The sequence below is a fragment of the Aquirufa sp. Wall-65K1 genome, assembly GCF_054558475.1.
In genome coordinates this window covers 692,058-749,728 of record NZ_JBPXKD010000001.1, presented here as the reverse complement: position 1 = coordinate 749,728, position 57,671 = coordinate 692,058, and the positions used below count along the sequence as shown (strand labels likewise).

The following is a 57,671-nucleotide window of genomic DNA, read 5'->3' as shown; positions in this document are numbered from 1 at the left end:
TCAGAGGTTAATCCCAACGAAAGATTAGAACGGAGCATGAGCGAAGCGGTAGGCGCATTTTTGACACTGTGCGAAGGGCATAGCCAAGAGTCAAAAATTAAAGCCGTATGCGAAGTGAGCATCGGTTCCGCGAAAGCGGAATTCGTCTTAGGATTAACCGATTTGTTTCAAGTTTTTTTGTTTCTTTTTTTCTCCAAAAAAAGAAATACCTTGTGATTAGCGATAATTTAGTTTTTGTTTGAGGCCTTCAAAATAGAATGGAATTACAAATTCCAATAATCTTATCATTCGACATGACCCTGCGGAACATGTCGAATAGCACATTTCGATTTTACAGTTGGCTGAGGTTCTCGAAGCCAATATCAAAAGTTATTCTTTGAAGTGTCAAGTCGAATAGCCATTTGAAAATCTATTTTCAAATGGGAACCACTAATCACTTAACCCTGATCACTAAATTTTGAAATTGAAAGCTTAATCCCAACAAAAGATAGAAACGGAGCTTTTTTTAAATTTATCATTCAAGAGCAAAATACTTGCTTATATTTGAATGCTTCCCCTTAAATATTTGTTTTACAGGATAAAGTCGACAATTCTACATTCTACATTCTACATTCCTCATTCTACATTGAAATGAAACATACCTACCCCATAACTGGCATGAGTTGCCAAGGCTGCCGAAGTCACGTTGAAAAAGCCTTAAACTCCGTAGAAGGGGCCAAAGCTACCGTTGATTTGGAAAAAGCCGAAGCCATCATTGAGTTGGAACATCATATTTCCACCGACGTTTTTGAAAAGGCTTTGCAAGCTAGCGGGGGAAATTACCACATTGGTCAAAATCCCCAAACTTTGTTGGCCAAACCAAAACCCGTAGCCATTCAAGGGGCTTTATATTATTGTCCCATGCATTGTGAGGGAGATAAAACCTATGCTAAACCTGGATCTTGCCCTATTTGTGGCATGGATTTGGTCGCTCAAGCAACTGGTATCGAAGATGAAAATAGTACCTATCAGAACTTATTATTTAAATTAAAAATTGCCATTGCATTTACCTTACCCATTTTTGTTATTTCCATGACGGATATGATTCCTGGAAACCCTTTATTTCAATGGGCCTCCATGAATACCTGGAATTGGGTGGAGCTTGCCTTATCTATCCCTGTCGTATTTTATGCTACTTGGATGTTTTTTGAACGGGCTTGGCAATCATTGATTAGTCGGCATTTCAATATGTTTACCTTAATAGGCATTGGCGCTGGCGCTGCTTGGTTGTTTTCGCTCATTGCTCTCTTTTTTCCATCCATTTTCCCCCATCAATTTCATTCGCATCATGGTACTGTTTATGTGTATTTTGAAGCAGCTACTGTGATTTTAACCTTGGTTTTATTAGGTCAGGTACTTGAAGCTAGAGCTCATGGTAAGACTAATGCAGCTATCCGGGAATTATTGAAACTAGTACCCAATGAGGCGACATTGATTAAGGATGGCAAAGAAGTTATCGTTTCGATTGACCAAATCCAAGTTCAAGATTTAATCCGCGTGAAGCCTGGGGAAAAAATTCCTGTAGATGGACATATTCAGGATGGTCATGCCTCCATTGACGAATCCATGATTAGCGGGGAGCCTATTCCTGTGGATAAACAAGCTGGAGATATCGTGAGGGCAGGTTCCATTAATGGAAATACGAGTTTTGTACTTCAAACAGATAAAATTGGGGCAGATACTTTATTATCTCAAATTATTGAATTGGTACACCGAGCAAGTAGTTCTAAAGCGCCCATTCAAAAAATGGCCGATACCATTTCTTCCTATTTTGTACCCGCTGTTGTGCTTTCCTCGCTTTTAACCTTCATGGCTTGGGCCTTGTTGGCCGATGAAAATGCATATACTTTTGCCTTTGTGAATGCTATTGCGGTGCTCATCATCGCTTGTCCATGTGCCCTTGGCTTAGCCACACCGATGTCGGTGATGGTAGGAGTAGGGAAGGGTGCCCAACATGGTATATTGATTAAAAATGCCGAAGCTTTGGAAAAATTAGCTGAAGTCAATGTGGTGATAATCGATAAAACTGGAACCGTGACTGAGGGCAAGCCTTCCCTGGAAAAAATGTTGGTCAGTTCAGAGGAAATAATCGAGAGGGATGTCTGGCAAAAAATAGTATCACTGAATTCGCTGAGTGAGCATCCTTTGGCTAAAGCTAGTGTCAATTTTGCTAAGAATTTGGGAATTACGGCCATCAAAGTCGATCATTTTGAAGCCTTATTGGGTAAAGGGGTATTGGGGCAAATTGCAGGGAAAACCTACGTCATAGGAAATCATAAATTGCTAGAGGAGCGCCGTATCAATATTCCAGTGGATTTGTTCAAGCAGGTGATTGCGGAGCAAAAACTTGGTAAAACGATTTCTTACTTTGCGGATGAAAAAGAAGCTCAAGCGGCTTTGGTTATTAGCGATAAAATCAAAGAATCCAGCCAGCAAGCTATTCAAGAACTACAATCCGAAGGTTTACAAGTGATTATGCTGACAGGGGATAATCAAGAAACGGCTGATTTGGTGGGTAAAAAACTGGGATTAGACGCTTGGAAAGCACAGATGTTGCCTCAGTCGAAACTGGATGAAATTGTTCGTTTGCAAGCCGAAGGTAAAAAAGTAGCTATGGCAGGAGATGGCATTAATGATGCACCTGCCCTATCTCAGGCGGATATTGGAATAGCTATGGGAACAGGAACTGACGTGGCCATAGAAAGTGCGGAGATAACCCTCATTAAAGGAGATTTACGGGATATTGCTAAGGCTAGAAAATTAAGCCAAATGGTCATCCGTAACATTAAGGAGAATTTGTTTTTTGCCTTGGGATACAACGTATTAGGCATTCCCATTGCGGCAGGAGTTCTGTACCCATTTTTCGGCACACTTTTATCCCCGATGCTCGCCGCCCTCGCCATGAGCTTTAGCTCCGTGTCGGTGATTTCGAATTCCTTAAGGTTGAGGGGGAAAGCGTTATGATGTAGAATGTAGAATTAGGAATGTAGAATATAAAATGTAGAATGTAAAATGTAGAATGTAAAATGTAGAATGTAGAAAGGTGCTCTGAAATCAATTTACAGTTTTAATTCAACTCTATCGAAATGTGTTGAATGTCGAGAATAGTATCCTAAAAAATTCTTCATTCTACATTCCTAATTCTACATTACCATTTACTCCGGCACATACTCATCACTATGCCCCATCAAGTGATTACCACCTAACCAATTCGGGAAAATTTGGTAGTGTTTATCTTTGATTAGACTCATAACAGTATCCCGCAATTCATTCAAATTGCTTTTTTGTTCTGCCGAAATAAATACCGTTTTAGGTTGGTTGGTCTGCCAGTGAGTTTGCTTCAAGAACTGAGTTACTCGGTCCATTTTACTTAATTCCGGTTCGCCATCTTCATTCAAGGCCGCTCCTTCAAAGAATACATCTTCCACCGGGAATAAATCAATCTTATTGAAAACTAAGATTGTTGGCTTGTCACCTGCGCCCATTTCATTCAAAATCCCTTGAACAATCTCAATTTGCTCCTCAAAGTTTGGATGCGAAATATCCACCACATGCAATAAAATATCCGCTTCTCTTACCTCATCCAAGGTCGATTTAAAAGATTCAATCAATAGGGTAGGGAGCTTACGAATAAATCCTACCGTATCCGTTAATAAGAACGGAATACCTTCCCAACTCACTTTACGCACGGTAGAGTCTACCGTAGCAAATAATTTATTCTCCGCAAAGACATCCGCTTTGGCCAACTTTTGCATCAAGGTCGATTTACCTACGTTGGTATAACCCACCAAAGACACACGCACCATACGGTCACGGTTCTTACGCTGAGTAAAGGTTTGTCGGTCTATCGCCTCCAACTTTTCTTTCAAAAAGGCTATGCGGTCATTGGCGATACGTCGGTCAGTCTCCAATTCCTTCTCACCCGGTCCACGCATACCCACACCACCACGCTGCTTGGATAAGTGAGACCACATACGGGTCAAACGTGGAAGCATGTATTGGTACTGGGCCAATTCCACTTGTGTTTTCGCTTGTACCGTTTTGGCCCTTTGTGCGAAAATATTCAAAATCAACAAACTGCGGTCCAAGACTTTCATCTCCTTGCCGCATAGCGAAATCTCATATTCAATATTTCTAACCTGAGATGGGCTTAAATCATCATCAAAGATGATCATATCCACATCTTTGTCTATCACATAACGAATCACATCCTCTAATTTACCTTTACCCACATAGGTACGGTTATCTGGCTTAGCTAAATTTTGTGTAAAGCTATGCAAGGTCAACACCCCTGAGGTAGAGGCTAAAAATGCTAACTCGGCTAAGTATTCTGCCGTTTGTTGTGCATTCTGTTTTTGCGAAGTCACGGCCACTAAAACGGCGGTTTCTTGCTCTTTATCGGTACTATATCCCTTTTCTTCTCCCATATATAAGCTAAAAAAAGCCTTCCTGTTAAGAAAGGCTTTTTCAAATTAAGCAATTCTATTTTATAAGCTCTTAATTAATTTCTCATTAAGCGCTACGTAATCGTCATTTTTTTGAGCTTTCGCCAATTCAATGGATTTCAAAGCCGTTGCTTTGGCACCCGTTTTGTCACCCATTTTCGCTTGAATCTTCGCTTTTAAATGGAAAATCCAGAACGCAGTAGGGTTAGCCGTTGTCGCTTTACTAGCCCACTCCAAAGCCTTGTTCAAATCACGACCCGTCTCAAAATAATAAGAAGCCGATTCAAAATAAGGTTTGTTGTCCGCATTCATCACTTGATCAATGGAAGCCGCAATCTTGGCATCAATCTCCGTTTCTATTGGAATAGAAACTGTTGTTTTTTCCCATGATATCTGAATAAACATCTTATTGGCAGCAACTAGTTCAAATTGGTATGCCAAAGATTCCACCGGGTACTGTAAAGTAGCTGTTGGAACCGTAGTGCTTAACACATTTTCCTCTGGATGATAATTAAAAACTCCATTAGTTCCTCTGTTGAAGATAATCTCCCATGATTTTTCAGACGGATTGATCATCAATTGGTAAGAACCTGCTTTCAAGGTTTTTCCCTGAATTTTGACATCTTCTCCAAAAGTTACTTTGGTAGGAGCATTGGCACCCGCTCTCCACAATTTTCCAAAAGGCACGATATCACCAAATATCTTACGTCCACGAAGAGCAGGACGGGAATAAGTGATCTCTACCGAAGATAAAGAAAACTCTTGTTTGATGGTTTGAGATGGACTAGGAGTAGGAACTTTGAATGATTGTGCCTGAGCACTCATTCCTAAAGTAGCCAAAACCAACACTAAAAGTATCTTTTTCATAGGATTAAGCAGATAAAGCCTCAGCACCACCCACAATCTCAAGGATCTCGTTGGTGATAGCGGCTTGACGTGAACGGTTATATTCTAATTTCAATGCTTTCAATAATTCACCCGCATTATCCGTAGCTTTATCCATAGCCGTCATACGAGCACCATGCTCTGAGGCATTGGACTCTAATAGGGCTCTGAAAATAGATAGCTTAATGGATTTAGGAATCAATTCATTGATGATTTCCGCTTCAGATGGCTCAAAAATATAATCCACAGCGGAAGGTTTCACATCACCAGTATTGCTTTCTTGCAAAGGCAATAATTGTTCAGTACGAATGATTTGTGTTGCTACGTTTTTGAATTCGTTGAACACAATTTCAACTACATCATATTGTTTTTCTGCAAAACCAGCTAATACTTCTTCTCCAATCAAACGAGCATTGCCAAAGTTTAATTTAGTATAAATATCTTGGTGAGCAGTATTGATTTTATACCCTCTACGACCCAAATATTCACCCCCTTTTTTACCTAATGGCAATATTTCAACACGGCCAGCCTGATGCAAAGCCGCATATTTTTGTTGAATCAAAGCAATGGTTGCTTTACCAATATTCGCGTTAAAAGCGCCACACAAACCACGGTCAGAGGTCACCACTAAAATCAATACGTTTTTAATTTCACGTACTTCAGTAAATGGATTTTCTTTTCCTGCATCCGTACGTCCTGAAACAGTCGCTATCATTTCTGATAACTTTTTAGAATAAGGACGCATTTGGACAATGGCATCTGTAGCACGACGCAACTTCGCTGCCGAAACCATTTTCATGGCTTTGGTGATTTGCTGCGTCGAATTAACTGAAACGATTCTATTTCTTACTTCTTTTAAGGAAGCCATACCATTCTAATTTTTTATACTGCGTATTTAGCTGCTACTTCATTTCCTACACGCTTAAGTGTAGCCGTCAAGGTATCATCAAATTTACCTGCTCCTAAAGCATCCAATGTAGCTTTTTCGGTAGCACGTAATACTTGAATAAAATCTTTTTCAAATTCACGTACTTTCTCCACTGGTACTTTATCTAAGTTACCAGTAGTAGCTAAGTAAATCATCGCTACCTGATCTTCTACACGTTGAGGAGAGAATTGTGGTTGCTTCAACATCTCTAAGTTACGACGACCACGGTCAATCGTTAATTTAGTAGAGGCATCCAAATCAGAACCAAACTTAGCAAAAGCTTCCAATTCACGGAATTGAGCTTGATCTAATTTTAAGGTACCCGCAACCTTCTTCATCGACTTAATCTGCGCATTACCTCCTACACGTGATACTGAGATACCTACGTTGATCGCTGGACGAATACCTGCGTTGAATAAGTTAGACTCTAAGAAGATCTGACCGTCCGTAATTGAGATTACGTTGGTAGGGATATAAGCAGATACGTCACCCGCTTGAGTTTCAATGATTGGAAGGGCTGTTAAGCTACCACCACCTTTTACCAAGTGCTTAATAGAATCTGGTAGGTCGTTCATCGACTGAGCAATAGCATCAGAAGCATTGACCTTAGCAGCACGCTCTAATAAACGAGAGTGAAGGTAGAATACGTCTCCTGGATAAGCTTCACGTCCTGGTGGGCGACGAAGTAACAAGGAAACTTCACGGTAAGCTACGGCTTGCTTAGAAAGGTCATCATAAACAACCAAAGCAGCACGACCTGTATCACGGAAGAATTCACCAATAGCAGCACCTGTAAACGGTGCGTAGAATTGCATTGGAGCTGGATCAGCCGCACTCGCCGAAACGATTACCGTGTAATCCATAGCACCTGCCTTACGCAAGGTTTGCTCAACTTGTTTGATGGTAGATGCTTTTTGACCAATGGCTACATAGATACAGAAAACAGGCTCTCCCTTATCGTAAAATTCTTTTTGATTGATAATGGTATCGATACAAACAGCTGTCTTTCCTGTTTGACGGTCACCAATAACTAACTCACGCTGACCACGTCCTACAGGAATCATGGCATCAATCGCTTTAATACCTGTTTGAAGAGGTTCTGTTACTGGCTGACGGAAAATTACACCTGGCGCTTTACGCTCCAAAGGCATTTCGTATAAATCTCCTGTGATTGGACCATTTCCATCGATAGGCTCACCTAAAGTGTTCACTACACGACCTAAAATGCCATCACCTACTTTAACTGAAGCAATTAATTTGGTTCTCTTTACGGTATCACCCTCTTTTACCAAAGTGGATTCGCCCAATAATACGGCTCCCACGTTGTCTTCTTCTAGGTTCAATGCCAAGGCTTTCAATCCGTTTTCAAATACGATCAACTCACCTGCTTGTACATTGGATAGCCCGTAAATACGAGCTACACCATCACCCACTTGGAGTACGGTACCTACTTCTTCTAATTCTGCTTGGGTCTTAGCCTGAGATAATTGCTCCCTAAGGATGGCTGAAACTTCGTCTGGTCTTACTGATGCCATGTTAAAATGGAGTTTTCTGGGATGTTAAATACTTATTTTGAACTAAATTTTCGGGTGCAAAATTAGTTATGAAATTTCAATATTCCCATAACTTCTGCAAAAAATGTATGAATTCATAAGACTTTTTTTAGATACTTACCGTTAGGTCAATATAGACTCCGTTAAATGGCGTTAAAATAATTGAGAAAGAGCCATTTTTCTGTATCTTAGAGGCTTTGTTTGACTATATTAATAAATTCTATGAAATTTCCTTTGGTTCGATTAACTACTATTCTTACTCTTACTGTTCTTACTTTTTCCACTTTTGCTCAGACAAAACCTGCTGCCAAAGCTAAAGTAGCTACTAAACCTGCTGCCTCAGCTCCTAAGGCCAAAGCCGCTCCACATGCAAGCGCTCATTTTGCAAGCACGCTTGATTCTGTTTCTTATGCTGTTGGTGTGTTGGTTGCTCAAAATTTTAAATCACAAAATGTGGTTTTAAATCCTGAGACCGTTGCCAAAGGTTTTGCCGCAGCTACACAAGGTAGTACTTTAAGTCTCAGCGAACAAGAATGCCAAAAAGTAGTTAATAACTTTATGATGCGTAACCAGGAGAAACAAATGGCAGAAGGAGCCAAACAATTTTTGCCTAATAAAGAAGCCGGAGAAAAGTTTTTAGCAGAAAATAAAAAGAAACCAGGCGTCAAGGTTACTCCTAGCGGTTTACAATATGAAATCATAAAAGCGGGAGATGGTCCTAAGCCAACATCCTCTGATAAAGTTAAAACACATTATCATGGAACTCTGATTGATGGTACCGTGTTTGATTCCTCAGTAGATCGTGGAGAGCCTATCTCTTTTCCAGTAACAGGTGTTATTCCTGGTTGGGTAGAGGCTTTGCAAATGATGCCGGTAGGTTCTAAATGGAAATTGTACATTCCTCAAGAATTGGCCTATGGTATCCGCGGTGGTGGAGCAGCCATCAAACCTTACTCTGCTTTAATTTTTGAAGTAGAACTTATTGCTATTGAAAAATAATAAAACACAGCACGGTATATGAAAAAGATACTGCCTATTCTAATCCCTCTATCACTTTTGGTGGTATTGTTTTTACACGGCAAAAATCAAACATCCTTTCCATCGAACAATACGGTGGTTTATCAAGATGGAGATTTGCAACCCACAGACACCCAACGTAAAGTAGAGCGATTGGTCTTTGGTATCTTAAGTAATTACCATTACCGTAAAATTCCGGTAAACGATTCCTTATCATCCAAAATTTACGATGCCTACCTGAAAGAACTTGATCCCAACAAAGTGTTCTTTCTTGCTTCTGATATCGATGAATTGGAGAAATACCGTTTAACGATCGACGATCAATTGAATGAGGGTGATTTGACATCTGCCTTTGCTATTTATAACCGCTACCAGCAACGAATGAAGGAGCGTTATGCCTACATTGATCAGATTCTACAAAAATCACCTGACTTTACCATCGATGAGAATTACCAGCCAGGTAGAGAGAAAGCCAAATTCGCTGCTTCCAAGGAAGAGTTAAATGATTACTGGCGTAAAGACATAAAAAGACAATTGTTGGATTGGAAAATCTCTGGAAAAGCGGATACTACGGCCCTGCGCGAGTTGAAAGAGCGTTACAAGCGTTCTGAAAAATACATGGCTCGTACGCGCTCTGAAGATGTATTTCAAGTTTTCATGAATGCTTACACCGAAAGTATTGATCCGCATACCTCTTACATGATTCCGCGTACAGCTCAGGCATTCAATACGGATATGGCTCAGAGTTTTGAAGGTATCGGTGCTACACTTCGTTTAGAAGGGGATTACGTAACGATTCAAGACTTGATTCCAGGTGGACCTGCATTTCGTAGTAAACAAATCAATCCCAAGGACCGCATCGTAGGAGTTGCACAAGGGGATGATGGGAGTTTCGTTGATGTGATTGGATGGTTCACCGATGATGCCGTGAAATTAATTCGTGGGCCTAAAAATACCGTAGTTCGATTGAAATTATTGCCTGCTGGTAGTGGAACAGGTGCCCCAACTTCTGAAGTTCGTTTGGTTAGGGAGAAGATTAAATTGGAAGAACAAACGGCTAAAAAAGAGATTTTGACCTTTAACCAAGGAGACAAAAAAATGAAGTTGGGACTGATTACGATCCCTATGTTCTACCGTGATTTTGAAGGCGCTCGTAAAAGAGAATCCGATTTCAAATCCACTTCAGCTGATGTAAAGAAATTCTTGACTGAGTTCAAAGCAGAAGGAGTAGATGGCCTAATCATCGACCTTCGTAATAATGGGGGAGGATCTTTAATTGAAGCTGTTGATTTAACCGGTTTATTCATACCAAAAGGTCCAGTGGTTCAAAGAAAACAGTCGGATGGCCGTATTAGCCAAGAAGTAGATAAAGACCCAGAACAGTTTTATGATGGACCTATGGCGGTATTGATTAATCGTTTCTCTGCTTCTGCATCAGAAATTTTTGCTGCGGCTATTCAAGATTATAAGCGAGGAATTATCGTAGGTGAGCAATCCTATGGTAAAGGAACTGTGCAGTCGGTGGTTGATTTAGATAATTACATGAACAACGAGAAAGAACCTGTAGGGCAATTGAAAATTACCCTAGAGAAATTCTATCGCATCAATGGTAGCTCCACTCAGCATAAAGGGGTGAGTCCGGATTTTGCATTGCCTTCTGCATTTTCCGCAGAGGAGTTTGGAGAAAGTTCACAGCCAAGTGCATTGCCTTGGGATATGATTTCACCAACCAATTATCAAATTACTTCCAACATCAACCCAGGCTTAATCAATAAGATGCAGGCTAGTTTCCAAGCTCGTTTGAAATCCAAACCAGATTTAATTAAGCTGAAAGATGATTTTGAGCGTTGGAAAAAAATCAAAGAGCAGAATTCTATTTCCTTACAAATAGATAAGCGTAAAAAGGAGCTAGATGAGCAAAAGAAAAAGCCAGATGAGTCACAAGCTGTCATGGAAAATATTGCGGGCTCAGCGGCAGATTCTCCAGAAACAGAAAAAGATAAGAAAGCATCCACTGCTGATAAACATGCTAAAGATGTTTATTTGAAAGAAACTCAACAATTATTGGCGGATTGGGTTTTAGGGCCTTTACCTACCAAAGTAGCGGCAAAAACACCAGCTAAAAAATAATGGCTGATTTAGAGAAAATATTAGAACAGTCCCTACCTCTGGTTCGGGAAACAGGCCAATGGATCCAATCCATGGTGAACCAGATTGCGATTGAGCAAATTCAATATAAAGGCAAAAATGACCTCGTTTCATTTGTGGATCAAACTGCCGAAGCGCGTTTGAAAGAAGGTCTTGCTGCCATTTTTCCCGAGGCTGGATTTATTGCTGAGGAGTCAGCTTCTGATTTTTCGGATGTTGGAGATGGCTATTATTGGGTGATTGATCCTTTGGATGGCACTACTAATTTTTTGCATCAATTGCCCATTTACGCTGTTTCTGTTGGTTTAATCTATCAAAAACAGCCCATTTTAGGCATGATTTATGAGCCTAATCGGGATGAATTATTTTATGCTATTAAGGGGCATGGGGCACATTTAAATGGTTTGCCGATACATGTTTCCTTTCAAGCTAGTTTAGAGAAAAGCTTATTAGCTACCGGATTCCCTTATCATGATTTCTCTTATCAAGACAAGTATTTGGCCTTATTAAAGGAACTCATGCAGAAAAGTCATGGTTTACGTAGAATGGGTGCAGCGGCAATCGATCTGGCCTATACCGCTTGTGGTCGCTTTGAAGGCTTTTTTGAAGCTAATTTGAAACCATGGGATGTTGCTGCCGGTAAAATTATCATAGAAGAAGCAGGAGGGAAGGTAACTAATTTTTCTGGTGCTGAGGATGTTATTTTTACGGGTCAAATCATAGGTGCAGGGGCTATTTTTGAAGAATTTTTAGGAACTTTGCAAATGCATTGGGAAAACTAATAGACAAATGGAAAAGATCATCATCAGTCTCGTATTTGTTGGAGCGCTATTTTATTTAGGGAGATTAGTCTATCGGATGTTTTTTTCCAAAGAAGTGGGTTGTGCCAAAGGTTGTGGAACTTGTTCTGCCATACCCACGGAAACCAACAATCCTGTATAAGCTTTGAAAGAAACATCCAGCGGTAAGATCGTCGACCTGCAAATCATTCGCAGAATTTATGGATTTATTGTTCCATACAAATTCCGATTTTGGTTATTGGTATTTCTAATTCTATGCATGGCTGGTGTATCACCCGCTATTCCTTTGCTTATACGTTATACCTTAGATCATTATGTGGATATTGCCCACATTCAAGATCTTTTACGCATGTTTTTTATCATGTTGGCCGTTTTGTTCCTGCAAACCGGTTTGCAGTTTTCTACCAGTTATTTAGCCGGTTATTTAGGTCAAACCGTAATACGCGACATTCGTGTGACTCTGTATCAAAAAATCATTAATCTACGTTTAGCTTTTTTTGATTCTACACCCATTGGAAGATTGGTAACGAGAACTGTTTCTGATATTGAAACATTGAACGACGTGTTTTCAGAAGGTTTGGCTTCTATTGCTGGTGATTTATTGCAATTGTTTTTGATTGTAGCCGTCATGTTTTATACGGATTGGCGCTTGACCTTAATTATTTTGGCTACTGTTCCTTTCATGGTTTTGTCCACCTATATTTTTAAAGAACATATCAAAAAATCCTTCAACGAGGTACGTTTGGCGGTAGCTAATCTCAATTCCTTTGTTCAGGAGCATATTTCAGGAATGATGATAGTTCAGTTATTTCATGCTGAAAAAAGGGAAATGTTGAAGTTTCAGGAAATCAATAAAGAGCATAGAGATGCCAATATTAAAAGTATTTGGGCCTATTCCGTGTATTTTCCCGTAGCGGATGTGATTGCAGCTGTGGGGACAGGATTGGTGGTGTGGATGGCATCTACATATATATTGAAGGAACAACAAAGTGTAGGTACTTTGACTGCCTTTATTATGTTTATCAACCTGTTTTTTAGACCTATTCGGATGTTGGCCGACCGATTCAATACCTTGCAAATGGGGATTGTTTCTACCGAAAGGATTTTAACCTTATTGGATTCCAAGGATTATATTCAAAATAATGGTACCCATTTGGCGGATAAATTGGAGGGTAAAGTTGAGTTTAAAGACGTGACTTTTGCCTACAATGAACCCGAGTGGGTAGTTAGAAATGTTAGTTTTGAAGTGGAGGCAGGAAAGACGCTCGCCATCGTGGGTGCTACGGGAGCAGGTAAATCTTCCATCATTGGTTTGCTGAGTAGAATGTATGATTGTCAATCAGGTACAATAATGATTGACGGTACGGCATTGACCGACTATGAAATAGGAAGTTTACGGAAAAATATTGCTGTGGTTTTGCAGGATGTTTTCTTGTTTAGTTCGACCATTACCTATAATATTAATTTGGGCGATGAATCCATTTCACAAGAAAAGATGGAGGAGGCAGCTAAAGCGGTAGGTGTACATGAATTCATTATGTCTTTGCCGGGAGGCTATCAATATCAAGTGATGGAACGAGGGGCCACGCTTAGTGTGGGTCAAAGGCAATTGATTTCTTTTGTTCGGGCTTTGGTACATGATCCTAAAATCATCATTTTGGATGAGGCTACATCGTCGGTGGACTCAGAAACTGAATTGATGATTCAAGAGGCTATTGCAACTTTAATGAAAGGTCGCACGGCCGTGGTGATTGCCCACCGTTTATCGACAATCCGACATGCTCATCAGATTTTGGTGATGGAAAAAGGGGAGATTAAAGAAAGAGGAAATCATGAAAATTTGATTAAAAAGGACGGTTTATACGCTCAATTATACCATTTGCAATTTAGTAAAGCAGTTTAATTCGGAGGTACGCACAATTATGATTATCTTTGCGCTCTTATGAAGTTGAAAAATTTAGGATTGATTCTTTTCGTAGCCCTAATAGGCTTAAGTTCTTGTGGAAAATTTGAAAAATTCCGTAAGAGTGCTAGTGTGCCTATTAAATACAAAGCTGCGGTTGATTATTACAAAAAGAAGGATTTTGCCAAGGCTGGTATTCTTTTTGATGAGATTTTACCTTTATTAAAAGGTGATTCTACGCAAGAATTAGCCACTTTTTATCAAGCTTATTGTGATTTTAATACGGGAAATTATACGCTTGCCAATTCGCATTTTAAGAAATTTGCAGAAGTCTTTTCTCGTAGTGAATATGCAGAGGAGGCTATATACATGTCTGCTTTTTCTTTATACAAAGATTCCCCAAATTATAATTTGGACCAAACGGGAACTTTGTCGGCCATCAATGAAATTCAGAGTTATTTAAATAATTATCCTGACACCAAGTTTAAGGAAGAGTGTAGCAATATCATTAAGGAATTAAGGAAGAAATTAGAGCGTAAGGCCTATGAAAAGGCGCGTTTGTATTATAAAACCTCACCTTTTAACATTGCGACATTAAAATCATCTGTGATTGAGATAACCAATTTCCAACGTGATTTTCCTGATTCGGATTATAATGAGGAAATGGCTTATTTAAAGGTATTATCTCAATTTGAGTTGGCCAATAGTACCATTGAAATAAAACAAAAAGAACGTTATGCTGATGCTTCTAAGTTTTATTTGGAGCTGGTGGATAAATACCCCAACAGTAATTATCTGAAATTGGCTGAGAAGATGTATACCAAAAGTATCGAAGAGGTGGCTCGTATTACCAAATTGGAAGACGAGTACAAAGCTGCTGTCGAAAAGGAGAAGGCAAAAACATCCAAATTGGCCACCAGTCCTCAGTAGTTTTTACCAAAAAATTAGTCTAAATTTGCAATCTTAAATTTATAGAGATGTCTAAGATCCAAACAAATCCATCCATCATTACGCGTGATGTAGATAAAATTGCCGAAAAGACGGGAAACGTGTACGAATCGATTTCCATTATTTCGCAGAGAGCTCGTCAAATCTCTAGTAAGATGAAAGAGGAATTATCAGGTAAGTTATCTGAGTTTGCTTCTTCAGTTGATAATTTAGAGGAAATTTTCGAGAACCGTGAGCAAATCGAAATTTCAAAATATTATGAGCGTATGCCAAAGCCGTCTGCTTTAGCTATCGACGATTTTATGGCCGATAAGGTAGACTATCGTGTACGTGAAGAAGGTACAGACGAAAAATAGTTTTATTTCGTTTGATTTCTAACCATGAAATCTACTCCCTTTATTCTGAGCTTTATCATGTTGCTAACTTCCTGGGGACTATGTGCCCAGGAGTTACAGGCAACGGTGACCATCAATACCGAGCAATTGCAGCTCGACCAACAGCGCGGAAGCAATCAAATTTATCCAGAGTTACAAAGAACCATGCAAGACTTTCTTAATGGAAGACGCTGGTCCAATGATAATTTTGCTCCGGAAGAAAAAATCAAAGTCAATATCAATTTATTATTAACAAAAGCAACTTCACAGGGCGACTTTGAGGCAAATGCTCGTGTGCAAGTATTACGACCGGTCTTTGGGACGTCTTATGAAACCATTGTATTGAATATCATCGATAAGAGTTTCAATTTCAAGTATTTATTAGGCATGCCCTTAACTTATAATGACAATTCGTACATCGATAATTTAAGTGCTATGCTGGCCTATTATGCCTATTTAGCATGTGCCTTTCAGTATGATTCATTTGGAAAAATGGGAGGTGATATATTTGCTCAGAAATTATTCAATTTGACTAATTTAGCCCAAACTTCGGGTACTGGATGGGGTGTAGTGAGTGATGTTCGAAGCCGGGTAGCCATTTCCGAAAGTCTGATGAACCAACAGTTACAAGGTGTTCGCGAAGTAAATTATACCTATCACAGACTATTATTGGATACTTATAAAGACCAACCTGATGAGACCAGAAAAGGAATATTGGAACTATTAAATCAGATTCGTCAAATCAATCAAATCCGACCAGGTGCGGCAAGTATCCGTATTTTCTTTGATGCAAAAGCTGATGAGATTTTTTCCATCATGGATGAGGCAGAACCTAGCGAGCGCCAACAAGCCTTTGCCTATTTGAGTTTATTGGATCCCATCCGAACTGAGACTTATAGAAAATTGATTCGGTAGGAAATAGTTTTTTGTTGATTCTTTTTTTTCTTTTCAAATGGATTGGATTCAATTCAATCTAATTCAATCCTATTCTTCTCTTTTATTCTTTTTTATTATTTCTTTTTAATTCTTTTTAATTCTCTTCTCAGAGATTTGACAAATCTTCAAGATTTGTCAAATCTAATTGACCTAGCGGTCAATTTCAATCAATTTTATTCAATTGCTGATAATTATCTATTTATTGAACTTTTCATTTCCAAAATGGATAGTATTCCCTGAAATTTACAGAATGATAAATATTCGGTAATTTGACATCCATGAATATAGAATACAAGGCTATTCAGATCTAAATTCTCACTAATTAATATTCCTAAACCTTGTTCTCCAAAGTTAAAATACATAGACCCTCTGTTTTCTCCGTTACTTTATTTCGGTTATCAATCCTGTGACCTATTACCCAAACCACTGAACCTTTACTCAATACCAATTGCACATTTTTCTTCAGGTTTAATGGTACTTTTTTATCTGTTAAAAAATCCGAAATCAATTTCTTTTGATTCATCCCCAACGGACAAAACCAGTCGCCCTCTTGGTATTTTCTGATTTCTAAAGGGAATGTCAGTGTTTCAGCATCCAAGCAAGCTACATGTGCTCCCGTTGGAGGAATAAATCCTTTCTCATTTTCTCCAAAATCAATGTGTAGATAATGTTTTCCTAAATCCACAGTTTCATCCTCCTCTTGAACCAAAATTGGCTTGAATTCCGATTGATCCTTAGGACTTATCACCCATTGTTGACGGTCAATATTTAAGATATGACTTGGGGATTCAAATAGTTTACCAATTTGTTTTTCATCTGCTGCTAAAATATGATGAATGGAATCTGAAGGAAAGTGATAGGATAATAGAAACTGCTCGCGCATAACCGTTTCTTTTTCCATGAAACCGTTTTCAGATAATTGTACAAATACATTTCCCGTTTGATCCGTTCTACAACGCTCTTGTTTCCAAAGGGATAATTCCGCTTGCATCCATCGTTCTATACTGGCAATATTAGCACTGCTTTGTGCTACACTTTGTTCAAAATGTGCATTTAATTCGATCAACTTGGGAATAATTTCATGTCGAATGAAATTCCTTTGGTATTTGTTCGAGGCATTCGAAGAATCTTCCCTCCAGGCTAATTTCTGACTAACTACGAAATCAAAAATCTGCTCCTGGCTAGCAAAAGCCATAGGCCGTATGATGTAGCCATTTTTAATTGGAATTCCATGAAAACCGGCTAAACCTGCACCCCGACTCAAATTCATCAATACCGTTTCTGCACTGTCCATCTGATGATGAGCTGTAGCAATATAGTCATATGCTTCTTTTTGACGGATTTCTTCAAACCAATCATAACGCAAGATCCGAGCAGCTACCTGAGTGGATAATTTTTCTTTTTCAGCAAAGGCCAAGGTATCAAAGCAAATCGTATGATAAGGAACCTTCAAGGTCTTGGCCATTTTTTTAACAAATACTTCATCTGCTAAAGATTCTTCACCCCTCAAACTAAAATTAACATGCGCTATTCCAAAATTAAATTTGGCCAATGAAAACAGTTTAGCCATGATTACGGAGTCTATTCCGCCGCTCACAGCCAATAAAATTTTTTGATCGGCCTGGAATAAATTCTCTTTTCGAACAAATTGGATGAAATCTTCCAGCATAAAAATGGTAAATTGCGTGATAAAGCCACGAAATTAACGATTCGCTTTCAACATGCGTTATAAATCGCTCATTTTCCTACTGTTTCTCTTGTTATTACCTGCCTTGGCCTGGTGTCAAAGTCAGGTACAAGTAATTTCTGCGGATAGTTTAAATGGTATTCAGGTGGAATCTAACATGATCAAGAAATTGATTGGGAAAGTCGTGCTTCGTCAAGGAACAACTACCTTATCTTGTGATCAAGCGATTTTGAATAGTAGTACCAATAACGTGGAAGCCTATGGTCGTGTGAAAATTATACAAGCTGATACTGTTACCATTACTGGAGATTCTGCACTTTATAACGGCGATCTCCGACAAGCCTATATGTTGGGCCGTGTTAAATTGGATGATCATACCATTGTGTTGAATACCAATAAGTTGGATTACGACATGAATACCAAAATGGCGGTTTACCATACAGGGGCTAAGATTTTGGATAAGAAAACTACACTTACAAGCAAGGAAGGTTTTTATAATACTGTTACCAAGAACTTTTTATTTAAAGAAAAAGTACGAGTGGTGGACAAGGAAGGAGGGGCCCTGAAAGCCGATTCCTTACGATATAATACTGCGACTAAAGAAGCTTTTTTCATCTGTCCGACAGAAATAATCAATAAAAAGGATACGGTTTATACCAAATCCGGGTTTTATAATACCCAGACGAAAGTCTCCAATTTTACTGGGCGTTCTACCGCCAAGATGGAAGATTATACCTTAACTGCAGATACCTTGTTTTATGATAGTCCCACTAAAATTGGAGTAGCCATAGGTAATGTGGAATTTTTAAGCCAAAAAGATAAAGTCGTATTGACGGGAAAAAATGGTCGCTACAATGGTAAAACAGGAATTACTCGTGTATATGGCCATGCCCTCATGCGAAATATTATGGAAAAGGATACCTTATATTTAACTGCTGACACCCTCGTTTCCTTTGATAATAAACAAGATTCTGTTCGCAAGTTATATGCTTATAAGCACGTTCAAATCTATAAATCTGATTTATCAGCCCGATGTGACTCCTTGGGATATGACATGCGAGATTCAGTCATTCATTTTTATCAAAAGCCCATCATTTGGACCAATGATTCACAGTCAACAGCTGATTCAATTTCTTTATTTATGGTGAATCAGAAATTGAGAGAAATGCGTCTCAGGGGGCATTCTTTTGTGATTTCGGCAGATTCGGCATCTCATTTTAATCAAATAAAAGGTCGAAAGGTTTGGGTGTTTTTTAAGGAAGATTCCAAACTGAGGAGGGTGAATGTGGAAGGAAATGGTGAGAGTATTTATTATGTGATGGACGACAAAAAAGTAACGACTGGTCTAAATCGTGTCGAATGCAGTAGAATGAATCTATTTTTCGATGATAATAAAGTCAAACGCATAACTTTTATTACGAAGCCCGAGGCAAAATTTGTTCCACCAAAAGAATGGAATGAAGATTTGGAAGTTTTGGATGGATATCGTTGGCGAATCAACGAAAAAGTAAGCTTGAAAAAACTGATGGATGCCGTGAATGCAACGGAATTATCCATACCAATTGTTAAAAATCCTTAAAATAGAGCCTTTGGTCATTCATAATGTACCATTTGGCCTATTTCAATTTTTCTAAGACAATATCTGTCTTATTTTTGTTTTCTATTAATCTTGAAATGAATCGATACTTATCCTTTATGTTGTCTTGCATCATGATGCTACTCTTAATCGAGAGTTCATGGAATGTGAACGCACAGGGAGAAGGTAAATCTAGATCTCGTTTGGAGATGAAATCAAAACCTAGTCCTGTTCGTTTGCCGATTTTGTTAGCTAAAAGAAGCTTTAATATTAATCCCCAATTGCAAACGAGTTTAAACATTCACGAGAATACTTATATCAGCCAGTTTTTAAAGAGTAGTTATGCTCAGCCTAGCTCTCAGAAAACAGCGGAACCAATGAATTTGGAACGTAAGCTGACAGAAGAGGCTGGAACTAACGATAATTTTTTGTTTCAATCGGACCGGCTAGTGGTTTCCAATTTATATCCCAATCCAGCAAGTGAGTATGCCGATATTGATTTTCAAATGAATACATCCAACCAAGAGGTAAAGATTGTGATCTATAATATTTTAGGTCAAGAAATCAAGGAGTTGGTATTAGATAAAGATCAACGCAATGCGCGTATTTCTTTGCGGGAATTCAACAGTGGGATGTATATGTATCAACTAATGATCGATGGTCGCTCTATTGTTACCAAGAAGTTGATAGTTAGAAAGCAATAAGCAATAATTTTAACGAAAAATTCGTTCGTTTGAAACAACGTCGTCAAGGTTTGGAACCTTGACGACGTTGTTTTTTAACCCATTAAAATCCACTAACCGTCCTCTTAATAAATGCGGTTAGATCCGCTCCAGTTAATAGATTTTGAGATAATAAAGCCAAATCAGCAATTTGCTTCGCTAAATTTTTCTTTTCATCCTCTGATGGTAATTCAATCAATTTATTGATCAATGGGTGGTTGGCATTGATGGTAATTTGATAGGTCATTGGCATATTACCAAACATACCCATACCGCCACCACCTGTTTTAGACATATCGCTCATTCGACGCATGAATTCATTTTGTGTTACAATGGCAGGTAATTCATCCGGCGACATAGCCTCAACACTCACCTGTTTTTGTTTGTCGTTCAGCGTTTCTTCAAAAATTGCCTTTACCGTATTTTTTTGATCATCTGTCAACACCGCCTCCAATTGGATACCTGTGTCGATTAATTTATCAATGGAATCTGCATCCACGCGTTTCCACTGCGTTTTTTCAATTTTTGATTCCATTTGATTAATGAAATGGGCATCAATCATGGAGTCCATTTTTAATACGGAATACCCTTTTTGAATGGCGGATTGAATAAAGGCATCTTGTTGCTGTACGTCTGTGGTGTATAAATACACTTTCTGACCATCTTTATCTGTTTGTAAAGCTTGAACTTCCTCGGCATATTCATCCAAGGTGAAAAGCTTATTAGCCGTGTTTTCGACCAAGCAGAAATCTTTTGCTTTTTCAAAAAACTTTTCATCCGAAATCATTCCATATTTGATGAATAAGCCAATATTAGCAAATTTTTCTTCAAAGCCAGGTCTGTCAGATTTGAATAGCTCTTGTAATTTATCAGCTACCTTTTTTGTGATATAGCTATTGATTTTCTTTACATTAGAATCCGCCTGCAAGAAACTTCTCGAAACATTTAAAGGGATATCTGGGGAGTCGATTACCCCATGCAAGAGCATTAAAAACTCTGGTACAATGTCTTTTACCTCATCTGTTATGAATACTTGGCGACTGTACAACTGAATTTTTTCACGCTGCAATTGGAACTCATTTTTCACTTTTGGGAAATATAGAATTCCAGTCAAATTGAATGGATAATCTACATTGAGATGAATCCAAAATAATGGTTTCTCTTGAAATGGATATAATTCTTCGTAAAATTTCAAGTAATCTTCATCGCTTAATTCAGACGGAGATTTAGTCCAAAGTGGAGAAGGATTATTGATGATTTTATCTTGGAATTCTATCGGTATAGGTAAAAATTTACCATATTTTTCTAGGATGGATTTCAAACGGAACTCATCTAAAAATTCCTCAGAATCTTCGGCAATGTGCAAGATGATGTCGGTTCCCCTTTCGGCTTTTTCAGCGGAATTGATGCTATATTCAGTAGATCCATCACAAATCCACTGAGCAGCTTCAGCGCCCTCTTGATGTGATTTTGAAATAATTTCCACTTCGGATGCTACCATGAAGGCAGAGTAAAATCCTAGACCAAAATGGCCAATGATTCCTTTGTCGTCACCTTTATCCTTGTATTTTTCTACAAACTCGGTGGCGCCAGAAAAGGCAATTTGGTTGATGTATTTTTTTATTTCTTCGGCTGTCATACCAATTCCATTGTCGGAAATGGTGATAGTTTTCGCCTCTTTGTCAAAACTTACTTTGACTTTCAATTCACCTAATTCGCCATTGAATTCTCCAATGGAGCTTAATCTCTTGATTTTTTGACTGGCATCTACCGCATTAGAGACTAATTCACGAAGAAAAATTTCGTGATCCGAATAGAGGAATTTTTTAATGATCGGAAAAATGTTCTCGGTGTGAATGGAGATATTACCTGTTTCTTTCATATTGTTCATGAGGAGTGATTAAAAATCTTTAATTTGTTGGAGGATTAACAAAAACGAATCCAAATTTGATGGAGGTGTCATATTGTCAGTAATTATGTCGAAAAGCATCATACGAAGTGAAAGCAATTGTCTCAATTGTGGGAAAGAAGTAACAGCTCGTTACTGTTCTCATTGTGGACAAGAAAATAGGGAACCCTATGAATCATTTTTGTCTTTAATGATTCATTTTGTGGAAGATATCACCCATTTTGATGGGGCCTTATTTAAGACTTGTAAAACCTTATTTTTACAACCTGGAAGTTTAACCCAGGCTTATTTATTAGGTAAACGAAGTAGTTATTTGCATCCCATCCGCTTTTACCTGTTTACTTCAGCCTTTTTCTTTTTGACTTTATTTTATGTCTTTGAGCCCTTACAATTTACTTGGAGTAAAGATACCAAGGCCATAGAGGTGGCCTCCTTTCAAGTAAAGGTAGATAAACGTGATACTTATTTGAATTCAAATGAGCTTCAGCGTTATAAAAAAAGCCAATTAGATAAGCCAGAATCAGCGCGAGATTCTCCACTTTTTCAAAATATACTTGTTCATTATTTTGAGTTACAAAAAAAGTATCCAGACAGTAAGCAGTTTTACCGTGCTTTGTATGATGGCGTTACGCACAAAATGTCCCAAGTTTTATTTGTAACCATACCCATCCTAGCCTTGATTTTGCAGTGCATCTTTATTCGAAGGAAACATTTTTACTTCATGCACCATGGTATATTTGTGTTACATATGGCTACGAGTTGGTTCATTGTTCTGTTTTTAAGAAATGTATTTGACCTAATTCAATTAGCCTTATCATGGGACTTCCTTAATGTGGTAAAAAGTTTCTTGGTGATCGCTTGGATATATTTTTATTATCGAAGTTTTACAAACTTTTATCAATTGAAAGGCGTTAAGTCGATTGGATTGTTTGCAGCAACTTTTAGTTTACAATTCGTATTTGTTTTCATTTTGTTTATTTCTCTGGTTCTATTTTCATTTTTTAGTTTATAAATCAAGCATATGCGCCTCATTCTGCTGGGAGTTTTTTGTTTAAGTTGGGTCTGTTTGAAGGCTCAGCAAGAATCATTACGCATGGTATACCCATTTATTCCCTTGTCCATTAATCCTGCTGATGCAGGTGGAAAAGGTGTGGCTTCTGTGACGGGTATATTTCGTAGAAAACCTTTATTCCAACAAACCGGAGGAGCAACTTCATCGCAGCAATATTTCAGTTTTGATATGCCCATCCGTCAAGAAAAATGGGGGATAGGTTTTTTGGCCTACAATACGGATCAATCCTACGGACCTTTGGGAGGCGGAGTAGCAGCCAATTTAGGTCTTGCTGGATTGGTAGCCAAGCGATTTGTCATTGGAAAAGGTCAGGGATTACAACTAGGTCTTAATTTAGGTTTGAATCAATATCCTATTTTGGGAAGAAATGGGACATCTGAGTTTGGAGGAAGCATCGGTTTTGGTATTTCTTATCAGTATGACCGATTGGAGTTAGGACTTAGTCGTCCAACTCAAAGTTTACGAGATTTAGGATGGTCAAATCCCAATCCAATTTATGCCAAAATTGCTTATCAAATGGATGCAGGAAAAGGGAATTTGCTGAAACTGGGTGCACTTGCTCGTCAACAATACGAGGAGACTAGGGTAGATTTACATGCCGTTTTTTGGTGGCAAGAAAAAGTGGGTTTGGGTATTTGGTGGCAAAATACGGGATCTGAGTTTTCCAATGAGGCATTGTTGGGCAGTGTGGAAGTTCCATTGGGAAGAAATTTCCGAGTGGGTTATGCCTATGATTTTTTAGGAAGGAATTCGGTGTATTATGCGCCAGGTACGAACAATACAGGAACTAGTACGACGCAAACGGCAGTCTCTGCTTATCATCAAATTTTTATGAGGTATGAGATAGATTTAGGGAATGGGAAGATAGCCAATTTTAGACCCTAGGTATTCGGGTAAATAATTTGATTATCCATAGATATAATAATAAAATTTAAAGATTTTTTTTGGCCTTGCAAGTTGCGGCATAAATCCTTGGAAATTTGTGCTCTAAACGGGAAAAAACCCCAATTTTTTTGGGGATAATTATAATCCCCTTCGTAAATTGCGAAGATTTTTTTAGACAAGATTAAATAAATTTATCCAATCAATAACGTTTGAAACTTTTCTGGATATAGGCCAGATTTTACATTATGGATTCATTTTCCTACGTTGCCAATGCTGATACACAGGTTATTTCTGACTTGTTTGATGCGTATAGAGTTGACCCCAATTCAGTAGACAGTTCTTGGAGAGATTTTTTCAAGGGTTTTGAGTTTGCTCAAACTTGGCAAGGAGAAGGCGCTTCGTCTTCAGGTGCTGCCTTGGATAGTTCGCATGTTCAAAAAGAAATGTCAGTTATCAGCTTGATAAAGGCTTTTCGTTCTAGAGGACATTTGCTTTCTAAAACCAATCCGGTTCGTGCCCGCAAAGATCGTCAGCCTCGCTTAGAAATTAAGGATTATTCACTTTCCGAAGCAGATTTAGATACCGTATTTCAGGCAGGTAGTTTCTTGGGTATAGGTCCAGCTACTTTACGCAAGATTTGCGAAGTTTTAGATAAAATATACGCAGGTTCCATAGGTTTTGAGTATTCCTACATTCGTGAAGTTCGTGTTAAAGAGTGGTTAAGAAATAAAATAGAAAAAGAGGCATTGTCATTTATGCCTTCGATAGAAGAGAAAAAGCAAATTTTACAAAAGCTGAATGAGGCGGTTGTATTTGAAAATTTCTTAGGAACTAAATATTTAGGTCAGAAGCGTTTCGGTTTAGAGGGAGGAGAGAGCACGATTGCCGGTTTAGACGCTATCATCAACAAAGCGGCTGATTCTGGGGTGAAGCAAGCCATGATAGGTATGGCTCACCGTGGTCGCTTAAATGTGTTGGCCAACATCATGCATAAATCTTATGAGGCTATTTTTGATGGATTTGAAGGAAATGTTCCTGACCAAATTCATGGAGATGGTGATGTAAAATACCACTTAGGATATTCTAGTCAGCATACAAGCCCTAATGGAAATGAGATTTCTTTGAAATTGGCACCCAATCCTTCTCACCTAGAAGCGGTTAATCCCTTGGTTGAAGGTTTTTGTCGGGCTAGTGCCGATGCCCATTATGAGGGAGATTATTCCCAAGTATTACCCATTTTAATACATGGAGATGCGGCTTTAGCAGGTCAGGGTATTGTTTATGAGGTAACTCAAATGGCTAAATTGAAGGGTTATTCTACCGGAGGAACCATTCACTTTGTCATCAATAATCAAGTAGGATTCACAACGGATTTTGAGGATGCTCGTTCGGCCATATATTGTACCGATGTTGCTAAAATCATCGATGCTCCTGTATTTCACGTAAATGGCGATGACCCTGAGGCAGTTGTTTTTGTGTCACGCATGGCAGCAGAATTCCGTCAGGAGTTTGGTCGTGATGTATTTGTTGATATGGTATGTTACCGTAGAAACGGTCACAACGAGTCGGATGAGCCACGTTTTACTCAACCTACTTTGTATGCCAACATCACCAATCACCCAAATCCAAGAGAGATTTATACACAAACATTAATCAAGCGTGGTGATATTGATGCCAAATTAGCCAGTCAGATGGATTCCGAATTTAAGGCGGAATTGCAGGCTCGCTTGGATATGGTCAAACAAAAAGTAAAGCCTCCCTATGTTCCCTTAAAGTTGGATAATAAATGGTCTACTTTGCGTTTCTCCAAAGAAGGAGATTTTGCTAGCTCACCCAATACAGCGATAAATAAATCAACGATTGATTTGGTGGCCAAGGCTATAACCACTTTACCAGCTGGTTTTGTTGCATTGAAGCAAATTGAAAAGGTTATTGCTGACCGTAAATCGTATTTTGAAAAGGGAGAATTAAATTGGGCAACAGCTGAATTATTAGCTTATGGCTCAATTTTGGCCGAAGGAAAAACGGTACGTTTATCAGGTCAAGATGTTCAACGTGGTACATTCTCTCATCGCCATGCGGTATTGCATGATGCCAATACGAATAGTAATTATTGTAATTTAGATCATATAAAAGAAGGACAAGAGAAGATGCAAATTTTCAATTCCTTGCTTTCTGAATATGGTGTTTTAGGATTTGAATTTGGGTATGCATTGGCTAATCCAGATGCTTTAGTGATTTGGGAAGCCCAATTTGGTGATTTTGCCAATGGTGCACAGACCATGATTGACCAATTTGTAAGTTCACATGAATCAAAATGGGGAACACAAAATGGTTTGGTAATGCTATTGCCTCATGGTTATGAAGGGCAAGGTCCCGAGCACTCCAATGCTCGCCCAGAACGTTTCTTGCAATTAGCTTCAGAGAACAATATGGTGGTAGCTAATTTGACAACACCTGCCAATATTTTCCATGCCTTACGTCGACAATTGACTTGGGAATTCCGTAAACCATTGGTGGTTATGTCTCCTAAATCGATTTTCCGTCATCCTAAGGTGGTTTCTCCAATTGAAGCCTTCACTAAAGGTAAATTCCAAGAGGTCATTGGGGATAGTTTTGCTGAAAAAGCAAAGGTTAAAAAAGTGTTATTGTGCAGTGGAAAAGTGTATTTTGACCTACTAGAAAAACAAGAAAAAGATGCTCGTAAAGATGTGGCGATTATTCGAATTGAACAATTGCACCCACTACCAACGGCTCAAATAGAAAAGGAAATAGCTCAATACAAAAATGCCGATGTGTATTTTGTTCAGGAAGAACCAGAAAACATGGGCTATTGGTCTTATATTATTCGTGAATTTGGTTGGACTAAATTCAAAGGTTTGGTAGCACGTAAAAAGAGTGCATCTCCTGCCACAGGATTCTTAAAGGTACATGCAGAAGAGCAAGCTGCCTTGATAAATAAAGCGTTTGAATAATTAAAATAAAAGCCGAACAACAATGGCCATAGAAATGAAAGTGCCCGCTGTGGGCGAATCGATTACGGAAGTTACCGTTGCTACATGGAATAAGAAAGAGGGTGATATAGTGAAGTTGGATGAAGTTCTTTGTGAATTGGAGTCAGATAAGGCAACTTTTGAATTGCCAGCAGAAGCGGAAGGTGTACTGCATATAGTAGCGAAAGAAGGTGATGTTTTACCAATTGGCGCTGTTATTTGCACCATTGAAGTAGTTGGCGCTCAAGCCTCTGCTCCAGCTCCAGTGCCTGCCGCGGTAGAAACTCCAAGTCCAGCACCAGTAGCATCTGCTGCTCCTGCTGCTGCTACCGAAGGTAAAGTATTGGAAGTTAAGGTACCTCCAGTGGGTGAGTCCATTTCTGAAGTGACCGTATCTGTTTGGAATAAAAAAACAGGTGATACTGTTGCGTTAGATGAGGTTTTATGTGAATTAGAATCAGATAAGGCTACTTTTGAATTACCTGCTGAGTCAGCTGGTGTTTTAAATATCGTGGCAGAATCTGGGGCTGTAGTGCCTATCGGTGGTATTTTAGCTACCATCACAGTTGGAGCATCTGGCACAGCCGTAGCACCTGGCACAGTCGTAGCACCTGCTACGACTCCTACTTCACCCGCTACAGTCGTAGCAGGTGCTACGACTCTTTCTACAGCAGCTTCTTATGCTGCAGGACATCCTTCTCCGGCCGCTGCGAAAATATTGGACGAAAAAGGAATTGCTGCTTCACAAGTAGCAGGAACAGGAGTTGGTGGTAGAATTACGAAAGACGATGCTCAAAATGCCCAGGTAGCCCCACCTGCACCAGCAGCAGCTTCTGCACCAGCACCTGCTGTAGTTGCTAGTTCATCTAGCGATGCTCGGGCTTCTCGTCGTGAAAAAATGTCTTCATTACGTAAGACAGTGGCTCGTCGATTGGTAGCTGTAAAAAATGAAACGGCTATGCTGACTACCTTTAATGAGGTGGATATGAAGCCAGTAATGGATTTGCGTTCGAAGTACAAAGATAAGTTTAAAGAAAAGCATGGTGTTGGATTAGGCTTTATGTCCTTTTTCACTAAAGCCGTTTGTGTGGCGCTTAAGGAGTTTCCTTCTGTCAATGCGAAGATTGATGGAGATGAAATGGTATTCCATGATTTTTGTGATATTTCCATCGCAGTGTCTGCACCTAAAGGTTTAGTAGTCCCTGTTATTCGCAATGCTGAAAACCTAAGTTTAGCTGGAATCGAAGCCGAAGTAGTTCGTTTAGCTGTGAAAGCAAGAGATAATAAGTTGAGTTTAGAAGAAATGACGGGAGGAACCTTTACTATCACCAATGGTGGTGTATTTGGATCTATGATGTCCACTCCGATTATCAATGCCCCACAAGTAGCTATTTTAGGTATGCACAATATTGTGGAGCGTCCTGTTGTGGTGGATGGTCAAATTGTGATTAGACCTATGATGTACTTAGCTTTATCCTATGATCACCGCATCATTGATGGTCGTGAATCGGTTAGCTTTTTAGTACGTGTCAAGCAGTTGTTGGAAGATCCTGCTCGTTTATTATTAGATATTTAACAACGTGAATAGGCCTTTAGAGGCCTATTCCTTTTTTCCATTGCCTTATGTTAGAATTTGATGTTGTCGTTATTGGTTCAGGTCCTGGTGGTTATGTTGCAGCCATTCGTGCGGCCCAATTAGGGTTTAAAACTGCCATTATTGAAAAATATGCTGTCATGGGTGGTACCTGCTTAAACGTAGGTTGCATTCCTTCCAAAGCTTTATTGGATTCTTCAGAACATTATTACAATGCCATTCATCATTTTGAAGAACATGGAATAGTAGGAGGGAAACCCAAAGTTGATTTGGAAAAAATGATTGCCAGAAAAGCCGGTGTGGTGGAAAAAATGAATGGTGGTATTTCATTTTTAATGAAGAAAAATAAGGTAACGGTTTTTCATGGTTTAGGTTCATTTGAAAGTGCCAAAGTGGTGAAGGTTAGCCAAGCTGATGGAAAAGAGGAATTGCTAAGTGCCAAGAATATCATTGTGGCAACTGGTTCCAAACCTACCATTTTGCCTTTTATTCCTGTGGATAAAACGCGAATCATTACCTCAACTGAGGCATTGAAATTAAAAGAAATACCAAAACACTTGATTGTGATTGGAGCAGGTGTAATTGGAGCGGAGTTAGGTTCTGTTTATGCTCGCTTAGGTTCTAAGGTTAGTTTCGTGGAATATGCTGAAGGCATGATTCCAACCATGGATAGAACCATGGGAAAGGAATTGCAGAAATCAATTGCCAAGTTGGGAGCTGATTTTTACTTTTCTCACCAGGTTACTGGGGCTGAAAATAAAGGGAAAGAGGTAGTGGTTAAGGCTAAAAACGCGGCAGGTGAAGCCGTAGAAATTAAAGGAGATTATTGTTTGGTATGTATTGGTCGTAAGCCTTATACGGAAGGTTTGAATTTAGCTGCGGCAGGTTTGCAAGTCGATGAAAGAGGAAGAATTGCCGTTGATGAGCACACCTTACAAACATCCGTTCCAGGCATCTATGCCATTGGTGATTTGATTCGAGGAGCAATGTTAGCGCATAAGGCAGAGGAAGAAGGTGTATTTGTGGCTGAGGTAATTGCTGGACAAAAGCCCCATATTAATTATAATTTGATTCCTGGAGTAGTTTATACTTGGCCAGAGGTAGCCGCTGTGGGTAAAACAGAGCAAGAGCTCAAGGCGGCAGGTATTGCCTACAAAGATGGTTCTTTTCCATTTAAGGCTTTGGGACGCGCCGTAGCCTCCATGGATGTAGATGGTCTAGTAAAAGTATTAGCTGATGCCCAAACAGATGAAATCTTAGGAGTTCATATCATTGGTGCTCGTGCTGCCGATATGATTGCAGAGGCAGTGGTAGCAATGGAATTCAGGGCAAGTGCAGAAGATGTGGCACGTATGTCACATGCCCATCCTACCTACACGGAAGCCATGAAAGAAGCTTGTTTAGCAGCAACTAGCAAACGAGCTATTCACGCTTAATTTACTCGCTTGCCTTTGCTTCTGAAGATTTAAAGCGGTTGGTCATTTTAATAAGTAAAAACATCACAAATGCGACTAAAATAAAGTCGATGAAAATGGTGACGAAATTACCGTATTGAATAGCGTTTTCCGGACTTAAAATTTTGCCACTAGCATCGTATTGAGCCTCTCTAAGGACATATTTCATTGATTTGAAATCTACACCTGTCGTTAACTCACCTACAATTGGCATTATGACGCCATCAATGAAAGCGGTGGTGACTTTACCGAATGCAGCTCCCATGATAAAGGCAACTGAAATTTCGATTAGACTGCCTTTCATGGCAAATTCTTTAAATTCTTTAATGATACTCATTTTTTGAGAAGGGATTTAATTTGAAATTATTTGCTGGAAATATTTAGAACTTTTTCGAATACACCCACTGGCGCTTAGATTTCAACTTGGCGACATGGATCAATCTTTCGAAATTCAAGTCCAAATACTTGATTTTTTTTTAATTTTCAATCGCTTGATGAAAATTGTTTGCACAAATTCATAAGTAATAAATGAGTAAATTTGATTTTATCGTTTATAGCCATGAAAACACCACTTATTTTCTTGTCAATTTTTTTATTTTCTTCGGGACTCTTAGCTCAAAAGTCTGAGAAAGTTACGGTTTTCCAATCTGGCCAAGACTCTTATGCTAGTTTTCGAATTCCAGCTATCATCAAATTGCCTCATGGCGAACTTTTGGCTTTTGCAGAAGGTAGAAAAAAAAGTGCGGCCGATTTTGGGAATATTGATATTGTTTCCAAAAGAAGTAAAGACGGAGGAAAGACGTGGTCTGCTATACAAAAAGTCGTCGATGTAGATTCCTTACAAGCCGGTAATCCAGCCCCAGTCGTTGATTATTGGGATCCAGAATATCCTCAAGGAAGGATTTTTTTATTTTATAATACAGGGAATAATCACGAAAATTTAGTTCGACAAGGAAAAGGTCTCAGGGAAGTGTGGTATATCACATCCACAGATGATGGAAAGACTTGGTCAAAGCCTACTAATTTGACTAAATCTGTTCATCGTCCTAGTCAAGAACCTTATAATTTTGTAGAGGATTGGCGCTCCTATGCAAATACGCCTGGTCATGCCATGCAAATTAGTTCAGGTAAATACCGAGGTCGAATATATGTGGCTGCCAATCATTCTAGTGGAGCGCCTAAGTCAGATTTTAGTGATTATGTTTCACATGGATTTTTTACCGATAATCATGGTGAAAGTTTTCAATTGAGCCAGTCTTTGGGACTTCCTGGAAGTAATGAGGCCACTGCTGCTGAACTTTCAGATAATCGATTACTGTTGAATGCGCGAAATCAAAGAGGAGATGTAAAAACCCGAATTGCAGCCATTAGTTCAGATGGCGGTAAAACGTGGGATAAAACCTATTATGAAACATCCTTGCCAGATCCGGTATGTGAAGGTTCTTTATTATCTTTAGGATATCGCCAAGGTAAAAGTGTATTGGCTTTTTCCAATGCTGCTGATCCCGAAAATCGAAATCATTTAACCTTGCGAATTAGTTTTGATGAAGGTTTAACTTGGCCAATCAAACATGAAATAGATGCCACAAATGATCCTATAAAATTTCCTGATTTTACGGCATACTCAGACATTGTTAAATTAGAGGAAGATCGAATAGGCGTTTTATATGAGCGAAATGATTATTCGGAGATAGCATTTGTCAGTATAAAATGGGAGTAAATATTGGATTTTTTGGCTAAGGCCAGCAACACTGTCAAGGTTCCAAACCTTGCCAGCGTTAGCGATTTAGCTCAGTTAAGTGTAAGGAAGCGTCCTTAGCCAAACGATTGAAATCGTTAAAAAAATATACAAAAGATTAGATTACCAGTTTTTTGATTATTCTTCTACTTTCAGAGAATCGAAATCAATGACTTTGGTACGGGCATAAAAACGCCAAGAGAGTAATGTCGCGGAGCAAATTAAGCTACATGTTAATCCTATCCATATGCCAACAGCCCCCAAGTCACCATAAATACCTAAATAATAACTGAGTGGAATACCCACCCCCCAGTATGAAAATATGGTTATGGCTGTTGGAATATTTACATCTTGTAATCCACGAAGTAAGCCTAAGGAAACAGCTTGTATGCCATCAAATAATTGGAATATAGCTCCCCAGGTAACTAAATTGACGGCAATAGCTATCACTCCAGCTTCTTGGGTATATCCACGTACTAACCACGGTTTGCCAGTAAACATGATGATGGCACAAATTCCCATGAAAGCTATGGAAAGTAGTAATGCGGCATTACCAGATTTGTAAATTCCCATCCTATTTTTTTCTCCAATGTCTGAGCCAACATGAATTCCACCTGCTGCGGCGATACCTGTGGCCATCATGTAAGTCAAAGATGCCATGTTAATAGCCACTATATGGGCAGCTTGTGCCGTTGAAGAAATCCAACCCATCATGACTACAGCCATTCCAAAAGTTGCGATTTCAAAAAATCCTTGAAAACCAGATGGAATACCCACTTTCAGAATAGTCTTTTCTAAAACCCAATGATGATGTTCTGTACCTTGTTTAGCTAAATATTTTTTAAATGACCCAGATTTGAAAATATAAAATCCTAAACAAACAGCCATGAATATACGACAAAGTAAAGTTGAAATACCTGCTCCAAATAAACCCATGGCAGGAATTGGCCCTAATCCATTAATGCAGATATGATTACCAATAACATTTAATACTAAGGCGATAATGGTAATATTCATGGCGATTCTCGTACGTTTTAATCCGTCGGAAAAGCTTTTGAAGGCTGAGAAAAGGAAGGTAGGAATTACCGAAATGGCTATTAATACCAAATAGGGAAGGGTTAATTCTTTGTTGATAGCACTTTGTTGAAATAAGTCATAATTCCAGCCAATAATACCAATTAAGAAAATAGTGATGACTGATAAGAATAAGGATACTCGAATACCAGCTCGCAAGAGATTTCCGCATTCCGAATCATTATTCTCGGCTACTGCTTTAGAAATCATGGGCGAAATAATCTGCAAGCAGATTAAACCAATCACGGCAATTGTGAAGAAAATCGAACCCGCCATGCCAGAAGCCCCCAAGCTCTCTGCGGCCTGAGTTTTCATTTGTCCTACTTGAATGGTGTCCGCCAAACCCATAAGCATCACGCCTAATTGTCCGATAACAATAGGTAATGCTAATTTTATCGTACTGGCAATTTTGTCGCTAAGACTAATTTCCTGCATGTATTAGATTCGAACAATTTCTGCACCTAAAGCATTTAGGCGAGTATCAATGTTTTGATATCCTCGGTCAATTTGCTCAATGTTATCAATGATCGATGTACCTGTGGCCGACATAGCTGCAATTAATAAAGAAACCCCAGCACGGATATCAGGAGAGGACATACGTATGCCTTTCAAGTTTTGTTTTCTGTCAAAACCTACTACCGTAGCGCGGTGAGGATCACACAGGATGATTTGAGCACCCATTTCTATTAGACGGTCCACAAAGAAAAGTCTACTTTCAAACATTTTTTGGTGGATCAATACGGTTCCTTTTGCTTGAATAGCAGTTACCAAAATGATTGATAATAAATCGGGTGTAAAACCTGGCCAAGGATGATCAGAAATGGTCAACATGGAGCCGTCAATGAAGTTTTCTAGTTCATAATGCTCTTGTGCCGGAACAAAAATATCATCTCCACGGAATTCCAGTTTGATACCAAGTTTGCGGAAAACATCAGGAATGATACCTAGCTCAGGAATTTTACAGTTTTTAATGGTAATTTCTGATTGAGTCATGGCAGCCATTCCAATGAAAGAACCAATTTCAATCATATCAGGTAACATGGTATGCTCGGTTCCTCCCAAGATTTCAACTCCTTCTATGGTTAATAAATTAGAACCAATTCCCGAAATTTTGGCACCCATGCGATTCAGCATTTTACATAATTGCTGTATATATGGTTCGCAAGCAGCATGGTAAATGGTGGTTGTCCCTTTGGCTAAAACCGCAGCCATTAAAATATTGGCCGTTCCAGTAACCGATGCTTCATCCAATAACATATAAGCCCCGGTAAGGTGTGAGGCATCTACTTCATAAAATCCACCATCTTCGGCACTATAATTGAATTTTGCCCCCAATTTCATGAATCCAGTAAAGTGAGTATCCAATCTTCTACGACCTATTTTATCACCTCCGGGTGAAGGAATACGTCCTTTTTTGAAACGAGCCAAGGTGGGTCCCAATAACATAACAGAACCACGTAAAGCAGCTGCTTTAGCTTTATATGTCTCAGATTCTAGGTATTCTATATTGACTTGGGATGCATCAAATTCAATGCTAGATTCACTTAATCTGCGAATTTTTACACCCATATCCCCCAATAAATCAATTAATTGATTGACATCACGGATATTGGGAATATTGTGTATGGTGACAGGTTCAGCAGTAAGAACTACAGCACATAAAATTTGTAATGCTTCGTTCTTTGCTCCTTGAGGAGTAATTTCTCCTGATAATTTTCTACCACCTGTTACTTTAAATGAGGCCATATGGGTCAACTATTTTTTATGATTTCTTGGATTGAAATTCCGATTATTTCTGAAGTTTTTTCTATAATTATTTCCGCCACGGTTATTGTTTGATCCGTTTGGATATTCTGGAGCATTGTAGGCATTTCGAGCATTATTGGCCACTTTGGCATGCCCTAATCCTTCTTGTGATAATTCGTCAACGATTGATCCTAACAAGTTTTCAGACATTTCTTTGATGTTTTGCCAAATAACTTGGTCATCCACCGTGTCTTTATTCCAGGTTACATAAAAGCCTTTCATTAAGCGAGCTATGTAGGCCACTAAAATCTTTTTATCTTCTATTTTTTCTTCGGCAATGGCCCGTAGAATCAATAATTCCACATTACGTCCGTAGTGTTTGAACTTTAAGTGATGTTGGTTATAATTCACTTTTTTGGGTGCTTTACCAACAGATTCTGGTGATGGAGGTGGATAAGGGCCTTGTACGTCTAACTGAAAGTTGGACATAATATACAAATCATCCCAAAGCTTTTTGGAATAGTCTTGGCTGTTATCCTTCATGCCTGGATGAATCTGTTTCATGAGTTCAATCATGAGAAAGGCATATTTGGTTCTTTTCTCACGATCCTGAATCGTCAGAATGTAGTTGACCAATTTTTGTACACTAGACCCGTATTCTTTCATAATGTTGTGTCAATCTTAATTACTAAAAACCAATCGCATCCAAAGATGTGGAAAGGAAATAAGGCAAAATACAAAAGCCGCCCAAATAGCCATCACCAAAACAGCTCCTGCTGCAAAATCTTTTGCTTTCTTAGCCAAAGCATGGTGTTCAGGAGCTACAATATCGGTAATCTTTTCTAAGGCTGAATTTATCAATTCTGCCATCCATACTCCTGCAATGGCTAAACTTATCCAAAGCCATTCTATCGCCATGAAGCCGACATTGATACCTACCACAACAACTAAGATAGTCGATGCTAGGTGAATTTTTGCGTTATTTTCTTCCTTGATCAAGGTGATAATTCCTGACCAAGCAATGGAAATACTGCGAAAAGCTTTGGATAGGTTGAACATATTAAAATTCTGCTGATTTAGGAGTTCTTGGGAATGGAATAACGTCTCGTATATTACTCATTCCTGTTACAAACAAGACCAAACGCTCAAAACCTAGTCCAAAACCTGCATGGGGAGCAGAACCAAATTGTCTGGTTTGTAAATACCACCAAATGGAATCTTCTTCAATTCCCACCTCTTTCGTCCGCTGAAGAAGTTTTTCGTAGTTATCTTCTCTTTGAGATCCTCCAATAATTTCTCCAATTCCCGGAAACAAAACGTCCATGGCTCGTACCGTTTTGCCGTCATCTTCTAATTTCATGTAGAATGCTTTGATGTCTTTCGGGTAATGGGTTAAAATGACAGGTTTCTTAAAATGTTTTTCTACCAAATAACGCTCATGTTCACTTTGCAAGTCGATTCCCCAAGCTACTGGATAGTTAAATTTACCTTGCTTGTGTGGCTTAGATTGCAATAAAATATCAATAGCTTCCGTATAGGTTAATCTTTCAAATGTATTTTCAGAAACAAATCTTAATTTCTCAGAAAGAGTCATTTCCGATTGTTCTTCTTTTTTCTTCATTTTTTCCTCCTCCAACAAGCGTTTTTCAAGGAAGGCAATATCATCCGCACAATTTTCTAATGCATAACTGATTAGGCTTTTGGTGAAATCCTCTGCCAAATTCATATTATCAGTAAGCTCAAAAAAGGCCATTTCGGGTTCCACCATCCAAAACTCAGCTAGGTGCCTAGTGGTGTTGGAATTTTCTGCCCGAAAAGTAGGACCGAAGGTGTAAATTTTTGACAAAGCCATTGCCCCTAATTCTCCCTCTAATTGGCCCGAAACGGTCAAATTAGTCTCTTTCCCAAAAAAGTCTTCCTTATAATCTACTTTTCCGTCCTCTGTTAGGGGAGGGTTGATGGCAGGCAATGTAGTGACACGGAACATTTCACCGGCTCCTTCCGCATCAGACCCAGTTATAATAGGTGTATGCAAGTAGAAGAAACCATGGTCGTTAAAATATTGATGTATAGCAAAGGCTAAGGCATGACGAATACGCAAAATTGCCGAGAAAGTATTGGTTCTAGGGCGAAGATGAGCAATCTCCCGCAAGAATTCTAAAGAGTGTTTCTTGGGTTGTAAAGGGTATTTTTCAGGATCTGCAGTACCATAAACCTGGATGGCAGAAACTTGAACTTCCACAGATTGACCTTGTCCTTGGGAAGGAATTAATATACCTGTTACGGCAATGCATGAGCCTGTAGTAACTAATTTTAACGTTTCTTCCGAAACGGCACCATCAGATACAACGGCCTGAATATTATGAATCGTAGAACCATCGTTCATCGCGATGAATGCTACGGAAGAGGATACACGTTTGGTACGAACCCATCCTTTGACCGTGACTGTTTGTTGGCTCGGGGATTGGAGAAGTAATTCTTTAATTTGCATATAAATAAATGGTCAAATGGCCCCCATTTGGGGCAAACTAGTCTCAAAATTACGTACAAAAAACGGAATAATTTTATTTATTTGTGAATTACCAGTATTTTTAAAAACAGGCCGTCAAATCGACGTATATTTGTTTATTAGATTAAAGATATGCAGGGATTATCCATCAAAATTTCTCAGCAACAGCGGCTTTCTCCACAACAAATTCAATTTGTTAAATTGCTTCAAATACCTACGGCTGAGCTAGCTGCCAGGATAGAAGAGGAATTGGAGGAAAATCCAGCTCTGGAGGAAGGATTAGAAATAAAGGATTCAGATGAATTTGATGAAAAAGAGCGGGAGACTGTTGAGGATTTAGAGCGTGAAGAATTAGAAATAGGGGATTATTTGCAAGATGACTATGCCGGTTATAAAATGGCAGGAGATTCTTATGATTCCAATGAGGAAACGAAAGAGAGGCCGATGGCCACAGTTTCCAGTGCGGAGGATTATTTATTGATGCAAATAGGTTTCGTTTTGAAAAATGAGCGAGAGGAAATTATAGCTCATCAGTTAATAGGTTCTTTGGAGGAAGACGGCTATTTGCGAAGGAATGTTGAAAGTATTGTCAATGATTTGGCATTTACTCAAGGTTTTACCACCGATTTTGAAGAGGTAGAAAGTGTTTTGAAGAAAATCCAAGCTTTAGATCCTGCTGGGATTGGAGCTCGGGATTTACAGGAATGTTTGTCGATACAATTGCACCGTCGAGAATCGGATCATCCGACTTGTTTGTTAGCCATTCGGTTAATAGATGAGTTTTTTGATGAATTTTCTAAGAAGCATTTTACGCAGCTACAGCAAAAAATTGGAATAGATGAAGTTGACCTTAAAAAAGCGATCAACCTGATAAAGCGATTGAACCCTAAACCGGGAGGCTCAGAAGGGGGTAATTTAGCCCCATATTTACAACCGGATTTTGTGGTCACCAACCAGCATGGGAAATTGGATATCAAGTTGAATGGTAAAAATGCTCCTGAATTAAGGGTAAGTAAGTCATTTCAAGAGATGCTGCAAACCTATGATCAAGGAAATAAGCAGCAAAGAGAAATTAAGGAGGCGGTTACTTTTATCAAACATAAATTGGATGCTGCTTCATGGTTTATTCAAGCAATACAACAAAGACAAGGAACTTTATTGAAAACCATGCATAGCATTGTGGCCCAGCAATATGACTTTTTCTTGACCGGAGATGATTCATCTTTGAAACCCATGAAGATGAAAGATATTGCGGCTTTGATTGAAATGGATGTTTCTACGATATCTCGTGTAGTTTCCGCCAAATCGGTGCAAACGGATTTTGGAATTTATCCTTTGAAATATTTCTTCTCAGAAGGAATCACCCATGAGTCAGGAGAGGATATATCTACTAGGGAAGTCAAAAATATATTAAAGGAAATCATTGAGCAAGAGCCAGCCCATGAACCATATCCAGATGAAACCTTGGAATTGTTGTTAGCTGAAAAAGGTTTTGTGGTAAAGCGGCGAACGGTGGCAAAATACCGGGAGCAATTGGGAATACCGGTGGCAAGATTAAGGAAGAAATTATAGTATACTTGGGTCATTTTTATTCATTCAACTAATATTAATAGGATGTCGCATTACCAATTTCTTAAACTATCTGATGTGAATGGTGTTTGGACTATTCATTTAAATCGGCCTGAGGTTTACAATGCATTGCATGCAGGTTTAATTCATGAGATTCGGGATGTGGCAGAAAAGGCCAAAGCTTCTGATTCTGCTAGGGTGCTTATTATAAGTGGAGAAGGGAAGGCCTTTTGTTCGGGTGCCGATTTAAAATCAGGGACGAGCGATTCGGATTTGGCGGCAGTTTTGAGATCGACTTATAATCCGATGATATTGGCATTGCGAGGATTAGATAAGCCAGTTATTGGCGCGATCAATGGCCCAGCTGCGGGGGCAGGATGTTCTTTAGCCTTAGCTTGTGATTATATCATAGCGAAGGAAGGAGCTTATTTTGCAGAACTGTTTGTACAGATAGGTTTAACCTTAGATGCGGGCAGTACAGCATTTTTGATGCAATCCTTAGGATATCACAAGGCCTTTGAATTAGCAGCAACAGCAAGAAAAATTAGTGCGGAAGAAGCCAAATCCTTGGGTTTGGTATCTGAGGTGGTTAAGGAGGAAAATTGGGACCAACACGTTATTTCGCTGGGAGAAGAATTTGCCCGTCGACCTACTTTGGCATTGGCCTTAATGAAAAGGGAATTGCAAAAGGCTCATCATCAGGACTTAGCAACTATTTTAGAAATGGAAGCTGAAGCTCAAAGAGAAGCGGGTTATTCCAAAGATTTCCAAGAAGGGGTAAAATCCTTTTTAGAAAAACGAGCTCCTCGTTTTATTGGGAAGTAAAATTGGAATAAAATTCATTTTTTTTCACCAAGGTCTTTTCATATTCCCAAAGAAATTCTACCTTTGCAGTCCCGAATGGGAATTGGTTGCGTAGCTCAATTGGATAGAGCATCTCACTACGGATGAGAAGGTTTGGGGTTCGAATCCCTACGCGACCACACTTAGATGAATCAAAAGCCTGTAAATGTATTTACAGGCTTTTTTTATTTATAGGTAAAAATTAACATAGCGTATTGTTATTTTCTTGAATCTTGGGTTTTGGGTTTACATCCATTATTAAATTTTGATTTTTAGATAATTCGCCTTTATAAATTTGGTAATGACTAGCTTAAACCTATTATCCTTCTGTAAAAAATAAGTCAAAATGTATTTTTGATGACAAAAATCAGTAACTAAAATTAGTCTAAACAAAGATTGTCACCTAAATTTGACAATTATTGCTTTGGTAATTTGAAAAGGGGTTTATACTCCGTGTTCTTTATTAGCGTTTAATATGTCTTTCCAGTATTTGGATCCGACATTTTATAAAAGAATTGCCAATTCACCTGTTGTTCTAGCTTAATTTTTTTGATTTAATTTGGAATGATTTTTCATCATGATGAAGCATTTATGCCCCATTGCTTCACATGATGAATAAACAATAAAATAAAATTATAACAATTTTGCATTTTATGGATGGCATGTTGATCTTCTTGGTCCTTTTCAAACTAGTGGTTTCACTGGTATTGGCTGTCTTTAATTTTAGGGTCAACCGAAATACGATTTATTTGTCTGGCGTATTGGTTGTGATTGCACTTTTTGGATTACTACATTATAGTATTTTTGCTAGCAATTCCCCTACCATGTTGATTTTCATGGGGGTGTATAGTATTCCTACCTATTATTTAGTAGGTCCATTTTTATATTTCTACTTCCGTAGTACCTTGTTAGATAATTCCAAAATTTATCCAATAGATTACCTACATTATTTACCCTTTTTCATTGCCCTGATTAACGTATTTCCCAGTTTTTTACGCCCATGGAGTGAAGCATTAGATTTGGCAAATGCTATATTAGCTGATCCCAATTATCTGAAAAATTTAAATCTGGGTTGGTTATATCCAAGTAATTTCAATATGATTGGAAGACCCATTGTCATGTTGGTTTATATCATTATTATCATCAAAATGTACCGTGAGCATAGCAATGAGTTGTACCGAAATGCGTTGCCGGATAGCCATCGTATATTAATGAAAAAGTGGTTAATCCTACTTTTGACGGTAGTTACCTTTGCTGCTTTGAGTTACCTGGCCGGAGCATTAGTCTTTATGAATACCCCTAATGTTCCAAAGCAAACAGTCATGCATTCACCGCTGACTTTAATCGTCATGATTGCCTTCCTGATGATTCCTCTACTGATTGTCATTTTTCCTCAGGTATTATATGGAATTCCGATTGTCAAAAAGAAAAGGAAATCATTTGATCATTTTTTGAATGCCGCAGAAATATACAAATATGTCAATAAATCTGACGATCCGCTTAAAGAGGATGCGATTCGCATTTTAGATAGCATCCATGATGAGAAATGGTATTTGGACCCAGAATTTAATGTGGATATGCTAGCTTCTAAACTAGACCTTCCCAAACACCACATTTATTATTGCTTTAATTACATCATCAAATCTAAGTTCACTTCATTGCGTAGCCAACTGCGCATTGAATATGCCAAAAGCTTATTAAAGAACGATAAAGAGATAGACTTGGATTTAGTGGCCCAGCAGTCGGGCTACAGTTCTGTTCAAAGCCTAAACCGCGCCTTTGTTGAAGAAGAGAGTATTAATGTGTATGATTATGTAACAAAGATTAAAAAAAGATAGTTTACGGCTTTTCAAAGCCTTTTTAGATATTTAGAGTGCCAAACTGTTGTTTCTATTATTACTAATTTAAATCTGATAAAATGAAAAAAATTATCCACTAAAGACCTAAGAGGTCTTATTATTTGACCCAAAATGTTGCCTGTAAGTTTACCAACCACAAACAAAAGACAAACCACTAGTAAATGTTTTACCTGGCTCTTTGCCTGCTGTATTTCTTATTTTAGTCTAGCGCAAGAAACCAATCAATTGTATAAGCATGCCATTGGTTACAAGTACACCACCTTATGCCAAGGTATCACCTTTCGAATGAAGGTAGCGGATGCTGCACAATTAGAAGCCTTTGCTGGACCTATTGAAAATGATCCCAATAAGCGAACTTCTGTTTTAGGTGTACGTTATTTACATACATTTCTTCAAGAAAGAGATTTTCCAATCAATCCCTATATTTTCATGGGTTTTGGATATGCACAAAGTGAAATCAAACACATCGCTTGCAAAATGAAAAATCCCAGCGATTTATTTAATCTTTACGGCTATAGTGCAGGCATTGGGATGGAGCTAAAAGTGACGGATCGGATTTCTTTAAATGCTGAAGCGGCTAGAATGACCTTATTCAATTCGACTCCCAAGGGCCCCAATTTGGATGGTATTTCCTTAAATTTTGGTATAAATTATTCCTTTGGGGGTATATTTTAATTTTTTAGTTATACGTTTGAGTTTAATGATTTTTTTAGATTTGCGACCCCTCAAATGGGTGTTTAAAAGGCAATATGATTACTTGCTCCCTGTAAATTTTTCAATCAATTCATTTACATCTCGCGAAGGATATTTTCTTAATTTTAAATCAGATTGTAATTGGTTTTTAAATTTTGGGTGTAATAGTTAAACCCATTTTTTCTGTAGCTTTGGGTATTTTCTATAGTCAAGTATTAAAAAAATAATTGGATATGGGGGCTAAGTTATTTGCCAAATTGTAATTTTGTCTTTCACCATGAATCGATTTCTTGCCATACTTTTATTGATTGCCCTTCAATTGCCTCTGATGAGTCAATGGGCATCTGTGGCATATTATCAAGTAAATCGAAATTATATTGCTAAAAATCTTTGTGAAAATCGGGATAAGCCTAAGTTGAATTGCAACGGTCAATGTTATTTGGCTAAAAAATTAAAGGCTGCCGAAGATAAAGAGCAAAAAACGAATTCAGAGCGTTTGGAAAAAATGCCTGAAATTCAACTAGCTTGTGAACAAGTACCCATGCTAGCTTTTCATCCTTCCTTGATTGATTTTTCAGAAGATCATTTTGTGCAAGACCAAATGCTTGCTCAGTCCTCCATTCATTTACCATTTCACCCCCCTAAGTATAGCTAATTTCTGGAACCATTAGGCTTGATGAAAACCGTCAAGCGTATTTTCTCATGTAAATTAGTTTAAAATGAAAGCGATGATTATCGCGCTATTTTGCTTGCTCTCTTTAGCAAGTAATGCGCAAGTATATACCTATAAAATTCTCCATGCAAGTACCCAGGAACCCATCATTGGTGCTTCATTGACACATTCTAACAAAATAATTGCCCTAAGTAACGAGAGGGGCGAGTTTGTGGTAAAAGCCATTTTAGCCAATGAAGAATATATTATTTCCTCATTAGGTTTTCAAGCTGTCCGATTAAAAGGAAAGGAATTCAATCCCGTCATACAAGTGCAAGAAGCATCCTTGGATTTAGCTACGGTGGTCGTGACAGCCTCTAGGCAAGCCGCTGTAAGAACGGAAACACCCGTGGCCATCCATAAGATAAGCGCTACTTTACTGCAAGATACCAAAGCCATTCAGTTGACGGAAATCATCAATAAAGTTCCTGGGGTCATCATGCTAAATTATAATAACGAACAGCATGCCATGGGTATTCGTCAGCCATTTGGGACCTCACCCTATTTTTTATACATGGAAGATGGACTTCCTTTACGTCCATTGGGAGTTTTTAATCACAATGCGCTGATAGAAACTAATTTACAAGGTCTAAATTCGGTAGAAGTGATTAAAGGTCCCGCCTCTTCTTTGTATGGACCTGAAGCTGTTGGAGGAGCAATCAACTTGATTAGCAAAATGGCCCCTGGAATTCCTACCGCATCCATTGGTTTTCAAGCGGATGAGTGGGGTTATGCTCGAACTCAATTCACAGCGGGGGGGCCTTTGAGTAAAAAATGGGCTTTGATGACAGGTGGCTATATAGCCCGACAAAAAAATGCGTGGGCTTCCAATTCCGATTTTGATAAGTCCTCGATCAATGTTCGTTTAGACTTTCAAATTTCTCCCAAGACCAAAGTTTGGTCTTCATTTGCCTACAATGATTATTTCTCCCAAACTGGAGGGAATATTGATAGTGTTGGATTTTATTCCAGGACTTACCAAAGTCCGGCTAATTTTACATACAGAAGTTCTTTCTCCTCACGCTCTCGAATAACATTGGAGCACAAAGGTGCCAACAATTCATTTTCAAGTTTGACTGCATTTTATCGGGAAAATTCATTAGGCCAAAACCCAGCTTACAGTATTTCTTGGACAAGTCCATCCACTTCGGCATCTGGACAAATTAATTCCAATGATTTTACCAGTTTAGGTATTATGGGACAGCATAGTCGACCATTTTCTTTGTTGAATTCTAAATTGATTTTAGGCTTTCTTCTGGATCGCTCTCCAAACAGCTATTGGGCTTATCGAATTAATTTAAAGGCAACACTTCGTCCAGATAAAAAGTCGGTAGAAAAATATGAGATAGCCTCAATTTTGCCTAACTCATATTTGTCTAATTACCAGGCAGTTATTTGGAATAAAGCTGTATATGCTCAATGGGATATTCATCCCCTAGAAGCATTACGAATTTCCCTCGGTGGCCGATTGGATGATATGTCCTTTGATTATACCAATTATATCGACCAAAGTATAGGGACCAAATCCTACACGCAGTTTTCTCCAAAAATAGGTATGACCTATGAGGCTAATCAACAAGTGGGATTTTATGCCAATTATTCCAAAGGTTTCTCACCTCCAGCCTTATCAGCTGTATTTAGGGCCCGCCCAGCTACACAAGCTATTGCTACTGGGGAAAAATTTTATTTAAGTATAGAACCTGCAGTTTTTGATAATTATGAAGTAGGAGGCTGGGCTTCTTTATTTCAATCTAAGTTGTTTTTAGACTATTCCATTTATCGCCTGAACGGCCAAAATGAATTATTAGGTATTCGCCAACCTGATAATTCGACTGATTATCAAAGTGCAGGAAAAACCTTGCATGAAGGGATTGAATATGCGATTTCCTATCGGCCAGATTCTCAATGGAATTTCCGATTTGGTGGCACGAATGCCCGACATATTTTTGTGGATTTTGTCCTAAGTCAGAAAACCGGTGATGCCTTAAAAAATGTCAATAATAAAGAAATGTCGCAAGCACCACATTTTATTGCCAATGCGGAGATTAGCTATAAACCCAATTGGTTAAAAGGAGCAAGGTTAGCTTTAGAATGGCAAAGAATTAGTTCATGGTATCAAAATCAAGTGAACACGGTTTCTTATTCGGATGCTGGTTTTGGAGGATTATTGGGTGTTTCTGTATTAAATCTTCGCTTGGGGTATCAATGGCATGCCTATCAGGTATTCATGAATGTTATGAACCTAAGCAATGAATTATATGCTAATTCTGCTAGTCGAGGCAATAATTATTCCGATAAAAGTACCTATACACCTGCTGCCCCTAGGACCATCAATCTTGGTTTGCAAGTAGATGTTTTTCAATTGTTTAAATCGAAATAATTATGAAATATTCTTTTCTTTTGAGCTTTATTTTGTTGGCATTTGTGGGTATAGGTCAACAAATCTCAGATCCTAAACGTATGGCAATGGATCCTTCTTTTACTAGCCAACAAAATGGAAATTTAGTGCTCTCCTGGGTTGAGAAGCAGGGAGATAGCACCTTGTTTTTTCGAAAAGTATGGGATAAATCCCGTAAAACTTGGTGGGCTAGTGAATCCATTCCCATTCACCCTCAAGCATCTACGCATGCGGAAGGGATGCCCAAACTGTCCTACAAGTCGGATGGAACTTGCGTATTATTATTTGAAGTAAACAAGCCCAGTGAGAAAACACGTTTTAGCGGAGATTTGTATTATGCCATGGAGTATCAAGGTAAGTGGACAAAAGCACAAACCATACATCGTGATACTTCGGCTGGATTGAGTCATTCTTTTGGAAAAATATTTCCATTAGCCAATGGCCAAGTGGGAGCACTATGGCTAGATGTAAAACTTGGACCTAAAGGAAGAACCTTGGTCTATGCTGAGACTTCAGCAGCCAAGGGTTTTGGGGAAATGCGAGTTTTGGATAAACAAACCTGTGAATGTTGTCGGATTGATGCCCTAGCAGATGCCAAAGGGAATATTGATCTTATTTATCGCGATTTAAATGATCAAGGCGAAAGGGACATGGCCTATATTCATTCTTCTGATTTTGGTCAGTCATTTTCTACCCCGGTAACTTGGATGGCAGATCATTGGCAAGTGAATGCCTGTCCACATGCAGGCCCAAGTTTAGTTCGAGGTCCACATGGCCTAGAAGCTACATGGTATACCGGAGCAAGTACTGGATCGGGAATAAAGTGGGCTTATCAATATAAAAAGGAATTGATTCTGCATTTGAAAGGAGATAAATATCGACAAGCACAATTGGCTAGCAATCCACATGGAGAAGTGGCTTTGGTATACGCACAGATAAAACAGGAAGGTGAGCGATATTTTAAGCAAATAGGAATGTATGTCAAAAATAAGCAAGGAAAATTACGGCACCAGTGGGTTTCAAATCCATTGGCTGATTGTTCCTATCCCACTATACAATGGAATGGTGAATCTTGGATGTTGGCCTATGAATCATGGCAAGGAGAGGAGCGGGTGATTGTTGTGAAGGAATTTAAATAATAGGATTTTTGCAAAATAAAAGCCCCAGTAAACACTGGGGCTTTGTTTGATTTTTGTTGATGAAAAGTTTAATAAGTAAAGCGAAGCGTTACGCCATAGGTAGCTGGGTCACCTAAAACGGCAGCATAATGACCTGCACTTCCTGCCGCTGGTAATAATTGCTCAAAATAATCTCGATCAAGAATGTTTCTACCCCACAGTAAAACGGAGAAACCATTGGAAGCACGGAATCCTATTCTTCCATTGACAATGTTATATCCTGCAATGTTTAGGTATTGAGAAGGTGAGGCACTTGAAGAAAAGTTGGAGCGAGCATAGGTATCTAATCCTATGAAATAATTACCTTTTAGCGATAAGAACTTTCCAGATTGTATGTATTCTCCGCTCAATGAACCTGCCCATTTGGAGATACCTGGTAATGTCCCTCCAGATACATCTTTGAAAGCAGAAGTACCACCGGTTTCTTCTAAAGGTACAGGTGCATTTTTGAATGATACGTATATACCATCTGTATAAGATAGTGCACCTGTAAAGGAGAAATGATTATTTAAACGAATGCTACCATCAATCTCAATACCTTTTACCCGAACTTTTTCCGCATTGGCCAAATAACCTCTGTTTACCCCAACTTCCGCGGTTTGAACTTGGGTTTGATAATCCTTAATGTCAGTATTAAATACCGTAATGTTTAAATTGGATTGAGCACTTGGCTTAGTTTTTAGGCCTAATTCATAGTGAGTTACATATTCTGGGTTGACTCTAGCTAAATCTATTAGCACAGCTCCGTTGGCAGTCGGTAGTCCACCTAAGTTTACTCCCACGGGCTTATAGCTATTGGAAATTGTTCCAAATAAGTTCAAGGATTTGCTAGGTTTGTATGCCAAAGTAACTTGTCCTGAAAAATTATTTTCATTCACACTGAAATTAAAAGCTTGGTTGGTATATAAACCATTTTTCAAGGCGACTAAAGCTGGGTCGCTTGTCTGTAAGCCACCATAAGTCTCTCTTTTGTAATCCACATCTTTTTTATCGTAGTTAAAACGAAGACCGGGTAAAACGTGCAATTTGTCAGTAATCTTCCAATCAATTTGACTAAATACTGCTGCACCTAAGGTATGTAGTCTGGAGGTAGTTTTAGTACCAAAACCATCAAATAAACCAGGTGTTTTCCAAAGTGGGGAAGTGGAGCTTTGAGCGAATCGCCACTGAGCAGAACCAGATTCTTCCGTTTGAACCGGATCAGAGGTTAAGATTTGATCAATTAAGAATACACCAAAAACACCACTTAGTCTTTCAGAAAACTGGCCCGCATAGCGAATTTCTTGAGTCCATTGGTCATGTCTTGAATTTCCTTGTGATTTAGTTAACACGGGTAGGCCTATGAAATCCCGGTCGTTGGATGGATCCCAAATCCAATAGCGCCAAGCCGAAGTTGAGGTTAGGGTACCTTTCCCGATTTTTGCATCAACGTTAATGGAAGCACCACCAAAATCATTGTTTACCCTCCAAGGGGAATCGGCATCTGTTATTCGATCAAATGGATTATTGCTTGGTAATTTATAGCCTAAATCTGAAATGATGGAGTTGAATTGGCGGTATGCAGCACGTTTGGTTGGAACTACCCCAGCTACCACGGTTGCATTTCCATCGGGTCTTTGGCGGGCATTATCACCAGCAAATGTGATGTTTACATTTTCTGAGGGAGTGTATAATAATTGGGCTCTGAATCCTACATTATTAAGGGTATTGGTCGGTTTCAAGGTGGTCATATTGAAAATAGTACCATCTCTTTGTGTTCCTGAAAAGGAAACGCGAGCAGCCAATTTTTTACTTATAGGTCCCGTGACGGATGTTTTAACTTGGATATAATTTAAGTTACCGTAACTGGCCTCAAAACTAGCACCTGGGGTAAAACTTGGAGTTCTAGTCGTGATGTTAAAAGCTCCTGCCGTAGTGTTTTTGCCAAATAAAGTTCCTTGTGGTCCACGCAATATTTCAATCCGATCTACATCCACAAAGTCAATGGCCGTAGCTGCTGGACGAGCATAGTAAACTCCGTCTACATAAAATCCAACACCTGGGTCAATACCATCATTGGTTAGGCCAAAGGAAGAACCGAGTCCTCGAATATTTAAGGTTGTATTTCGTCCATTGGATGAATATAACTGGACTGAAGGAATCAATTCTTTTAATCGATTTGGATTAAATGCACCTGCATCCTCGGCAACAGCCCCACGGATGACTGAGATGGGAATGGGAATTTCTTGAATGGATTCTTGACGTCTTCTTGAAGTTACCACGACATCCCCTAATTCATTCGTGCTTTCTTCAATGGAAATTTCCACTTTGTTGCTGTTGATGATGACCTCCTTCTTTTGATAGCCTACATAAGAAACAATCAACGTAAATGGTAGTTTTTGGCCAGTTATAAGGGTGAATTCTCCATTGGCATCTGTCGAAGACCCGTTGGTTGTACCTTTAATAACAACAGAAGCTCCGATGATAAATTCATTTGTTTTAGCATCAATGACCTTGCCAGAAACTTTGGCATTAATGGTTGGTTTATCTTGGGCGGAAGTGAGGCTCGGCAAAAGAATGGCTGCTATTAGTAAAAATAAGGCGGAAATTTGTTTCATGAGATGGTCGTTATGGGTTAAGATGTTCGTTATGTAATTAAATCTATGTATTAAGTATACTAATTGGTTTAAAAAAATCTCAGATGTATGTCTGAGGGGCTATTGTTTTCAATTATGCATGCAAAGTAAATACATTATCCTATTTAGTATACCTTTTTAGTATAGTATCTGTAAAAGTTCTTTAATATTTCAAATTCCAACTAAATAAAGTGAAATTTTTGACAAGACTTTTTGAACTAAATAAGTAGAAATGGAATAGGCAATAAGCCAATATTGAAACTGGGGGGATGATTAAAGACCTATGTTTTTCATCAATTGATAAACTCCGCCCATAATTTTTTCTTCCACCGTATCGGCAAAAGGACCGGGCCACCCATAATATATCATACTGGATTCTGCTTCATAGCCACCCTCTTGTAGAACTCTCTTTGAGGGTATGTAGCACATTACTTCATGGCTATAAGCTGCCACAAAAATATCGTGTAGATCGAATTCTTTTTTGATTCTCAAGGAATAATCCACTACAACTTCTCCTGCCAATGCCACCAAAGTAAATTCTTTTCCAATTCGGAGGGCCTGTATGGGATATTGATATTGTTGAATGTTCCAGCCCTTATTTATCGCCTCCAGCATTAATTTAGCCCTTCTTTGTTTAAATATATCGTCCCCTACAAGTTCCTTTTGGTAAACGCTGATGTTCACCTTTTGAAAATCTAGGCTTACTAGTTGCGCATCATAGCGTAAAGAATTTCCTAGGGGTTTTAAGGGTTTTTGTAGGACGTTTTGAACCGTCTCGGCTAATTTTTTACCGTGCTTCTCTGCCAAGGCGATAGTCCCTCTTGGCTCAGGATTTTGATCACCAGCACAACCTAGTATGAACATGGCCAAGGCTCCAGGATATTTTTTTTCTATTTCAATTTGAGCAAATCCTGCATAATCTCCATTGACTAAATAATTGTCCCCTTGTACCGTGGTGTTATGGCAAGCATAAGCCACCAGCACGGCTTTAATTTGCCCTTTTAAATCGCTTACTTGAATCACAGGTACATCATGGTCAACCGGGCCAGGCAAGTCCTGTCCTAGTTTAGAGGCGGCAAGTTGTCGACGGTTTATCGCAAAATCTGCCTGACCATGCCCCATGGATAATTTCATTTTTTCTTTCTTCGCGATGGATTCTTCGGCTAAATCCACCAGCTTATCAATTAAACCTAAGGTATAGTTGGATACGCTTTTTTGCTCTTCCAAATGATAATCAGCTATACCACTTAATGCCGGCCAAATCATTGGTCCAGAATGGGTATGAGATGAATTGATGATGATTTGTTTTTGACTTAGACCATATTTTTCTTCCAATTGCTGAACGATACCTTGATGTACCTCTCGACTGAGTCCCAATAAATCCGTGCTGATGATGATGGCTTTTTCCTTGTGGGAACTTTCTAAATAGATAGCTTTAGCCCAAAGATCATGGACAATACCCGTAGCAGGAGTGGTTCTGCTGGCATAGCCGGTAAGCCAAATAGGAGAACTTGGCGTGATGCTTTTTTTTGCCAAACCAACGAACATATCTTGCCCCATGGTCTTCATTTCCATAAGTAGCATGAAAATCAGAAAGGATAATTTCAAGGTATTTTTCATAGTTTTTGTCCGATTTGGGGAGCATTTATTTGAATGAGATCACAGCGTATTTGGCCATTTTCTGGAATTCTTGCTAGGGCATAAATCTTGCCCTCAAAATCGATGGCAATGGAATTGACATATTGAGGCCAATTTCCATCTTCATAAAAAATGGGACCATGATCTTGATAATCTTGAGTGGGAATGTGGTAGCTGACCAGATGCAAATATTCCAAACCTTTGGCCGCCCCTTTGGCAATCGTTTTTTCACCTTCTAATCGTTTGCCATCTTGGTAAATGGGTCCTCCTGTTAAATAATACAAGGTTTCTTGATCGGGACCCAATTGGAATCCTAAATATCCATAACTAAACTGATCGAACATTCCTGATCTTTTGGAAGCTAAAGAAGTGATTCGATCTAGTACTTCTATTTGCTGTTTTATAGGATCAAATCGGAATAAATATCCCGAATTTCCATGTACGCCATAGGCCACTTGTTCGGGTTCATACCAACAAATTTGTCGCCAATTATAGCTCATACTTCCCGGATAGGTAGGATTGTATTGACCAAAATAATCTAATCGTAAATGAGCCTGTTCTATTACAATTAGCTGCTTTGATTCGGGCTTAATTTGATATATATCACCTTCGGCCGTGGAAAAATAGGCTATTCCGCTTGAAGGATGCACAAATAATGAACGGCACAGAGATCTAAAATCATCGCCTGGTGTTCCAGCTTCACCTAGTCCTGCTACAGAAGGATAAAGATGTAATTGACGATGTTTTACATCAAATTGAAAAATTTTCCCTGTGGGCCAAGTGATACCAAAGATCATCCCTCTTATTGTATCCATGGTCATGGAAACACAGCCTTCGCCATCTGGAAGAATAGCTAGATCTTCAAATTTACCAGAGCCAAGATCATAGCTGAGCAAATGGCCACCAGGGTATAAAGCATAATTATTAGGTGCTTCAATGGGCAATCGATCCATGCCATCAATCAATTGATAATAACCCACATGAGTGGCAAAATAGAGTTTCTTGTCATATTCATAGAAACTCACATGACTTTTACCTTGTGGGATATGTGGAAAATTTCCTTCATCACAAATGGTATTTAAGTCGGCCAAATGGGTGATTTGATTCGTTTTTGGATCGAATTCAAACATTTGTCCAGCGGCCTCCAATTGATCAGAGGAAAGAACGTAATAAATTCGACCATTGGATGCTAATGAAATGGCATTATAACTATCATGAGCTAATGAAAAACCCGAATTAAACGCTTTAGCTTGCAATGAATGAGATGGAATTGGCATGTAGGTTTAAATTAAGGCTGCAATTTCTTTTTAATGGCTTCAGCTTCACGGTGTATTTTTTGAATACTATGGAAAATGAGTTCCATGTCTTCCTTAGAACCTAATAAAAGATTTTGGGTAAACCAGACTGCCTCTTGGCACAATTGATCATTCAAAGGACATTGATTTTGTTCCATATAGCTCGAATACGTTAATTCACTTTTGGAATATAGCTTTTTGAAATGTTTAGATTCAAAAGTCTCTTTGATAAAAGCTTGGGTATTTAATGCCGTATAACCACCCGAACAAGGAACTCCTTCGGCTTGTAAAGCTTGTAAAAAATGAGCGCGACTTAATCCCTTAAATTCTTCTGGATTATATCGAAAAGGGAATAAATGAAAAGCCGCTCTCGTGACAGAGGGGTAAAGACGATAGGTTTGAATACCTGGGATGGTTTTCAACATGGAAGACAAATAGCTAGCGCGTTCATTTCGGGTTTGGGTTTGCGCTTCTAAACGAGTTAATTGGGCTAAACCAATGGCAGCTTGGTATTCCGTAAATCGTACTTTACTACCTTGCATGACACTTCCAGCACTGATGGAACCTGTGGCCACCCCATAAGGAAAACCTAAGTTATGGTAGGAATAGCAGCGATCCATGTAGGCTTCGTCATTGCTAACGATAGCTCCTCCTTCACCAATGGCAATATTTTTCGAATTTTGAAAACTGAAACAACCCGCTAATCCAAAGCTGCCTATTTTTTGATGATTGATTTCGGCCAAGGGTGCTTGACAAGCATCTTCAATCACCAAAAGTTGGTGTTTTTTAGCTATTTCCATGATATGCAACATATCGCAGGGTAATCCTAAAATATGGACGGGCAATATAGCTTTGGTGCGGCGGTTGATTTTCGACTCAATCTTGTGGCTGTCCATTTGAAATGTTTCAGGGTCCACATCCACAAAGACGGGAATGCAACCATTGGCCAAAATAGCTTGAATACTTGCTACAAAGGTGTAGGGGGTTACTAATATTTCATCACCTGGACCTAGCTTAGCTTGATTGATGGCCACAATGAGGGATTGAGTGCCATTGACTAAGGTTAAACACCTGCTAGTACCAATGGTATCAGCCCAAGCTTTTTCAAATTGTTTCACCATTTGGGCTCTGGACCAAACCCCACTTCTCATAACTTCCAGCAATAATTTTTCGTCCTTTTCTGCATCCCAAATGGGCCAATTAACCCAATTGCTAAGTAATGTATTTGATTTACCTCCTAAAATGGCGGGAATCTGTGTGTTGGAAGAACGAGGGGGGAAGCCTTTTTTTTGCCAAGATGGAATCACAGCAGCGGCACTCAAAATACCTGATTGCATCAGAAACTGACGTCTTTTGGAGGATTTCATATCATTAAATAGGTTGTTGATAGCAAGATAAATGAATATTCATAAATTTTAAACGATTCATGAAAAAAGGCTTGTTTGAATCAGGGTAGGATAGATTACTGTTTTTTGGCATAGATGGCTTCAACGCATCATACAGCTTATTGTGAGGTAAAAATGCTAATATTAAAATCCGTGTAGCCATTCATGCCCATTGTTCAGGTTTGTTTTTCATTGTATTTCACTTAAATTGGCTACCTAAAACCTATTTAAATCAACGATTATATTTCTTTTGTCATAGACAGTTTATAATCTTCATCTTCCTTAATTATGAATAAAGCGGTTTCCGTTTCTGCTTTGAGTAGGAGAGACACTCAAGTCTCTATCCTGATCATTGGATTCATGTTTTTTATCTTTGGTTTTGTCTCCTGGGTAAATGCCATCTTGATTCCTTATTTTAAGATTGGTTGTGAGCTGAGTAATTTTCAGGCCTATTTTGTCACTTTTGCTTTCTACATATCTTACTTTGTTATGTCAGTTCCAGCCTCTTTTTTGTTAAAAAAGGTTGGATTTAAACGGGGAATGATGTTGGGCTTTTGGCTTATGTCTTTAGGGGCATTCATCTTTTTACCTGCATCCTTAACACGCACTTATCCCATATTTTTATTAGGGCTGTTTACTTTAGGTGCAGGTTTAGCCATCTTACAAACAGCTGCTAATCCTTATATCACCGTATTAGGCCCACAAGAAAGTGCAGCGCAACGCATCTCCATCATGGGGATTTTCAATAAAGGAGCTGGGGTTTTGGCCCCTTTGGTTTTCGCCGCAGTTATCTTAAAGGCTACCGATAGTGATTTGTTTAAAAACTTGGCATCTATGACAGGCGAAGCCCGTAATGCCGCTTTGGATGAATTAGTCGGCCGGGTTACCATTCCCTATGCCATTGTGGGTACGGTTTTGTTTTTATTAGGTTTAGTCGTTCGTTATTCTCCCTTACCCGAGATTGATACCGACTCAGAGTCGGAGGAGCAAGCCATCTCCAATGCCGGAAAAACCAGCATTTTTCAATTTCCGCATTTGATCTTAGGGGCTATCGCCATCTTTTTACACGTTGGTACCCAAGTAATTGCTATTGATACCATCATAGGCTATGCAGGATCCATGAACATTGCCTTATTAGAGGCGAAGGTATTTCCTTCTTATACCTTATTAGCGACCATAGCTGGTTATATTTTGGGAATCATTTTTATCCCCAAATACCTTTCTCAAGTGAATGCTTTCCGAATCTGTACGCTATTGGGAACTTTATTTACCTTAGGCATCATTTTTGGTCATGGAACAGTCCAATTTCTAGGTCACCAGGTAGACATTTCCATTTGCTTTGTGATTTTATTGGGTCTTTCCAATTCTTTGATATGGGCGGGTATTTGGCCATTAGCCCTAGATGGATTAGGTAAATTCACCAAATTAGGGGCTTCCATTCTGATTATGGGCCTATGTGGAAATGCCATTATGCCCTTATTTTATGGTTATTTGGCCGATATTTATGATTTACGATCAGCCTATTGGGTGTTATTCCCATGTTATTTATACCTCGTTTTTTACTCGGTCTATGGCCATAAAATCAGAAAATAAATATTCTGAATCACCTATTTATGAAACATAAATTAAATTCTCGAAGACAATTTCTTCAGCAAAGTTCCTTAGCAGGCCTGGCCATTATCACTTCAAATACCATGATGAATGGCCAACCAGTTTCTCATTTGCAACAAAAGGCAGAAGTGGGTAAACGAATTGGTATCATCGGTTTGGATACATCTCACGCCACGGCATTTACCAAGGCCCTAAATGCTCCCGAGGCTAGCCAATATGCAGGTTATAAGATTGTGGCAGCTTATCCTAGAGGTAGTAAAGATATTGTTTCAAGTACTGAGCGAATTCCTAGCTATACAGCTGAAGTTCAGAAATATGGCGTAGAAATTGTGAATTCGATTCAAGAATTACTATCCAAAGTGGATGTAGTGATGTTGGAGACCAATGATGGTCGCTTACACTTGGAGCAAGCCTTGGAAGTATTTAAAGCTGGGAAAAGAATGTTTATCGACAAACCCATTGCCGCTTCATTGAAAGATGCGCAAGCTATTTTTGCGGCAGCTGAAAGGTACAAAGTACCCATCTTTTCAGCTTCTTCCTTACGGTATTCTGCCAGTGTCCAAGAAGTAAGGGCTGGAAAAGCTGGCAAGCTTGTAGGTGCAGATGCTTACAGTCCTATGAAAATAGAAAAGACTCATCCTGATTTATTTTGGTATGGTATCCATGGAGTAGAAACCTTATTCACTATGATGGGTACCGGTTGTCAATCGGTCAATCGCTACATCAATGATGATCAAGAGGTGGTGGTGGGAGTTTGGAAGGATGGACGTATTGGAACGTTTAGAGGATTGAAAAATGGGAAGCAGGAATATGGCGGGACAGCCTTTGGTTCAAACTCTGTGATTCATTTAGGTCCATACGGGGGCTATGATCCTCTTTTACTTAAGATCATCGAGTTTTTTCAAACAGGAATTCCCCCTGTTTCCAAAGAAGAAACTTTAGAGATATTTGCTTTCATGGAGGCAGCAGATGCGAGTAAAAACCAACAAGGGGCTAAGGTTAACTTGGCTGATATGTATTCTAAAAAATAAACCTCTTTAAAACGATGAAAATTTTATATAGCTTATTGATTGTTTGTATTTTATGTTCTTGTTCCAGGGATAATACACTAACTAAAAGTGAAAAGTCCTCTGGTTTTTCTTTGATGTTTGACGGTAAAACTACCCAAGGGTGGCGTGGTGCTTTTATGAATGATTTTCCAAAAAAAGGATGGGTGATTCGTGATGGAGCCTTGCTGGGGGAATTAAGTAATGGGGGAGAAGCAGCCGATGGAGGAGATATAGTCAGTTTAAAAAAATACCGAAATTTTGATTTACGATTCGATTGGAAATTGGGTAAACTAGGTAACTCGGGCGTCAAGTATTTGGTCGAGGAAAAAATGCCCAAAGCTTCTGGTGGCTCGCAACCAGGCTATGAATACCAATTAATAGACGATGCCGACTTTATCTACAATGATAAACATCTACCTGCTGAGATAAAAACAGGTTCACTATACCAAATTGCGGCCGCTCAAAAGCCTGATGTTGATATTTCTATTTGGCATACATCACGTATCGTTTTTAATAATGATCAGATTGAACATTATTTAGATGGTAAATTGATTGTCTCCATCAACCGAAAATCTAAAGCATTTTTAGATGGTTTTCAGCAAAGTAAATTCAAGACTTTTCCCAATTACCCAAACATACAGGAAGGGCATATCTTATTGCAGGACCATGGACACAATGTCGCTTTTAAGAATATCAAGATTAAAGAACTATAAGGAATAGACGATTCGACCATTCACCATGGTCATTTGGATGTTGATATCCTGATCAAAAATGAGGATATCAGCGTCTTTCCCTTTTGATAAACTACCTTTTTGCTCCTCTATGTTCATGATTCTAGCTGGAACCGCAGAAATCATTTGAATAACTTCTAATAAGGGTACATCCGTCATTTGCAACATGGTTCTAACCAATCGATCGGTGGTAGCAATACTTCCGGCAAAAGCAGTTCTATCTGGTAATTTAGCGACTCCATCCTCAATGATAACTGCTAAACCTTTATCCTTATGACCCAAAATTGAATTTCCTGGAGGCAAACCTGCTGCTCTCATGGCATCAGTGATTAAGGCTGTTTTATTAGCACCCTTGATTTTGTATACGAGCTTCAAAAGTGGGGAGGGCAAATGAACTCCATCAGCAATGATCTCCACATCCATGTCATCGATTAAATACCCTGCTTCTACTGCTCCTGCATATCGAAATGCATTTTTTCTCGTTACCCCCGACATAGCCGAATAAAAATGGGTGGCTAATCGATAGCCATGGTGGAAAGCTTTTTCGACTTCCTCAAATATGGCATCAGTATGAGCTAAGGCTACTAAAACACCTTGAGCATTGACATAATCCCCAAATTCCAAAGCCCCTGGAAGTTCAGGTGCCGCCGACCAGCGTTTGATACAATCGTAATTTTCAAGGATGAATTGGTATTCCTCTGGATCTGGATTTCGAATGTATTTTGGGTCTTGAGCCCCACGTTGGCTTAAAGCAAAATAGGGCCCTTCTAAATGCATGCCTATGAAACTAGCTCCTTCTGTATTGATTTTATGAGCTTTTTGGTAAGCCTCTAAGGTTGAAATTAAATCTTCTTTTTCGCTAGTTAAAGTGGTTGGAAGCATCGCTGTAGTGCCATAGCGCGCATGCGTTTTGGCAATTTCTAAAAAAGCTTCTACCGTTCCATCCATGAAATCATGGCCACCACCGCCATGAATATGTATATCAATAAAACCTGGCGAAATGTACTTTCCTGCTGCATTTATTTCAATGGAATCGGGAAAATCCACATTCCCAGCTACTACCTCAAGAATTTTCCCATTTTCAACCAATACCGTCCCATTCGAAAGGATTTCATTCCTTAAAATGACTGCACCGCCATGGATTTTATATCGGGAAAGTT

Annotated in this window: 44 protein-coding genes and 1 tRNA gene (1 of these 45 only partly in view); 28 read left to right on the top strand and 17 right to left on the bottom strand. The window is 38.9% G+C overall.

Translation table 11 applies throughout. The features are described 5' to 3' along the window. Positions 1-630 precede the first annotated feature (630 nt). A complete protein-coding gene (locus ACST15_RS03335; protein ID WP_459453224.1) occupies positions 631-3,003 on the top strand; it encodes a heavy metal translocating P-type ATPase in 2,373 nt (790 codons plus the stop codon). 191 nt (positions 3,004-3,194) lie between these two features. Here ACST15_RS03335 and hflX read toward each other — a convergent pair whose 3' ends face one another. The 4 genes from hflX to atpA are packed head-to-tail and all read right to left on the bottom strand — an operon-like array spanning position 3,195 to position 7,832. Beyond that, on the bottom strand, positions 3,195-4,466 hold the full coding sequence (gene hflX, locus ACST15_RS03330) for a GTPase HflX (protein ID WP_459453223.1): 1,272 nt from the start codon (positions 4,464-4,466) through the stop codon (positions 3,195-3,197). Positions 4,467-4,526: 60 nt separating this feature from the next. Continuing rightward, the gene (locus tag ACST15_RS03325; protein ID WP_459453222.1) at positions 4,527-5,351 is read right to left on the bottom strand and encodes a DUF2911 domain-containing protein; all 825 of its coding nucleotides are present in this window, start codon (positions 5,349-5,351) and stop codon (positions 4,527-4,529) included. A gap of 4 nt (positions 5,352-5,355) precedes the next feature. Further along, the gene (gene atpG / locus ACST15_RS03320) at positions 5,356-6,237 is read right to left on the bottom strand and encodes an ATP synthase F1 subunit gamma (protein ID WP_459453221.1); all 882 of its coding nucleotides are present in this window, start codon (positions 6,235-6,237) and stop codon (positions 5,356-5,358) included. 14 nt (positions 6,238-6,251) lie between these two features. Then, complete coding sequence (gene atpA / locus ACST15_RS03315) at positions 6,252-7,832, bottom strand: F0F1 ATP synthase subunit alpha (RefSeq protein WP_459453220.1); 1,581 nt, start codon at positions 7,830-7,832, stop codon at positions 6,252-6,254. Between the two features lie 240 nt (positions 7,833-8,072). On the opposite strand from atpA, the gene ACST15_RS03310 reads away from it, so the two are divergent. The 8 genes from ACST15_RS03310 to porD are packed head-to-tail and all read left to right on the top strand — an operon-like array spanning position 8,073 to position 15,955. Next, on the top strand, positions 8,073-8,849 hold the full coding sequence (locus ACST15_RS03310; protein ID WP_459453219.1) for an FKBP-type peptidyl-prolyl cis-trans isomerase: 777 nt from the start codon (positions 8,073-8,075) through the stop codon (positions 8,847-8,849). Positions 8,850-8,867: 18 nt separating this feature from the next. Further along, positions 8,868-10,997, top strand: a complete 2,130-nt coding sequence (locus ACST15_RS03305) for a carboxy terminal-processing peptidase (protein WP_459453218.1) — start codon at positions 8,868-8,870, stop codon at positions 10,995-10,997. Further along, positions 10,997-11,797 carry an inositol monophosphatase family protein gene (locus ACST15_RS03300; RefSeq protein WP_459453217.1) on the top strand — a complete coding sequence of 267 codons (801 nt, stop codon included), beginning with the start codon at positions 10,997-10,999 and terminating at the stop codon, positions 11,795-11,797. Before ACST15_RS03305 ends, ACST15_RS03300 begins: the two co-directional genes overlap by 1 nt. Positions 11,798-11,804: 7 nt before the next feature. Further along, complete coding sequence (locus tag ACST15_RS03295) at positions 11,805-11,957, top strand: FeoB-associated Cys-rich membrane protein (RefSeq protein WP_459453216.1); 153 nt, start codon at positions 11,805-11,807, stop codon at positions 11,955-11,957. A 3-nt stretch (positions 11,958-11,960) separates the two neighbouring features. After that, positions 11,961-13,718, top strand: coding sequence for an ABC transporter ATP-binding protein (locus ACST15_RS03290; protein WP_459453215.1), 1,758 nt, complete (start codon positions 11,961-11,963; stop codon positions 13,716-13,718). A gap of 39 nt (positions 13,719-13,757) precedes the next feature. Next, a complete protein-coding gene (locus ACST15_RS03285) occupies positions 13,758-14,648 on the top strand; it encodes an outer membrane protein assembly factor BamD (protein ID WP_459453214.1) in 891 nt (296 codons plus the stop codon). Positions 14,649-14,704: 56 nt separating this feature from the next. Next, positions 14,705-15,022 (top strand): DNA-directed RNA polymerase subunit omega, encoded by a 318-nt coding sequence (locus tag ACST15_RS03280; protein WP_459453237.1) that lies wholly within the window; start codon positions 14,705-14,707, stop codon positions 15,020-15,022. 24 nt (positions 15,023-15,046) lie between these two features. Beyond that, complete coding sequence (gene porD / locus ACST15_RS03275) at positions 15,047-15,955, top strand: type IX secretion system protein PorD (protein ID WP_459453213.1); 909 nt, start codon at positions 15,047-15,049, stop codon at positions 15,953-15,955. Between the two features lie 352 nt (positions 15,956-16,307). Here the strand turns inward: porD and tilS are convergent, their stop codons facing one another. Beyond that, entirely contained in the window at positions 16,308-17,645 is a 1,338-nt protein-coding gene (tilS, locus tag ACST15_RS03270) for a tRNA lysidine(34) synthetase TilS (RefSeq protein ID WP_459453212.1), read from the bottom strand. 52 nt (positions 17,646-17,697) lie between these two features. Here tilS and ACST15_RS03265 point away from each other — a divergent pair, with 52 nt between their 5' ends. Both ACST15_RS03265 and ACST15_RS03260 read left to right on the top strand, forming a co-directional pair. After that, entirely contained in the window at positions 17,698-19,242 is a 1,545-nt protein-coding gene (locus tag ACST15_RS03265) for an OstA-like protein (protein WP_459453211.1), read from the top strand. Positions 19,243-19,337: 95 nt separating this feature from the next. Continuing rightward, positions 19,338-19,943, top strand: a complete 606-nt coding sequence (locus tag ACST15_RS03260) for a T9SS type A sorting domain-containing protein (protein WP_459453210.1) — start codon at positions 19,338-19,340, stop codon at positions 19,941-19,943. Positions 19,944-20,025: 82 nt separating this feature from the next. Here the strand turns inward: ACST15_RS03260 and htpG are convergent, their stop codons facing one another. Then, positions 20,026-21,843, bottom strand: coding sequence for a molecular chaperone HtpG (gene htpG, locus ACST15_RS03255; protein WP_459453236.1), 1,818 nt, complete (start codon positions 21,841-21,843; stop codon positions 20,026-20,028). A 94-nt stretch (positions 21,844-21,937) separates the two neighbouring features. On the opposite strand from htpG, the gene ACST15_RS03250 reads away from it, so the two are divergent. The 5 genes from ACST15_RS03250 (at position 21,938) to lpdA (ending at position 29,850) form a co-directional block, all read left to right on the top strand. Further along, complete coding sequence (locus ACST15_RS03250; RefSeq protein WP_459453209.1) at positions 21,938-22,882, top strand: DUF3667 domain-containing protein; 945 nt, start codon at positions 21,938-21,940, stop codon at positions 22,880-22,882. Positions 22,883-22,891: 9 nt separating this feature from the next. Further along, positions 22,892-23,827 carry a type IX secretion system membrane protein PorP/SprF gene (locus ACST15_RS03245; RefSeq protein ID WP_459453208.1) on the top strand — a complete coding sequence of 312 codons (936 nt, stop codon included), beginning with the start codon at positions 22,892-22,894 and terminating at the stop codon, positions 23,825-23,827. Between the two features lie 245 nt (positions 23,828-24,072). Continuing rightward, the gene (locus ACST15_RS03240) at positions 24,073-26,802 is read left to right on the top strand and encodes a 2-oxoglutarate dehydrogenase E1 component (protein ID WP_459453207.1); all 2,730 of its coding nucleotides are present in this window, start codon (positions 24,073-24,075) and stop codon (positions 26,800-26,802) included. Between the two features lie 22 nt (positions 26,803-26,824). Beyond that, a complete protein-coding gene (odhB, locus tag ACST15_RS03235) occupies positions 26,825-28,396 on the top strand; it encodes a 2-oxoglutarate dehydrogenase complex dihydrolipoyllysine-residue succinyltransferase (RefSeq protein WP_459453206.1) in 1,572 nt (523 codons plus the stop codon). 47 nt (positions 28,397-28,443) lie between these two features. Then, positions 28,444-29,850: a dihydrolipoyl dehydrogenase gene (gene lpdA / locus ACST15_RS03230; RefSeq protein WP_459453205.1), complete on the top strand. Its 1,407-nt coding sequence runs from the start codon at positions 28,444-28,446 to the stop codon at positions 29,848-29,850. A 1-nt stretch (position 29,851) separates the two neighbouring features. Here the strand turns inward: lpdA and mscL are convergent, their stop codons facing one another. Further along, complete coding sequence (mscL, locus tag ACST15_RS03225) at positions 29,852-30,205, bottom strand: large conductance mechanosensitive channel protein MscL (protein ID WP_459453204.1); 354 nt, start codon at positions 30,203-30,205, stop codon at positions 29,852-29,854. Positions 30,206-30,427: 222 nt separating this feature from the next. On the opposite strand from mscL, the gene ACST15_RS03220 reads away from it, so the two are divergent. Next, positions 30,428-31,588 (top strand): sialidase family protein, encoded by a 1,161-nt coding sequence (locus ACST15_RS03220; RefSeq protein ID WP_459453203.1) that lies wholly within the window; start codon positions 30,428-30,430, stop codon positions 31,586-31,588. 156 nt (positions 31,589-31,744) lie between these two features. Here ACST15_RS03220 and ACST15_RS03215 read toward each other — a convergent pair whose 3' ends face one another. From ACST15_RS03215 to asnS, 5 genes are read right to left on the bottom strand one after another with little or no spacing between them, the layout of a single operon-like run. After that, positions 31,745-33,115 (bottom strand): MATE family efflux transporter, encoded by a 1,371-nt coding sequence (locus ACST15_RS03215; protein ID WP_459453202.1) that lies wholly within the window; start codon positions 33,113-33,115, stop codon positions 31,745-31,747. A 3-nt stretch (positions 33,116-33,118) separates the two neighbouring features. Then, entirely contained in the window at positions 33,119-34,426 is a 1,308-nt protein-coding gene (murA, locus tag ACST15_RS03210) for a UDP-N-acetylglucosamine 1-carboxyvinyltransferase (protein ID WP_459453201.1), read from the bottom strand. A 9-nt stretch (positions 34,427-34,435) separates the two neighbouring features. Continuing rightward, entirely contained in the window at positions 34,436-35,092 is a 657-nt protein-coding gene (locus ACST15_RS03205; RefSeq protein ID WP_459453200.1) for a DUF4290 domain-containing protein, read from the bottom strand. A gap of 15 nt (positions 35,093-35,107) precedes the next feature. After that, positions 35,108-35,485, bottom strand: a complete 378-nt coding sequence (locus ACST15_RS03200) for a diacylglycerol kinase family protein (RefSeq protein ID WP_459453199.1) — start codon at positions 35,483-35,485, stop codon at positions 35,108-35,110. Between the two features lies 1 nt (position 35,486). Then, positions 35,487-36,917: an asparagine--tRNA ligase gene (asnS, locus tag ACST15_RS03195; RefSeq protein ID WP_459453198.1), complete on the bottom strand. Its 1,431-nt coding sequence runs from the start codon at positions 36,915-36,917 to the stop codon at positions 35,487-35,489. Positions 36,918-37,067: 150 nt separating this feature from the next. Between asnS and rpoN the strand changes: the two genes are divergently transcribed. From rpoN to ACST15_RS03155, 8 genes are all read left to right on the top strand, one after another. Beyond that, positions 37,068-38,507, top strand: coding sequence for an RNA polymerase factor sigma-54 (rpoN, locus tag ACST15_RS03190; RefSeq protein WP_459453197.1), 1,440 nt, complete (start codon positions 37,068-37,070; stop codon positions 38,505-38,507). 42 nt (positions 38,508-38,549) lie between these two features. Then, entirely contained in the window at positions 38,550-39,329 is a 780-nt protein-coding gene (locus tag ACST15_RS03185) for an enoyl-CoA hydratase/isomerase family protein (RefSeq protein WP_459453196.1), read from the top strand. A gap of 84 nt (positions 39,330-39,413) precedes the next feature. Continuing rightward, positions 39,414-39,487 (top strand) — tRNA-Arg (locus tag ACST15_RS03180). Positions 39,488-40,000: 513 nt separating this feature from the next. Further along, on the top strand, positions 40,001-41,185 hold the full coding sequence (locus tag ACST15_RS03175; protein WP_459453195.1) for a helix-turn-helix domain-containing protein: 1,185 nt from the start codon (positions 40,001-40,003) through the stop codon (positions 41,183-41,185). A gap of 132 nt (positions 41,186-41,317) precedes the next feature. Continuing rightward, positions 41,318-41,881 carry an outer membrane protein gene (locus tag ACST15_RS03170; protein WP_459453194.1) on the top strand — a complete coding sequence of 188 codons (564 nt, stop codon included), beginning with the start codon at positions 41,318-41,320 and terminating at the stop codon, positions 41,879-41,881. A gap of 295 nt (positions 41,882-42,176) precedes the next feature. Further along, on the top strand, positions 42,177-42,554 hold the full coding sequence (locus ACST15_RS03165) for a hypothetical protein (RefSeq protein ID WP_459453193.1): 378 nt from the start codon (positions 42,177-42,179) through the stop codon (positions 42,552-42,554). Between the two features lie 64 nt (positions 42,555-42,618). Continuing rightward, a complete protein-coding gene (locus ACST15_RS03160) occupies positions 42,619-44,991 on the top strand; it encodes a TonB-dependent receptor (RefSeq protein ID WP_459453192.1) in 2,373 nt (790 codons plus the stop codon). 2 nt (positions 44,992-44,993) lie between these two features. Continuing rightward, positions 44,994-46,148 (top strand): hypothetical protein, encoded by a 1,155-nt coding sequence (locus tag ACST15_RS03155; RefSeq protein ID WP_459453191.1) that lies wholly within the window; start codon positions 44,994-44,996, stop codon positions 46,146-46,148. A 68-nt stretch (positions 46,149-46,216) separates the two neighbouring features. On the opposite strand, the gene ACST15_RS03150 is transcribed toward ACST15_RS03155, so the two are convergent. The 4 genes from ACST15_RS03150 to ACST15_RS03135 form a co-directional block, all read right to left on the bottom strand. Beyond that, positions 46,217-48,784: a TonB-dependent receptor gene (locus ACST15_RS03150; protein WP_459453190.1), complete on the bottom strand. Its 2,568-nt coding sequence runs from the start codon at positions 48,782-48,784 to the stop codon at positions 46,217-46,219. Positions 48,785-49,075: 291 nt separating this feature from the next. After that, positions 49,076-50,422 (bottom strand): neutral/alkaline non-lysosomal ceramidase N-terminal domain-containing protein, encoded by a 1,347-nt coding sequence (locus ACST15_RS03145; protein WP_459453189.1) that lies wholly within the window; start codon positions 50,420-50,422, stop codon positions 49,076-49,078. Next, positions 50,419-51,717, bottom strand: coding sequence for a hypothetical protein (locus ACST15_RS03140; protein ID WP_459453188.1), 1,299 nt, complete (start codon positions 51,715-51,717; stop codon positions 50,419-50,421). The genes ACST15_RS03145 and ACST15_RS03140 overlap by 4 nt, the downstream gene beginning before the upstream one ends. An 11-nt stretch (positions 51,718-51,728) precedes the next feature. Continuing rightward, the gene (locus ACST15_RS03135) at positions 51,729-53,102 is read right to left on the bottom strand and encodes a DegT/DnrJ/EryC1/StrS family aminotransferase (protein WP_459453187.1); all 1,374 of its coding nucleotides are present in this window, start codon (positions 53,100-53,102) and stop codon (positions 51,729-51,731) included. 306 nt (positions 53,103-53,408) lie between these two features. Here ACST15_RS03135 and ACST15_RS03130 point away from each other — a divergent pair, with 306 nt between their 5' ends. From ACST15_RS03130 to ACST15_RS03120, 3 genes are read left to right on the top strand one after another with little or no spacing between them, the layout of a single operon-like run. Beyond that, positions 53,409-54,713 carry a sugar MFS transporter gene (locus tag ACST15_RS03130; protein WP_459453186.1) on the top strand — a complete coding sequence of 435 codons (1,305 nt, stop codon included), beginning with the start codon at positions 53,409-53,411 and terminating at the stop codon, positions 54,711-54,713. Between the two features lie 20 nt (positions 54,714-54,733). Next, positions 54,734-55,762, top strand: coding sequence for a Gfo/Idh/MocA family protein (locus ACST15_RS03125; protein WP_459453185.1), 1,029 nt, complete (start codon positions 54,734-54,736; stop codon positions 55,760-55,762). A 14-nt stretch (positions 55,763-55,776) separates the two neighbouring features. Beyond that, the gene (locus ACST15_RS03120) at positions 55,777-56,493 is read left to right on the top strand and encodes a 3-keto-disaccharide hydrolase (protein ID WP_459453184.1); all 717 of its coding nucleotides are present in this window, start codon (positions 55,777-55,779) and stop codon (positions 56,491-56,493) included. Here the strand turns inward: ACST15_RS03120 and nagA are convergent. Then, positions 56,488-57,671 carry the 3' portion of an N-acetylglucosamine-6-phosphate deacetylase gene (nagA, locus tag ACST15_RS03115; protein ID WP_459453183.1) on the bottom strand. The gene runs 10 nt beyond the window's last position, so 1,184 of the gene's 1,194 nt are visible here — the last part of the coding sequence; its start codon lies off the right edge, out of view; the stop codon is at positions 56,488-56,490. The genes ACST15_RS03120 and nagA overlap by 6 nt on opposite strands.

Excerpts from the sequence above, each read along its gene's own strand:
- ACST15_RS03335 (WP_459453224.1), top strand. The coding sequence starts at position 631 with ATGAAACATACCTACCCCATAACTGGCATGAGTTGCCAAGGCTGCCGA.
- hflX (WP_459453223.1), bottom strand. The coding sequence starts at position 4,466 with ATGGGAGAAGAAAAGGGATATAGTACCGATAAAGAGCAAGAAACCGCC.
- ACST15_RS03325 (WP_459453222.1), bottom strand. The coding sequence starts at position 5,351 with ATGAAAAAGATACTTTTAGTGTTGGTTTTGGCTACTTTAGGAATGAGT.
- atpG (WP_459453221.1), bottom strand. The coding sequence starts at position 6,237 with ATGGCTTCCTTAAAAGAAGTAAGAAATAGAATCGTTTCAGTTAATTCG.
- atpA (WP_459453220.1), bottom strand. The coding sequence starts at position 7,832 with ATGGCATCAGTAAGACCAGACGAAGTTTCAGCCATCCTTAGGGAGCAA.
- ACST15_RS03310 (WP_459453219.1), top strand. The coding sequence starts at position 8,073 with ATGAAATTTCCTTTGGTTCGATTAACTACTATTCTTACTCTTACTGTT.
- ACST15_RS03305 (WP_459453218.1), top strand. The coding sequence starts at position 8,868 with ATGAAAAAGATACTGCCTATTCTAATCCCTCTATCACTTTTGGTGGTA.
- ACST15_RS03300 (WP_459453217.1), top strand. The coding sequence starts at position 10,997 with ATGGCTGATTTAGAGAAAATATTAGAACAGTCCCTACCTCTGGTTCGG.
- ACST15_RS03295 (WP_459453216.1), top strand. The coding sequence starts at position 11,805 with ATGGAAAAGATCATCATCAGTCTCGTATTTGTTGGAGCGCTATTTTAT.
- ACST15_RS03285 (WP_459453214.1), top strand. The coding sequence starts at position 13,758 with ATGAAGTTGAAAAATTTAGGATTGATTCTTTTCGTAGCCCTAATAGGC.
- porD (WP_459453213.1), top strand. The coding sequence starts at position 15,047 with ATGAAATCTACTCCCTTTATTCTGAGCTTTATCATGTTGCTAACTTCC.
- tilS (WP_459453212.1), bottom strand. The coding sequence starts at position 17,645 with ATGCTGGAAGATTTCATCCAATTTGTTCGAAAAGAGAATTTATTCCAG.
- ACST15_RS03265 (WP_459453211.1), top strand. The coding sequence starts at position 17,698 with ATGCGTTATAAATCGCTCATTTTCCTACTGTTTCTCTTGTTATTACCT.
- ACST15_RS03260 (WP_459453210.1), top strand. The coding sequence starts at position 19,338 with ATGAATCGATACTTATCCTTTATGTTGTCTTGCATCATGATGCTACTC.
- htpG (WP_459453236.1), bottom strand. The coding sequence starts at position 21,843 with ATGAAAGAAACAGGTAATATCTCCATTCACACCGAGAACATTTTTCCG.
- ACST15_RS03250 (WP_459453209.1), top strand. The coding sequence starts at position 21,938 with ATGTCGAAAAGCATCATACGAAGTGAAAGCAATTGTCTCAATTGTGGG.
- ACST15_RS03245 (WP_459453208.1), top strand. The coding sequence starts at position 22,892 with ATGCGCCTCATTCTGCTGGGAGTTTTTTGTTTAAGTTGGGTCTGTTTG.
- ACST15_RS03240 (WP_459453207.1), top strand. The coding sequence starts at position 24,073 with ATGGATTCATTTTCCTACGTTGCCAATGCTGATACACAGGTTATTTCT.
- odhB (WP_459453206.1), top strand. The coding sequence starts at position 26,825 with ATGGCCATAGAAATGAAAGTGCCCGCTGTGGGCGAATCGATTACGGAA.
- lpdA (WP_459453205.1), top strand. The coding sequence starts at position 28,444 with ATGTTAGAATTTGATGTTGTCGTTATTGGTTCAGGTCCTGGTGGTTAT.
- mscL (WP_459453204.1), bottom strand. The coding sequence starts at position 30,205 with ATGAGTATCATTAAAGAATTTAAAGAATTTGCCATGAAAGGCAGTCTA.
- ACST15_RS03220 (WP_459453203.1), top strand. The coding sequence starts at position 30,428 with ATGAAAACACCACTTATTTTCTTGTCAATTTTTTTATTTTCTTCGGGA.
- ACST15_RS03215 (WP_459453202.1), bottom strand. The coding sequence starts at position 33,115 with ATGCAGGAAATTAGTCTTAGCGACAAAATTGCCAGTACGATAAAATTA.
- murA (WP_459453201.1), bottom strand. The coding sequence starts at position 34,426 with ATGGCCTCATTTAAAGTAACAGGTGGTAGAAAATTATCAGGAGAAATT.
- ACST15_RS03205 (WP_459453200.1), bottom strand. The coding sequence starts at position 35,092 with ATGAAAGAATACGGGTCTAGTGTACAAAAATTGGTCAACTACATTCTG.
- ACST15_RS03200 (WP_459453199.1), bottom strand. The coding sequence starts at position 35,485 with ATGTTCAACCTATCCAAAGCTTTTCGCAGTATTTCCATTGCTTGGTCA.
- asnS (WP_459453198.1), bottom strand. The coding sequence starts at position 36,917 with ATGCAAATTAAAGAATTACTTCTCCAATCCCCGAGCCAACAAACAGTC.
- rpoN (WP_459453197.1), top strand. The coding sequence starts at position 37,068 with ATGCAGGGATTATCCATCAAAATTTCTCAGCAACAGCGGCTTTCTCCA.
- ACST15_RS03185 (WP_459453196.1), top strand. The coding sequence starts at position 38,550 with ATGTCGCATTACCAATTTCTTAAACTATCTGATGTGAATGGTGTTTGG.
- ACST15_RS03175 (WP_459453195.1), top strand. The coding sequence starts at position 40,001 with ATGGATGGCATGTTGATCTTCTTGGTCCTTTTCAAACTAGTGGTTTCA.
- ACST15_RS03170 (WP_459453194.1), top strand. The coding sequence starts at position 41,318 with ATGTTGCCTGTAAGTTTACCAACCACAAACAAAAGACAAACCACTAGT.
- ACST15_RS03165 (WP_459453193.1), top strand. The coding sequence starts at position 42,177 with ATGAATCGATTTCTTGCCATACTTTTATTGATTGCCCTTCAATTGCCT.
- ACST15_RS03160 (WP_459453192.1), top strand. The coding sequence starts at position 42,619 with ATGAAAGCGATGATTATCGCGCTATTTTGCTTGCTCTCTTTAGCAAGT.
- ACST15_RS03155 (WP_459453191.1), top strand. The coding sequence starts at position 44,994 with ATGAAATATTCTTTTCTTTTGAGCTTTATTTTGTTGGCATTTGTGGGT.
- ACST15_RS03150 (WP_459453190.1), bottom strand. The coding sequence starts at position 48,784 with ATGAAACAAATTTCCGCCTTATTTTTACTAATAGCAGCCATTCTTTTG.
- ACST15_RS03145 (WP_459453189.1), bottom strand. The coding sequence starts at position 50,422 with ATGAAAAATACCTTGAAATTATCCTTTCTGATTTTCATGCTACTTATG.
- ACST15_RS03140 (WP_459453188.1), bottom strand. The coding sequence starts at position 51,717 with ATGCCAATTCCATCTCATTCATTGCAAGCTAAAGCGTTTAATTCGGGT.
- ACST15_RS03135 (WP_459453187.1), bottom strand. The coding sequence starts at position 53,102 with ATGAAATCCTCCAAAAGACGTCAGTTTCTGATGCAATCAGGTATTTTG.
- ACST15_RS03130 (WP_459453186.1), top strand. The coding sequence starts at position 53,409 with ATGAATAAAGCGGTTTCCGTTTCTGCTTTGAGTAGGAGAGACACTCAA.
- ACST15_RS03125 (WP_459453185.1), top strand. The coding sequence starts at position 54,734 with ATGAAACATAAATTAAATTCTCGAAGACAATTTCTTCAGCAAAGTTCC.
- ACST15_RS03120 (WP_459453184.1), top strand. The coding sequence starts at position 55,777 with ATGAAAATTTTATATAGCTTATTGATTGTTTGTATTTTATGTTCTTGT.